General features: G+C 48.8%; 60 protein-coding genes and 1 tRNA gene (1 of these 61 only partly in view). 29 read left to right on the top strand and 32 right to left on the bottom strand.

Annotation, left to right across the window (positions count from 1 at the left end; all coding sequences use genetic code 11):
• Positions 1-21: 21 nt before the first annotated feature.
• The 4 genes from N530_RS0113170 to N530_RS0113155 all read right to left on the bottom strand — a co-directional run bounded on the left by N530_RS0113170 (position 22) and on the right by N530_RS0113155 (position 1,704).
• Positions 22-357: a hypothetical protein gene (locus N530_RS0113170; protein WP_026481062.1), complete on the bottom strand. Its 336-nt coding sequence runs from the start codon at positions 355-357 to the stop codon at positions 22-24.
• A 179-nt stretch (positions 358-536) separates the two neighbouring features.
• Positions 537-953, bottom strand: a complete 417-nt coding sequence (locus N530_RS0113165) for a hypothetical protein (RefSeq protein ID WP_155852001.1) — start codon at positions 951-953, stop codon at positions 537-539.
• Between the two features lie 36 nt (positions 954-989).
• On the bottom strand, positions 990-1,400 hold the full coding sequence (locus N530_RS0113160; protein ID WP_026481060.1) for a hypothetical protein: 411 nt from the start codon (positions 1,398-1,400) through the stop codon (positions 990-992).
• A 28-nt stretch (positions 1,401-1,428) separates the two neighbouring features.
• Positions 1,429-1,704 (bottom strand): hypothetical protein, encoded by a 276-nt coding sequence (locus tag N530_RS0113155; protein ID WP_155852000.1) that lies wholly within the window; start codon positions 1,702-1,704, stop codon positions 1,429-1,431.
• 109 nt (positions 1,705-1,813) lie between these two features.
• Here N530_RS0113155 and N530_RS0113150 point away from each other — a divergent pair, with 109 nt between their 5' ends.
• The 3 genes from N530_RS0113150 to N530_RS0113135 all read left to right on the top strand — a co-directional run bounded on the left by N530_RS0113150 (position 1,814) and on the right by N530_RS0113135 (position 3,216).
• Positions 1,814-2,044 (top strand): hypothetical protein, encoded by a 231-nt coding sequence (locus tag N530_RS0113150; protein ID WP_026481058.1) that lies wholly within the window; start codon positions 1,814-1,816, stop codon positions 2,042-2,044.
• A gap of 316 nt (positions 2,045-2,360) precedes the next feature.
• Positions 2,361-2,651: a hypothetical protein gene (locus N530_RS19085; RefSeq protein ID WP_155851999.1), complete on the top strand. Its 291-nt coding sequence runs from the start codon at positions 2,361-2,363 to the stop codon at positions 2,649-2,651.
• A gap of 244 nt (positions 2,652-2,895) precedes the next feature.
• Positions 2,896-3,216 carry a hypothetical protein gene (locus tag N530_RS0113135; RefSeq protein WP_026481056.1) on the top strand — a complete coding sequence of 107 codons (321 nt, stop codon included), beginning with the start codon at positions 2,896-2,898 and terminating at the stop codon, positions 3,214-3,216.
• A gap of 682 nt (positions 3,217-3,898) precedes the next feature.
• Here the strand turns inward: N530_RS0113135 and N530_RS18160 are convergent.
• From N530_RS18160 to N530_RS0113070, 13 genes are all read right to left on the bottom strand, one after another.
• On the bottom strand, positions 3,899-4,360 hold the full coding sequence (locus tag N530_RS18160; RefSeq protein ID WP_035267136.1) for an HGGxSTG domain-containing protein: 462 nt from the start codon (positions 4,358-4,360) through the stop codon (positions 3,899-3,901).
• Positions 4,361-4,370: 10 nt separating this feature from the next.
• The gene (locus tag N530_RS18715; RefSeq protein ID WP_155851998.1) at positions 4,371-6,122 is read right to left on the bottom strand and encodes a glycoside hydrolase family 104 protein; all 1,752 of its coding nucleotides are present in this window, start codon (positions 6,120-6,122) and stop codon (positions 4,371-4,373) included.
• Positions 6,123-6,138: 16 nt separating this feature from the next.
• Positions 6,139-6,522, bottom strand: a complete 384-nt coding sequence (locus tag N530_RS0113120) for a hypothetical protein (RefSeq protein WP_026481055.1) — start codon at positions 6,520-6,522, stop codon at positions 6,139-6,141.
• A complete protein-coding gene (locus N530_RS0113115) occupies positions 6,512-9,124 on the bottom strand; it encodes a hypothetical protein (protein WP_026481054.1) in 2,613 nt (870 codons plus the stop codon). The genes N530_RS0113120 and N530_RS0113115 overlap by 11 nt, the downstream gene beginning before the upstream one ends.
• Positions 9,125-9,128: 4 nt before the next feature.
• On the bottom strand, positions 9,129-9,455 hold the full coding sequence (locus N530_RS0113110) for a hypothetical protein (protein WP_026481053.1): 327 nt from the start codon (positions 9,453-9,455) through the stop codon (positions 9,129-9,131).
• 39 nt (positions 9,456-9,494) lie between these two features.
• Positions 9,495-10,271 (bottom strand): hypothetical protein, encoded by a 777-nt coding sequence (locus N530_RS0113105; protein WP_026481052.1) that lies wholly within the window; start codon positions 10,269-10,271, stop codon positions 9,495-9,497.
• Positions 10,268-10,666, bottom strand: a complete 399-nt coding sequence (locus N530_RS0113100) for a hypothetical protein (protein ID WP_026481051.1) — start codon at positions 10,664-10,666, stop codon at positions 10,268-10,270. The genes N530_RS0113105 and N530_RS0113100 overlap by 4 nt, the downstream gene beginning before the upstream one ends.
• Positions 10,659-11,078 (bottom strand): hypothetical protein, encoded by a 420-nt coding sequence (locus N530_RS0113095; protein WP_026481050.1) that lies wholly within the window; start codon positions 11,076-11,078, stop codon positions 10,659-10,661. Before N530_RS0113095 ends, N530_RS0113100 begins: the two co-directional genes overlap by 8 nt.
• Positions 11,078-11,608 (bottom strand): hypothetical protein, encoded by a 531-nt coding sequence (locus tag N530_RS0113090; protein WP_026481049.1) that lies wholly within the window; start codon positions 11,606-11,608, stop codon positions 11,078-11,080. Before N530_RS0113090 ends, N530_RS0113095 begins: the two co-directional genes overlap by 1 nt.
• Positions 11,608-12,285 carry an HNH endonuclease signature motif containing protein gene (locus tag N530_RS18150; protein WP_051540951.1) on the bottom strand — a complete coding sequence of 226 codons (678 nt, stop codon included), beginning with the start codon at positions 12,283-12,285 and terminating at the stop codon, positions 11,608-11,610. The genes N530_RS0113090 and N530_RS18150 overlap by 1 nt, the downstream gene beginning before the upstream one ends.
• Positions 12,275-12,475, bottom strand: a complete 201-nt coding sequence (locus N530_RS19150) for an AlpA family transcriptional regulator (protein ID WP_026481048.1) — start codon at positions 12,473-12,475, stop codon at positions 12,275-12,277. The genes N530_RS18150 and N530_RS19150 overlap by 11 nt, the downstream gene beginning before the upstream one ends.
• Positions 12,476-12,553: 78 nt before the next feature.
• Positions 12,554-13,267 carry a hypothetical protein gene (locus tag N530_RS0113075; RefSeq protein ID WP_026481047.1) on the bottom strand — a complete coding sequence of 238 codons (714 nt, stop codon included), beginning with the start codon at positions 13,265-13,267 and terminating at the stop codon, positions 12,554-12,556.
• Between the two features lie 90 nt (positions 13,268-13,357).
• Positions 13,358-13,434 (bottom strand) — tRNA-Met (locus N530_RS0113070).
• 176 nt (positions 13,435-13,610) lie between these two features.
• Between N530_RS0113070 and N530_RS0113060 the strand changes: the two genes are divergently transcribed.
• Positions 13,611-14,564: a Gfo/Idh/MocA family protein gene (locus tag N530_RS0113060; RefSeq protein WP_026481046.1), complete on the top strand. Its 954-nt coding sequence runs from the start codon at positions 13,611-13,613 to the stop codon at positions 14,562-14,564.
• 127 nt (positions 14,565-14,691) lie between these two features.
• A complete protein-coding gene (locus N530_RS0113055) occupies positions 14,692-15,834 on the top strand; it encodes a DegT/DnrJ/EryC1/StrS aminotransferase family protein (protein WP_026481045.1) in 1,143 nt (380 codons plus the stop codon).
• 175 nt (positions 15,835-16,009) lie between these two features.
• On the opposite strand, the gene mnmA is transcribed toward N530_RS0113055, so the two are convergent.
• Positions 16,010-17,203, bottom strand: coding sequence for a tRNA 2-thiouridine(34) synthase MnmA (gene mnmA / locus N530_RS0113050; RefSeq protein WP_026481044.1), 1,194 nt, complete (start codon positions 17,201-17,203; stop codon positions 16,010-16,012).
• 58 nt (positions 17,204-17,261) lie between these two features.
• Entirely contained in the window at positions 17,262-17,750 is a 489-nt protein-coding gene (locus N530_RS0113045) for a MarR family winged helix-turn-helix transcriptional regulator (RefSeq protein WP_026481043.1), read from the bottom strand.
• 82 nt (positions 17,751-17,832) lie between these two features.
• Between N530_RS0113045 and N530_RS0113040 the strand changes: the two genes are divergently transcribed.
• From N530_RS0113040 to N530_RS0113030, 3 genes are all read left to right on the top strand, one after another.
• Positions 17,833-18,714 carry an EamA family transporter gene (locus N530_RS0113040; protein ID WP_081773968.1) on the top strand — a complete coding sequence of 294 codons (882 nt, stop codon included), beginning with the start codon at positions 17,833-17,835 and terminating at the stop codon, positions 18,712-18,714.
• A 111-nt stretch (positions 18,715-18,825) separates the two neighbouring features.
• On the top strand, positions 18,826-19,551 hold the full coding sequence (locus N530_RS0113035) for a sterol desaturase family protein (protein WP_026481041.1): 726 nt from the start codon (positions 18,826-18,828) through the stop codon (positions 19,549-19,551).
• A 184-nt stretch (positions 19,552-19,735) separates the two neighbouring features.
• Positions 19,736-20,011, top strand: a complete 276-nt coding sequence (locus N530_RS0113030; RefSeq protein WP_018690118.1) for a DUF1153 domain-containing protein — start codon at positions 19,736-19,738, stop codon at positions 20,009-20,011.
• Positions 20,012-20,051: 40 nt separating this feature from the next.
• Here N530_RS0113030 and N530_RS18145 read toward each other — a convergent pair whose 3' ends face one another.
• A complete protein-coding gene (locus N530_RS18145; RefSeq protein ID WP_051540950.1) occupies positions 20,052-20,549 on the bottom strand; it encodes a paraquat-inducible protein A in 498 nt (165 codons plus the stop codon).
• A gap of 123 nt (positions 20,550-20,672) precedes the next feature.
• The gene (locus N530_RS0113020) at positions 20,673-21,062 is read right to left on the bottom strand and encodes a flagellar export protein FliJ (RefSeq protein WP_026481040.1); all 390 of its coding nucleotides are present in this window, start codon (positions 21,060-21,062) and stop codon (positions 20,673-20,675) included.
• Positions 21,063-21,489: 427 nt separating this feature from the next.
• Here N530_RS0113020 and ctrA point away from each other — a divergent pair, with 427 nt between their 5' ends.
• Positions 21,490-22,191, top strand: a complete 702-nt coding sequence (gene ctrA / locus N530_RS0113015; RefSeq protein ID WP_018690115.1) for a response regulator transcription factor CtrA — start codon at positions 21,490-21,492, stop codon at positions 22,189-22,191.
• A gap of 80 nt (positions 22,192-22,271) precedes the next feature.
• Here the strand turns inward: ctrA and N530_RS0113010 are convergent, their stop codons facing one another.
• Entirely contained in the window at positions 22,272-22,628 is a 357-nt protein-coding gene (locus N530_RS0113010; protein WP_051540949.1) for a PleD family two-component system response regulator, read from the bottom strand.
• A gap of 134 nt (positions 22,629-22,762) precedes the next feature.
• Positions 22,763-23,389, bottom strand: a complete 627-nt coding sequence (chpT, locus tag N530_RS0113005; RefSeq protein ID WP_026481038.1) for a histidine phosphotransferase ChpT — start codon at positions 23,387-23,389, stop codon at positions 22,763-22,765.
• A gap of 260 nt (positions 23,390-23,649) precedes the next feature.
• Between chpT and N530_RS0113000 the strand changes: the two genes are divergently transcribed.
• Entirely contained in the window at positions 23,650-24,249 is a 600-nt protein-coding gene (locus N530_RS0113000; RefSeq protein WP_026481037.1) for a DUF1134 domain-containing protein, read from the top strand.
• Positions 24,250-24,386: 137 nt separating this feature from the next.
• On the top strand, positions 24,387-25,595 hold the full coding sequence (locus tag N530_RS0112995; protein WP_162150961.1) for a hypothetical protein: 1,209 nt from the start codon (positions 24,387-24,389) through the stop codon (positions 25,593-25,595).
• 12 nt (positions 25,596-25,607) lie between these two features.
• Here N530_RS0112995 and N530_RS0112990 read toward each other — a convergent pair whose 3' ends face one another.
• Both N530_RS0112990 and N530_RS18140 read right to left on the bottom strand, forming a co-directional pair.
• Positions 25,608-26,441, bottom strand: a complete 834-nt coding sequence (locus tag N530_RS0112990; protein WP_026481035.1) for an oxaloacetate decarboxylase — start codon at positions 26,439-26,441, stop codon at positions 25,608-25,610.
• A 4-nt stretch (positions 26,442-26,445) separates the two neighbouring features.
• Positions 26,446-26,961: a HugZ family protein gene (locus tag N530_RS18140; protein ID WP_051540948.1), complete on the bottom strand. Its 516-nt coding sequence runs from the start codon at positions 26,959-26,961 to the stop codon at positions 26,446-26,448.
• A gap of 102 nt (positions 26,962-27,063) precedes the next feature.
• Here N530_RS18140 and N530_RS0112980 point away from each other — a divergent pair, with 102 nt between their 5' ends.
• From N530_RS0112980 to N530_RS0112945, 8 genes are all read left to right on the top strand, one after another.
• On the top strand, positions 27,064-27,678 hold the full coding sequence (locus N530_RS0112980; RefSeq protein ID WP_026481034.1) for a thymidine kinase: 615 nt from the start codon (positions 27,064-27,066) through the stop codon (positions 27,676-27,678).
• 98 nt (positions 27,679-27,776) lie between these two features.
• The gene (locus N530_RS0112975) at positions 27,777-28,865 is read left to right on the top strand and encodes a hypothetical protein (RefSeq protein WP_026481033.1); all 1,089 of its coding nucleotides are present in this window, start codon (positions 27,777-27,779) and stop codon (positions 28,863-28,865) included.
• Between the two features lie 26 nt (positions 28,866-28,891).
• On the top strand, positions 28,892-30,064 hold the full coding sequence (locus N530_RS0112970) for a hypothetical protein (protein ID WP_026481032.1): 1,173 nt from the start codon (positions 28,892-28,894) through the stop codon (positions 30,062-30,064).
• An 11-nt stretch (positions 30,065-30,075) separates the two neighbouring features.
• On the top strand, positions 30,076-31,980 hold the full coding sequence (locus tag N530_RS0112965) for an AAA family ATPase (protein ID WP_026481031.1): 1,905 nt from the start codon (positions 30,076-30,078) through the stop codon (positions 31,978-31,980).
• Positions 31,981-32,157: 177 nt separating this feature from the next.
• Positions 32,158-32,565, top strand: a complete 408-nt coding sequence (locus N530_RS0112960) for an endonuclease domain-containing protein (protein ID WP_026481030.1) — start codon at positions 32,158-32,160, stop codon at positions 32,563-32,565.
• Positions 32,562-33,845 (top strand): DUF6638 family protein, encoded by a 1,284-nt coding sequence (locus N530_RS0112955; RefSeq protein ID WP_026481029.1) that lies wholly within the window; start codon positions 32,562-32,564, stop codon positions 33,843-33,845. Before N530_RS0112960 ends, N530_RS0112955 begins: the two co-directional genes overlap by 4 nt.
• A gap of 19 nt (positions 33,846-33,864) precedes the next feature.
• Positions 33,865-34,968, top strand: a complete 1,104-nt coding sequence (locus N530_RS0112950) for a DUF2333 family protein (protein WP_026481028.1) — start codon at positions 33,865-33,867, stop codon at positions 34,966-34,968.
• A gap of 227 nt (positions 34,969-35,195) precedes the next feature.
• Positions 35,196-36,875, top strand: a complete 1,680-nt coding sequence (locus tag N530_RS0112945) for a formate--tetrahydrofolate ligase (RefSeq protein ID WP_211097903.1) — start codon at positions 35,196-35,198, stop codon at positions 36,873-36,875.
• A 1-nt stretch (position 36,876) separates the two neighbouring features.
• On the opposite strand, the gene N530_RS0112940 is transcribed toward N530_RS0112945, so the two are convergent.
• Positions 36,877-37,590 (bottom strand): DUF1868 domain-containing protein, encoded by a 714-nt coding sequence (locus tag N530_RS0112940; protein WP_026481026.1) that lies wholly within the window; start codon positions 37,588-37,590, stop codon positions 36,877-36,879.
• A 329-nt stretch (positions 37,591-37,919) separates the two neighbouring features.
• Between N530_RS0112940 and N530_RS0112930 the strand changes: the two genes are divergently transcribed.
• The 5 genes from N530_RS0112930 to N530_RS18710 all read left to right on the top strand — a co-directional run bounded on the left by N530_RS0112930 (position 37,920) and on the right by N530_RS18710 (position 44,313).
• Complete coding sequence (locus N530_RS0112930) at positions 37,920-40,088, top strand: anthranilate synthase (protein WP_026481025.1); 2,169 nt, start codon at positions 37,920-37,922, stop codon at positions 40,086-40,088.
• 5 nt (positions 40,089-40,093) lie between these two features.
• On the top strand, positions 40,094-40,687 hold the full coding sequence (locus N530_RS0112925; RefSeq protein WP_026481024.1) for a LysE family translocator: 594 nt from the start codon (positions 40,094-40,096) through the stop codon (positions 40,685-40,687).
• Between the two features lie 77 nt (positions 40,688-40,764).
• On the top strand, positions 40,765-41,385 hold the full coding sequence (locus tag N530_RS0112920; protein ID WP_026481023.1) for a YdeI family protein: 621 nt from the start codon (positions 40,765-40,767) through the stop codon (positions 41,383-41,385).
• A gap of 335 nt (positions 41,386-41,720) precedes the next feature.
• Positions 41,721-43,430: a 2-isopropylmalate synthase gene (gene leuA, locus N530_RS0112915; RefSeq protein ID WP_035267130.1), complete on the top strand. Its 1,710-nt coding sequence runs from the start codon at positions 41,721-41,723 to the stop codon at positions 43,428-43,430.
• Positions 43,431-43,644: 214 nt separating this feature from the next.
• Entirely contained in the window at positions 43,645-44,313 is a 669-nt protein-coding gene (locus N530_RS18710) for a hypothetical protein (protein WP_051540947.1), read from the top strand.
• A 1-nt stretch (position 44,314) separates the two neighbouring features.
• Here N530_RS18710 and N530_RS0112900 read toward each other — a convergent pair whose 3' ends face one another.
• Positions 44,315-45,226, bottom strand: a complete 912-nt coding sequence (locus N530_RS0112900; RefSeq protein WP_035267129.1) for a metallophosphoesterase — start codon at positions 45,224-45,226, stop codon at positions 44,315-44,317.
• A gap of 89 nt (positions 45,227-45,315) precedes the next feature.
• On the opposite strand from N530_RS0112900, the gene N530_RS0112895 reads away from it, so the two are divergent.
• Positions 45,316-45,765: an NUDIX domain-containing protein gene (locus N530_RS0112895; RefSeq protein ID WP_247869197.1), complete on the top strand. Its 450-nt coding sequence runs from the start codon at positions 45,316-45,318 to the stop codon at positions 45,763-45,765.
• Here the strand turns inward: N530_RS0112895 and N530_RS0112890 are convergent, their stop codons facing one another.
• On the bottom strand, positions 45,766-46,743 hold the full coding sequence (locus N530_RS0112890; RefSeq protein ID WP_026481019.1) for a glutathione S-transferase family protein: 978 nt from the start codon (positions 46,741-46,743) through the stop codon (positions 45,766-45,768).
• 259 nt (positions 46,744-47,002) lie between these two features.
• Here N530_RS0112890 and N530_RS18130 point away from each other — a divergent pair, with 259 nt between their 5' ends.
• Positions 47,003-47,560 carry a GNAT family N-acetyltransferase gene (locus tag N530_RS18130; protein WP_081773972.1) on the top strand — a complete coding sequence of 186 codons (558 nt, stop codon included), beginning with the start codon at positions 47,003-47,005 and terminating at the stop codon, positions 47,558-47,560.
• Positions 47,561-47,595: 35 nt separating this feature from the next.
• On the opposite strand, the gene N530_RS0112880 is transcribed toward N530_RS18130, so the two are convergent.
• The 4 genes from N530_RS0112880 to N530_RS0112865 are packed head-to-tail and all read right to left on the bottom strand — an operon-like array spanning position 47,596 to position 54,436.
• Positions 47,596-49,683, bottom strand: a complete 2,088-nt coding sequence (locus N530_RS0112880) for a membrane protein (protein WP_026481018.1) — start codon at positions 49,681-49,683, stop codon at positions 47,596-47,598.
• On the bottom strand, positions 49,684-52,488 hold the full coding sequence (locus tag N530_RS0112875) for a DUF4159 domain-containing protein (RefSeq protein WP_026481017.1): 2,805 nt from the start codon (positions 52,486-52,488) through the stop codon (positions 49,684-49,686).
• Entirely contained in the window at positions 52,488-53,414 is a 927-nt protein-coding gene (locus N530_RS0112870) for a DUF58 domain-containing protein (protein ID WP_026481016.1), read from the bottom strand. Before N530_RS0112870 ends, N530_RS0112875 begins: the two co-directional genes overlap by 1 nt.
• A 14-nt stretch (positions 53,415-53,428) precedes the next feature.
• Complete coding sequence (locus N530_RS0112865) at positions 53,429-54,436, bottom strand: MoxR family ATPase (RefSeq protein WP_026481015.1); 1,008 nt, start codon at positions 54,434-54,436, stop codon at positions 53,429-53,431.
• Between the two features lie 182 nt (positions 54,437-54,618).
• Here N530_RS0112865 and N530_RS0112860 point away from each other — a divergent pair, with 182 nt between their 5' ends.
• The 3 genes in view from N530_RS0112860 to N530_RS0112850 are tightly spaced (each overlapping or abutting the next) and all read left to right on the top strand, a layout consistent with a single transcriptional unit that may run on beyond the window.
• Positions 54,619-55,203: a DUF1285 domain-containing protein gene (locus N530_RS0112860; RefSeq protein WP_371179709.1), complete on the top strand. Its 585-nt coding sequence runs from the start codon at positions 54,619-54,621 to the stop codon at positions 55,201-55,203.
• A complete protein-coding gene (locus N530_RS0112855) occupies positions 55,203-55,820 on the top strand; it encodes a CoA pyrophosphatase (protein ID WP_026481013.1) in 618 nt (205 codons plus the stop codon). The genes N530_RS0112860 and N530_RS0112855 overlap by 1 nt, the downstream gene beginning before the upstream one ends.
• Positions 55,810-56,011, top strand: partial view of a CCA tRNA nucleotidyltransferase gene (locus tag N530_RS0112850; RefSeq protein ID WP_371179708.1) — the 5' portion only. The gene runs 1,007 nt beyond the window's last position; 202 of the gene's 1,209 nt are visible here — the first part of the coding sequence; it begins with the start codon at positions 55,810-55,812; its stop codon lies off the right edge, out of view. Before N530_RS0112855 ends, N530_RS0112850 begins: the two co-directional genes overlap by 11 nt.

Raw genomic sequence — 56,011 nt, 5'->3', positions numbered from 1 at the left:
GCGCTTTGAATACGGGAAGCTTTACCCCGGCCAGCGACTATCATTTTTCATGTCGGTTGCGCATTTGTACAGCGGTGCATACCTACCTGTAGTGGTTCCTCTACAAGCCCATTGTCTGTTCATGGGTTGATAGTCCCAATCCCAATCATAATCTTGAACGTAGCTAGGAGAATAACCCGCTCCACCTTGCGAAGCCGCTATAACCGCAGCCACCGCTAGGATGGTGCCGCCTATAGCGGCGGCGGTGCGCCCCTTCGAAAGGTCTTCTTTTGTATGCTTTTTTGAATCGTAAACTTCGCCTGAGTGCGTGCAGGCTGATAATGACATTATAGCCAGTATGATAATTATTTTTTTCATAAGCCCCCCAACTTATCCGATGGTGGATTTGCTGCTAGGTGAGGCTCAGAGTCAAGTGCACTGTGGGCGCGTCCAAATATGCTAAGTGGGAAGACGAAAAACCGCCGCAACCCAATCAGGATCACGGCGGCTGTACGAGCTAAGGAGTAGCTGGATATAGATTTTGCAGGTCAGACCATCTAAGCAGCCTTAGCAAATGGGCGGCGTGACCAAGGATCAAGTTTATTGTTGGCAGATGGTATACTGCGTTGCTCCTCTGTCGCGAGAAACCTTAGTGCAGCATAATGACAACGATCAGCGGCTCGACTGTCAGAGTCTCTTAGGAAGCTGCCTTCATCGTCGTTGCCTTCCACCAATGCATTAAATATTTGGCGCACAATCATTAGTGCTGTCGCACCCTCCAATGTTGTTGGCTCCATGAATGATAGCTGCTGACGTAAGCTCAAGATTTGATCGTAACAGTGATCTTTCTCAGATTCAGTGCGCCAGTCTTTTATCTTCGATGTGCTGAGAGTTTCATCCAGCTCGTCATACATGCGCTCTAATTCTCCCATTTGGTTGAAGAGCGTTACTATAGGATCGCTTGATTTAGACATATCATTTCCTTTCTATTGTTGTTGTGGATTGCGCAGTTAGCCAACTGTAATTTTGACTTCTGTTTGTTTGCGCAGATGCACAGGGCGCATAAGGCGATAGATTTCTTTGTCACGAGGATCAGAAGGCTCAGTGTCCAGCGAACCTATTTGCTTCATTCTGTTCATGCTATTGTCGATCTTGTTAGAAAGAGCGTCATTCGGCTTAGGTGCGTCTGAAAAGAATTTTGTAAAATGAACCTCTGGCCTATATCCATTCTCCATCGACAAGTTGTAACTGGCCTCCACGGGATAGCCGCCTATCGCATGCAGCGCTTTTGTCAGCTCAGTTAAATGGTGATGTACTAGCGCGGCGTGATCTACAGGCTCAGCGACTGCTTTGCTTGCTACTGCTCCGGCTGCTGTAGCTGTCAGGGCAGCAAGCGCTTTCCTACGTGTCATAAGGTGCATTTTATTCTCCTCGTATTGTGCCAGCTGCTTATGCAGCCAGTGTTGAAAGTTTATTTTGAAGGGCGCTGCGACGTGCAGCTGCGTTTTGACGCAAAGGCAAATATTCAAGATTAGCAATCTCTGATTTTACTGCTGCAATTTGGCGTTGCTGCTCTGTAAGCGCTGCAACTTTCGCTCTGCGCCATGCACAGCCAAGCGCGTATTGAAACACATAACGATATCCATACTGCGCCCAGCCTGCAGTCTGCATCATATGCTTTGCGCTGCGATGCGCGTCTTTCATAATTTCCGAGCGATTGAACAACTGAATTCTCCTTGCTTGGCTTTAAAACATAACCATGTTATAGTTTTATAATTATGTAACGTCAATACAAAAAGATAACAGTGTTATGATTTCTGCGAAGCAATGTAAAATGGCAAGGGCCGCCCTCGATCTTGGTGTTCGTGACTTGGCCGAGCTTGCGAAGGTTGCTCAGGCGACAGTTTCAAAGCTTGAACGTGGTGAAGAATTAAAAGAGAGGACAGTGGATGCTATTCAAGCAGCATTAGAGAATGCAGGAGTTCAGTTTATTTCTGAAAATGGCGGTGGTGCTGGTGTGCGGCTCGCGAAAAGGAGCGATGATGTTCAGAAGCAGAATGAGTAATTTAAATAGCTTACGATTATGTTTGTTAGCAGCCGTGAATATTGTTGGCTTTCATGTAGTGCCTGCTGTCGCATCAACTACCATTGAGCGAAAAGGATACTGTTCTTACGCTAATAGCGACGCGAAAACGGTTTTCGATGGACTCTGTGAAATTAACTGGGGAATTGCGGGGGTCGCCCCCTGCAATGGTGCCGCACAAGGGGATATCGCTGAGCGATACTTAGTGAGTTTCACTGCAAAGAGTTCCTTCACTCTGAGTATCACATGCAATGGTTCAGTTTATTTGGATGCTGAACGTGTGTGGCCAGAGTTCACTATGCGGGATGGTGATGTTCATTATATCATTCATACTGAAAGCGGTGAAATTTACCAATTTGAGCGTATCTCTGACGATGAGGCCTATTTGCAGTCTGACACGCCTAATCTAGCGCTGCATCGTTTGTGGTCTGAACGCGTGCTAATTTGTAAAGGCAATAGCTGGAATGTTGATACGGCTCAGGCCTGCGGAGAGCGAGACGCTTATCTTCGATCTCTTCATGTATTGGGGGCTTGTAAGAACGATAGCCCAGATAGCGGTTGCGATCTAAAATCAGAAGCCACTGAATGATGCTAATTGCGATCACAGCCTTGGGGATTGTGTCTGCCACTGTTGCGCTGTGGAAGCCTACCACAGCAAGTATGGCGTTTGCAGCGATTATCAATGCAGTTTGCGCAATAGGTTATTGGTTTGGCGTATGATTGCGCAATAAATCACCATAAAAATTCATTTCAGCGCAATTATCATTCGCTCATGCTAGTATTAGTGCACAAAGTGCCTATAATGAGCATAACTGCTCAAGGAGTTAATCGCCATGTCAGCCCAAATTAAAGCTTTTCCAGTTAGCCGCCATGTGGATTTAGTGGATCATGTCGCTTTGGGTTATGTCGAGCGGATTGATAGACGCGATCAAGGCTTACCTTTCCTGCAGAGGCAGTTCTCAGACATTGCCAAGCGGCAACTTGGTTGTGGCATCACTCTTGAAACCGTCACTAATGATTTGCTTGATTTGCTGCAGACCATAGCCAATGAAATACAGCGCCTGTTTGATATTGATATATCAGGGGTGGCGGTAGACGTTCCTTTGCTTGGCGCTTCACTTGTCTATCAGCGTGAAACTCAATCTGCAGGTTAGTCCGCTGATCTATTTCTATCTTGCTAGTAAATGGCTTATGTCGATTGCCTGACTCTCAGACGCTCTGTGAGCCGTTTTTCATGCATCAGGTAGGTGTATTCATTTTACCCCACAAACCGATTCTATGAGTCAGATTTACGGAATGTGCGCATCTTCACGTGTGGGTGGCGGTGCCGTCTCGCGTGTGGGCGCGTATTGCTCCGAGAATGCTGTTTGTTTTAGTTTCATTTTCACTTAAGGCATAGTTTTGTAAGCGTTTTTTGAGCCGTGTAGTTTCTATAGCAGCCCTTGAAGTAGCCTTGAGATAAGGTGTCTCTTGCCAGCATCATAACCCTTTGCGAAACCTTAGCGTTCTACCGTTTCTGCTCAGGCAAATTATCCTCATGGCAATATGAGGTTTTATCAGGTTCTTTAGCTCCTTGTGACTCCCGAAAAATCTTCTCATGTGCGGTAATCTTGCTGAGGGTGAACTTGCACTGTTAATTACCTGTATTATCAGATCGGCTCCTATGAATTCCTTTATTGGCCTGCGCTGTTTTTATGCTGTTATTACAGCGTCAGCCGCTAAACGGATGGTCTGTCCTCTAGAAACGTCTACTTTAGAAGAGTTTAGCCGCTAAGTGACTTAAATTTAACAAATTAATACAAAATTCAAATAAAGACTGTCAGTCGATAGGCGGGTCTATTGTTTGCGCCGTGCGTCAGATATGCATTTTCTACCTTCTGCCGTTTTGGGGCCTGTTGATAGGCCACCATGTTGGGCGCAACGCTGTTTGCCCGCTATAGGCCGCTTTCTGCATTTGCTGCCGTCAGGTCTACGTGCATTACAATGACGAGGCGACTTAGGTTCGCTTTTGTCATAAAACCAGCCAAGCCCAACAGCTTCCAAATCTTCACGGCTAATGCGACCATTTGGGCTTTGAACGGGGCTTTCTCCGAGCGGTTCCAAGTTCATTGCGCGTGCCATGCGTTGCACTGCTTTAGAGTAAAGACCGCCGCAATCTTCACGGCTTCGCTGCCCTTCCCAAAAGCGCACGGTTTGCACATGGCACTCAGCTTTGATTGCTAATTGTTGCTGTGTTAGTCCCGCTCTAGCGCGGTGTGCTTCTAAATCTATCCCAGATAGAAACCAGATAGTTCGCATGTTGATACCCCTAAAACAGGCCTCCTTTGCCTTGTGATGCGGCTGTCGAAACTCTATCGCTGAAGCCATCGTTACGCATATCGTTGTAACTTCTGCCACCGCTGTTATTACGGCCCTTCGCAACATTGCTTGCTTGATTGATTGTTGGTGCGTTTGGAAATTGATTGACCGCAACGCCTCGCGCTGGTGTCATTTGAGAGCCGAGTAAGCCCTTGCCTTGTGCAATGCGTGCACCTAACAATGAGCCGATTAGCCCGCCCGCTGGACCAAGTAGAGACCCCGCCATGCCGCCCGCAACGGAACCAGCAACACCCCGAACCGTATTGCCAAGGTTTGTTTGTGCTGGTGATATTGGGTTGCTAAAGCCTTGCTTTGGCTGCGCTTCGATTGTGTCAGTGACCGGACCGTCAATGCGGCCCTTTTGCTGGCTCTTATAGCCACCAGATGCGTCGAGGATGTCTGTGCGGTTATATTCAGGCGAATAGCGATACACATCGCCGTTGGCTTGTCTGTTAAGCTCATAGCCGCCATTTGCCACGCCAGACATTGCTTGGCCGTTCCACACATCGTTACCGCGAGGCGGTGGTGGTGCGGCTGGCGCTTGATTGGTTGGTGCCATAGGTGCCGTATCGAATGGGCTTGCCATTGGCTGCGCTTGCGGCGTGTAAGCTGTAAGCGGTGTTGCGTTTAATGGCGGTTCAGGCTGCAAAACAGGCTGCGACATTGCCAAATCTTCTTGATAGACTTGGAACTCTTCAGGTGTCATGCTTTCAGGATTAGCCGCGACTTTTGGCGTTACTGATGCCGTTGTCTGTGGATCGGGTGCCAATATGCCCGCTTGTGTTGCTGGCTCCGCTACAGGTGCATTAAATCGTGCATCAAAGTTATTTGCTTGCGGGATTTGTGGCACTGTACCGCGTTGATATTGTGCATATTGATCCGCCAACATGCCTGCGCTTGGCTGTGCCTGTTCTGGTAGCTGGCTAAGTTCATTCGCTGCAACCTTGGCCTGCTGTTGCGCCATATAACCGGCTGTTGATTGCGTTGCTTTGGCTGGCTGGTATTGATTGTATTGTGAGGCCAGTAAGCCTGTTGACGGCGCAACTGGCGATGGTCTTTCTAGCAATCCTACATCCGATTGCGTTAGTCTTCCGGCATGAGCAGGTGTAGCAAGTAGCCCATTAAAGGGGTTTTCAGTATTTTGGGTGGTTTCATCGAATGCGACAGGTCGAGTAGCTGGCTCCGGCAGTGATGCAAGTTCGGGCTGAGTGGCGTAATTATTTGTCGGGGCGCTATCCCAAACATCCTGTACATAAGACCAGCTCTTTGTTGGCTGATCGTAAGACTTGGGAGCTGTTGGAAGCGAAGCCCATTCAGGGCCAACCTTTTTAACAAATGTTTTTATGTCACCATCTACGAGTGGCTTTAGACCATTACGTCCATCTATGAGTGCAATGGCCGCAATATCTTGATTGCGAGGGGACATGTCTTTTAAATCGAGTGCTTTAGCTACGTTTTGCCATGTCTTACTTAAAAACTGGTACGCTCCTGCAGCTGATGTTTTCTGAGGTTTTCCTGTATTGGTGCGGAAACTGTAAAGCTGGCGTGGGTGTCCGCTAGTGGGATCGAATTTCCTTCCTCCAAATGCAACCGCATAGGGGTCGTTATATCGTGCTGTTCCCTCTGTTGCTCGAATGACTGCAAGACCACGTTGCACATTCGGATTAGATAGGAGCTTATCATAATATTCTTTTGAGCGCATAATCGGTGTCTCTGATCTATTGTAGAATTGGTGTGAGTTCGGCAGGCACGTATTGGAATGGGGCTGTAGGTACGTCTGTATTTTTAGTGACGATTTGCAGCCCTTTTTCCATAAGTGCGAAGGCTGCGTTGCTGATCCAGTCAAGTTGTTGGTTGACCGTTTCTAACTGCTCAAGCGTGCTTGCTAGGTGGCGGTTTTGCCTTGCGACGAGTTCAGCAGAAACCAGTGACTTTGCGACAACCAACAGTATAAGCCCATCTTCAAAGCTGGATGTTTCAAGCTCGATAAATTTGAGCGCATATTCTTCAAAATAACTGAATGGCAACTCTAAGCAGTCTGCATTTGCGCAGGCTGCCTCTGTGAAAAATTCACGGCTTAATCTGTCTGTTTCAGTTATCATTATGGCGATCCCCACCGTTTGCGGCGACTATGCCGTTCGACAAAAGAAATGTGTAAAGACGCTTTGCTGCTGGCTGGCTTAAAGCGTTCATTTCAAGAGCGTTCGCTAAATCAATTGCTACTTGCGGATCGTAGATTGCGTCCTGCAAGGTTTGACGGGCTTGGTTCGCTGTCATGGTTCGGAATGCACGGCCCGCAATATCTGCAAATGCGTAGCGGGCAGAGGTTCGGCCGCTTTTAACCGCAAAGACACGCGACGACATTTGATTGAGGCCAGTCCCTAAACTGTTCTCAAGCGCGGCCATTGGGTTTGTGTCCATGGCACGGCCTGCAGGTGGGCGAACGAGTTTATTTTTCTCTATTGCACGAGCAAGGCGTGTGGCTGCTGTGTACTTGTCTTTGCCAAGTGCTGCTTGAACAGAAAAGCCGTTTCGCTTGATGAACGCAGAAGGATCAGTTTGCGAAAGTGCTGTTTCCCAAACGTGCCTCGCTATTGCGTCTTTGCTCTCGGTTGTCTTTACCGAACTGAGCAGCTTGCGCATGCGTGCAGGGTTTTTAATCGCCGCATCAATCACGGATTCTGGTGTCGTGCTGCCTGTTGGATTGTCTAACTTTGAAAGCTCACGCGATAAATAGCTTTCCTCGATTTTCCGACGACGACTTGTAAGAATTGCACGGCGCTTAGCAATGCTATCTACGGCATCCTGTAAGCCTTTCACTCGTCCAGCAATATCAGGAAATTCTTGCAGCACGCCAGCGTTACGACGTGTCCACATAGCTAGCCTGTTCGGATCAATCTGGCCGTCTAAAACCGCACTAGAGAAAAGATCATCAATAGCAGCCGCTTCCATCGTGGAATTGGCATTAGGGGCGTTCTTGAATGTTTCGCGAAACTGCTTCGCCGCCGTCTGTGACCAGCCATTGAAAAACTCTTTTGCTACTTCTTCGTCCGGTATGCGGTATGCGCCTGCCAGATCTTTTTTGCGGACTTTACCAATAGCGCCTTGTTCAAAAGGTTGCACTACTTGATCGCGATAGCGCTGCCGGAACGTTTGCATATTATCAGCAATTCGACTGTCGCCAGCTTTCCGAACAATTTGATCTGAAACGCTATCAAGTGCGCTTTTCAAGGTCTCAAGATATTCAACTTTGCGTCGTCCATCTGGTCGTGCAGTGTAAGTACGAATATCATCAGTTATGCGTGACCGTAACGCCATCAAATCAGTAACAGATACACTATCTCCCATTGCCTGAATGTCGCTAAGAATACCTCTCGGTAAAGCGCTGTTGTCTGCAAGGCCTGAGCGTGGTTTTACTGCTTGAATCAACTGCTGTTTAACCGGCTGTGAGAAGTCGTACTTTTGCGCTATGGAATTTAGGCCCATTGATTGCGCATCTTGGCTTAACTGGCCCTTTGTGTAATCGCGCTCATATTCGATCTGGTCTCTAATAGATGCGCCGATTGTTGACCTTTGGGCGCGTGGGGCAATATCTTCGGCTTGCGCTCTTGCCGCATCATCAAGCTGTGAAACCTTCGCATCAATCATTGATCGGGTACGTTCAGGACGTTTGCGCGCTTGTGCAAAAACATCATCGATCAAGAGGCTGGATTGTGGTGCTTGACTTGTTGCTGCATCATCAACCGCGATTTGATTTTGTCTATATCGTTGGTTAGCTGCGTCCAAATCAGGACCGCTCAAACCGCCTTCAAATTCGCGCTGTGTTGCAATGAATGCAGGGCTTTCTGTCGCTTCTGCAATTGACGGTCGATAGTTTGGGATAGTTTGCTGTAGTTGCGCAGATTCCCGAACTGCTGCTTCGCCTTCTGGCGTAAGGTTTTGCCGGATGCCGTCTGATATTTGGCGACGCTGTGCTTTTTCAAGTTCTTTTGGAGAAACACGTTTAGCTACTGCGCTGACACCTTTGCGGGCTAGATTGATAGGGCTTACCGCGATTGCGGCAGGTGCTGCGATACCGCCAATAGTTGAGGCAACAAGCTCAGCTGTGGCGCTGTTGGGCGCTGAATCCCTTGCTACCTGTGCGCCAATTCCAGCGCCAACTGTTGAAACAAGCTCGCCTGTTGCTGCTGTAGCAGGTGCTGCTGCTACGCCTGCGGCCATGCGGTTTGCACTTTGGCCAAGCAGACCTGTGGCATTTGCAGTGGCGGCTGCAATCTTTGGTGCTGCTGCAATCATACCGCCTGCTGGTAGTGTATTAGCCCCAACAAATTCGCCAACTGTTCCAGCGACGCGGCCTACTGCTGTTTGTGCTTCTGGCACCTGCATGATTGTTTCATCGAGGCTTGGAGCGATTGCTTGTAGTGGTCGTTTAAAGCGATAATCCGCACCAATGGCAGACATGCCAGCATTGGCTATGGCTGTAGGGGCATTAATTAGTGAATAGACACCACGATTAAAGTTTTCGCCAAACTGTTGGGCTGCATCTGCACCTGTGCTTAGTGTCTGAGGTTTGAATGCTCGGATGACATCAATTGTTGTGCCTTCCTGTGCGATGTAAGCATCAATGTCCACTTCTGGTGCATTCATGCCCACCATTTTAGAAACGTTACGTTTGATCCGCGCTAAGTCTTGTGCCTGTGCCATGTGATTACTCCAAACCGTATTTCTGTTTGAGGTTGCCGCTAGGCGCTGGCTGATCTTGCGCTGCACCGGATTGTGGAACATTCATGCGTTGACGTGCTGCTTGTACGCCGCGCAATGTTGCGCCGTCCTGCTGGCGTGTTTGGATTGGCGAATTCGGATCATTAACCGATGCTGTTAATTCTGCTTCGATCCTTGTGAGTTCTGCATCAAGCGAGCGCAACGATTGCTTGAGCGTTTCAGGAGACGTAAATGCACCGCTTGGCATAAGTTCTTCAATGCGTTTTTGCTCTGCAACTGGAAACCTTGGATTTAGTGATAGCGAGCGGATCAAGTCACGTTGGAATAATTTAATTTCCTGCTGACCTTTGACTTAATCGGGGAAAGTCGCAGCTTCACCAATAGCGCCTGGAATTTGTCCGATAGTGTTTGATGATAAGTTGCCAAGTGTTGATCCAACGCCCGTTGCATCGTCGGCAATATCATACAGGCCAGATCGTTGCTCAGTGTCTGCTTGCATTGCTTGTGGTGTGGGTTGCTCAGCCCCGCGATCCGGTTGTTGTAATGGCATTAGCTCACCGCTTGCCATATCAATAATTACACGTTCACCTGTTTGCGGGTTGATCGAAGCAGAATATCGGCCTGTTGCGAGGCCAAGAGCTTTTTCATCATCAATGCCCTGCATCTGGTAAGCGCGTAGCTTCTGGCTGATAGCGCCGGATTTTGGGAAGCCATACGGGTCTAGATCGCCGCCACCACGTTTGTTTTGGAGGTGTACTTTATAGGCATCGCTTGTTGATAAAGCGCCCGATTCAACCGCCGCTGCTATTTCAGGATCGGCAGTTTGAAGAAACTGTAGGGTTTTGTTCTTGGTGGCTTCTGCCTCACGCTTCTCTTTAATGCTTTTTGCTGCATTGCCGAAGCCTTGAGCGCCAAGGGAAAATTGCTCTGCACCTGTACGCCCACTGAGCATCCCTAAGCCCATTTGCAAGAAAGCATCAGAATTATTAGCCAAGCGCTGCATCAATGGCGGCCTGCCTTGTGCGTTCTGCTGTGGTGCAGGTGCAAAGGGTGTTGGTTGCATTGGATTAGGTTGCTGCATCTGCTGTTGAGGCTGGATAGGACGTGGCATTGGAATAGGATATTTCATCGGGTAACCTTTCTAGGTTCCAGCCCATAGCGGGCAGTTATTTCTGCAAGAATGTTTTCATCGACACTGCGAACAGGAGAAGCTGCGCCTTTGGATTTTAGGAATGGTTCTGGCTGTGCACGCCAAGGCTGACGGCCTGTATGTGGCGAAACACTCTGGCGAACTGGACAGATTGATTTTTGTAACCGCACAAGCTCAGGAATGGCAGATTGCCCACGAGCAGGCCATTTGGTGCAGACGCCTGCTAGCTTTGTGACAAAGTGAAGGCACTGACGATCACTTTTGATGCTGTGAACATCAACCCCTTTGCGTTCAAGCCATGCTTCCAAGCGGCCTAACCCTTCTGGCATCTGCCATGAATTAGGAATTGAAGTTTGATTGTTTAAATTACGCATGAGCATCACCTCGCGTTATTGCCGCGAGAACGGCAGCTTGATTTTTAACTATGAATTGATCGGGTAAAGCGCCTGAAACGACACCTGACAAAACACCTGATCGAGCATCTGTTAGAATTTCACCGATAGGGCGGCTTTGTGCTTTGTGCCTTAACCAAAAGGCCATGAGGTTTAAGCTTGGTGCTGTAGGTTCAGGAGAGGGCGCTAAAGGTGAACGTGATTTTCCATCTTCATAAGCCTTACGATTTTGACCGTAAGTCTCTGTTAGATTTCCAGCTTGGCACGAATTGACGGTATCTTTTTCAAGTGTCCTGTTTCCAGTTTCACGTGTCAGTTTCCGTATAGTATCCGTTTCTGTATCAGTATCCGTATATCGAATGGTATCGGTATGGTATTGCAATGGGATAAACATTAAGCACGCTCCCTTGCTAGATAATCAGACGATGTGAGACGGTTTGGCTTTGAATTCGCCCTAATGACCGCTAAGCCGTGCTTGCCTGCAACTTCCTTGGCAAACTTTGCAGCGTCGGCTTTTTCTTTGCGATCAATGAGTGCTTGTTCCACCGCTTCAAGCTGCTCATTGGCAGCGTTGAATACCGTTTCGCTTTCGATGCGTTCAAGTGAATAACGAATGCCTGTGATGTGCTTTTCTGTCGTTGGCACGTTGAATTCATACCAGTTCGGAACAAACACTTCGTCCGTTTCATCATCAAAAATCAGTAAGCCGGAAGCGATCAGAGCAGAACGAGCTTTGATAAAGTCATTTTCGCTCAACCCTGTATCTGTCGCAGCATAACCTGCGGGCAAATGATAGCAGCCCGCTGCGTTTCCGTGGTTTGATGTGATCAGATAAAAATAGGCAAGCCGAGCCGTATTGTCTGGCAAAGCTTGAAATTTGCGCGACTGCCAAATTCGCGGTGAGACCATAGAGAATTTGCGCATTATGCAGCCCTCCGTGAGAACTCGCCATAATGCTCAATCTCAGCTGCTATCCGTGCATCACAAGCATCATCAAATTCTGCAAATGTGCCAATAGTTCTGCACTTGCCGTCGATGTTGATAAAGGCTGTCCACCTATCATCGCCGTTATTTTTACATACACCGACAAAGCCAGATTTATTGCGAGCGCATGGTGTACGATTGCGGGCGTTTTCAGCAGGGGTGGCTAAGCGCAGATTGTTCCACGCATCATTGCCCTTGTCTCTATCGCGATGATCCACGTAGTAACCTACTGGTGGCATTTCGCCTGTCATATAGAGCCATGCTAAGCGACTGCGTTTATACAGGCGGCCATCTACTTCAATAGAAATATAACCTCTACATGAGGTGCCTGCAGGTTTTCCTTTGCAACGGAAACGGCCTCGATCAACCCGCCAAGTCATTTCGCCAGTTGTTTTGTTATAAAGCAAGAGTTCGCGAATATAAGCTTGTGTAAGCTTAGGTTGAACGTGCCTTGATTTGCGATTGCTCGCAGCTGCCGAATAGGTTGATTTTGCAACTTGCTTTTTAAAGGCTCGCGACTTATCATTTATAAGTCGAAGCTTCCTATCATTTGCTTTTGATTTAGCCCTGCCAACACCCGCCAGTGTTGTTGCAGGGTTTGATTTATTAAGCTGCATGGGAGTAGCCCTCCATGCGTTCCGCAATCCATTTTTTGATTGCCTCTGCTGGATAGGCTTTGCGGCCTTTTGAAATTTCCACGGGGTTTGGGAAATCGCCGCTACGGCGCATCCGCCAACGTGTAACGCGAGTGGGTAAGCCCATCGCATCAAGATCACGGTCAGAATAAAAAATACGTTCGTTCAACATTTGACACCTTCACTTTGAGTTCGGTGTCAGATGATTGCATTCTGTTTTCTGGACATTACATCGTCGCGATGTCCCAAACTATCCTTGTCGCCGCTTACGCAATCTAAGCATGAGCTTTTCAACTTGTGCAGGCCCCGTGTTCCGAGCGATCAAGAGTTCGTATCTATAAACTATTCGCTCGTAAGGCTCTTCTCTAAAGGAATTTCTAGCAAGTGCTTCACCGTCAAGCCAAGGTGCCTTGGAGCAGTGCTTCTCTCGGTTCCTCGTGACTTTCTTCTTTAATGCGCCAGCCACATTTTTTCGATCTGTGGTGCTAAGTCGCTTTCCGTTGCCGATTTTGTGTTGAATTTCTGCAGCTATTTCGAATGCTGCTTCTTCAGACTTGCTGTGCTTCAACGTTAGTTCATCAACAAACGCTGACGTAAAGGCCAGCTTTATTAGCTCGGCATCCGCTGAAAGTGGTTCATCGGTGCCTTTCTTTATACCCTTTAATAGCCTTCTGATTGGATGTTGCCGTCCATTAGCAAGTGCATTGACCATATTTTGAAGGTAGAGCGCTGTAGCCATGCGCATTTCTGCACCTGTAATTGCGTCGGTGGGGGTTTTCTCTATGCCACCGTGCTGCCTCACAACGTCATTTGCGTAAGCATCTGCAATACCATGCTCAAGTTTAGCAAGTTCAGAGATGAGAAGGATTGCTTGTTTTAAATTCTTTTGGTCAGCGTCCAACGTTTCATCAGCATCATTGATAATCTGTGTAGCCCATTCTGTATGATCTGTAGATTTAGCCATAAATGAAGTCTCGCTGTGACCATGATGTGACCATGCGCAGCAAGCAATTAATGATTTGTGGTAACTTGCTTGCTAAGTGGTTGAAATGATTGGTAGCGGGAGAGGGACTTGAACCCCCGACACGCGGATTATGATTCCGCTGCTCTAACCAGCTGAGCTATCCCGCCACAACAGGTAAACCTGTTACTTGAAGCGAGGCGGATATAGGGGGAAGGTCGCTTGCCTGTCAAGCAAGCAATCGTTGTTTTTCGCACTGATTTGCCAATTGCATCATATTACGCCCTTGTTTTCTACTTCTTGGCTGATTAGCACAGGCATTAGCCATGATATGAAAGGGTAATCTATGCGTTCTATGCCGAAAATCGCTGTCTTTGGATGCGGATACTGGGGCAAGAATCATGTGCGTACCTTGGCTGAACTGGGCGCGCTTGCGTGTATTGTCGATCAAGACGAAAATCTGGCCAAAGAATTGGCCCAGAAAAACGGCGTTGATGTGCGTGATGCGCAAAGTGTTTTTGCTGATCCAGCAATCGACGGCATCACAATGGCTCTGCCTGCTCAATATCATGCAGAAACAGCGCGTCAGGCATTTGCCGCTGGCAAACATGTGTTTGCGGAAAAACCCATTGCGCTCGATGTTCGCGACGCGCAATCCATGGTGGATGCCGCTCAAAGCGCAAACCGCGTTTTAATGGCAGGCCACATTTTGTGCCATCATAATGCGTTTCGCGCGATTGTTTCCTTGATTGAGGATGGGGCGCTTGGCGACATAAAATATGTGCAAAGCCACCGTTTGGGGTTTGGCAAATTTCATACCAAATTTGATGCTGCATGGGATTTGGCACCGCACGATCTTTCTTTAATTTTATCGATTGCAAAATCTAGTCCGATTAAAGTTGATGCGGTTCCTGTGTCGGTGACAGATGGTCAAACGGATAGCGCGCATATTCATTTGGCATTTGAAAACGGCATGAAGGGCCATGTGTTCGTATCTCGGCACAGCGCTTATATTGAGCGCCGTTTCAGCGTGATTGGCACGAAGGCCAGCGTTGTTTGGGATGATCTTGAGCAGGATTGGAATAAAAAGGTCACGCTTTATAAGCACGATGTTGCACGTGAAGGCGATGCTTGGCGTTCTTCAAAAGATGATGGCGAAAATATTGCGTGTGAGGCTGGCATGGCGCTCACCGATGAGCTTGGTCATTTTATTGATTGCATCAAAGAAAATCGCGAACCTTTAACAAATGGACGCCAAGGTCTTGAAGTTGTTAAAATATTAAACACACTTTCGGTTTAATCACTGGCTGTTACATTTGTCTTGAAGGTGTGATCTTGGCACCTATGGATTTCTAAACTGTTCCGCGATACTGCGATTTCGGGGCTAATTTCAATTCGAACCGTTTGTCGGTTCTATCGGGGATAATATGCAGTTTATCGACCTTGCAGCACAGCGCGCACGTCTTGGCGTTGATCTTGAAAACGCAATCATGGATGTCGTTAAGGGCGGTGCTTACATCCTTGGGCCGCAAGTTGCCGAGTTTGAAAAACGCCTTGCTGACTATGTTGGCGTTAATCATGTGATTGGCTGTGCAAGCGGAACCGACGCGCTATTGATCCCGCTTATGGCGTGGGGCATTGGCCGCGGCGACGCTGTGTTTGTGCCAAGCTTTACATTTGCGTCGACAGCTGAGGTTGTTGCGCTTGCTGGCGCTGAGCCTGTGTTTATTGATATCGACCCTCAAACCTATTTGATGGACACGGCCTCGCTTGAAGCCGCTATTCAGATGATTGAAGCGGAAGGCCGCTTGAAGCCGAAGGCGATCATTCCTGTTGATCTATTTGGCGCTGTTGCTGATTATGAGGCCATTGGTGTTATCGCTGCGAAGCATGGTCTGCGTGTGATTTCAGATGCTGCACAAGCGCTGGGCGCAACATCAAATGGCGCTTATTGCGGCTCGTTTGGCGATGTGGCGGCGACAAGCTTTTATCCGGCAAAACCGCTTGGCTGTTATGGTGATGGCGGCGCGATCATGACCAATGATGCGATCCATGCCGAGATCATGCGTTCGGTTGCATTTCACGGCAAAGGCCAGAGCCAGTACGACAATGTGCGTATCGGCCTGACATCGCGGTTGGACACAATACAGGCTGCTGTTTTGCTCAAGAAAATGGATATTCTTGAAGACGAGATGGAAGCGCGTAACCGGATTGCTGCACGCTATCACAGCGAGCTTAGCGATGTGGTTCAAGCGGCATGTAATGTGGACGGTCAGCGTTCAGCGTGGGCGCAATATGCGATTGAAACCGATGACCGCGATGGGCTTCGCGCACATTTGAGCGAAAAAGAAATTCCCTCGGTTGTCTATTATGTCAAGCCGCTGCACATGCAGGTTGCTTATTCGAAATATCCGTGGGCACCACAAGGTTTGCCGGCAACGGAAGCCAAGCCATCACGCATTTTGTGTTTGCCGATGCACCCATATCTGACTGAAGAAGATCAGGATTTGGTGATTTCTGAAATCCGCAATTATGTTGGCCGCAATGGTTTGAAGGTGGTTTCTGGTTAAATGAATATTTCGCCGTGATCTCTCGCTTCGTGCGGCATATTGTTTGAAATTGTCTTGTAAATACATGAAATTGAGCGGGCGACTGAGGGATTGAAATCGTTACCCTCATCCGAGCAAACCGGTTAGTGAACCGTTTTGCCCACCTTCTCCCGTAAACGGGAGAAGGGAAAGTGCATTATTCAGCGGCTATATTTTTTGGATTTTCCATCAAGGCAGCAAGCTGAACTTCCACATGCTCCGCGCGGCGGGTTTTATTAATAAAGCCGCCGCCTAGAACGCGCGATCCAGCGCCATGCCCATCATAAAATACGCAAGCCTGACCAGGTGAAACACCCTGTTCGCCGTCAATGACTTCGACAGTAATCATGCCATCTTCATTAAATATACGGGCAGGGCGCGGCGGACGGGTTGAGCGTATGCGCACCAACACTTCTGTGCCGCCTTCCGGTATTTCATCGAGTGGCATATCGCCGAGCCAGTTCACATCGCGCAATTCTAACAGGCGTGTTTCCAGCGCTTCGACAGGGCCGACAATCACGCGGCGGGTGCGGGCATCAATTTTAACAACGTAAAGCGGATCGCCAACCGAAACACCAAGGCCGCGGCGCTGGCCGATAGTATAGTGCAAAATGCCTTCATGCTGGCCGAGCAGGCGTCCATCAATATGCACAATATCACCGGCAAGCGCAGCATTTGGGCGCAGCTTGGTGATGACATCGGCATATTTGCCGTCTGGTACAAAGCAAATGTCCTGACTGTCGGGCTTATCGGCAACGACAAGGCCCATATCAGCGGCGTGGCGGCGCGTTTCGTCTTTGGTCATATTGCCGAGCGGAAAGCGCACATAGTCCACTTGATCTTGCGTTGTGGCAAACAGGAAATAGCTCTGGTCGCGGTCAGCGTCGACAGGGCGGGTTAAAACGCGGCGATTGCCTTTTTCAACCGAGTTAATGTAGTGGCCGGTCGCAAGGCAATCTGCGCCCAACTCTTTTGCTGTTTTCAAAAGATCGGCAAATTTCACGGTCTGATTGCATGAGATGCAAGGCACGGGTGTTTCGCCTGCAATATAGCTGTCGGCAAACACATCGATGACGGCGTCACGAAAACGGCTTTCATAATCGAGCACATAATGCGGAATACCGAGTGTTTCACACACACGGCGCGCATCATCAATGTCTTGGCCAGCACAGCATGATCCGGTGCGGCGTGTTGCTTCGCCATGGTCATAAAGTTGGAGCGTAATGCCAATGACTTCGTAGCCTTCTTTATGCAAAAGGCCTGCTACAACAGACGAATCCACACCACCCGACATGGCAACGACCACGCGGGTATCTTCTGGCTTTTTAGCAATGTCGAGCGAGTTACGCATATCGGCTCCATTTCAAGTGGCCGATATAGTGGTTTTTTGATGCGATTGAAAGGGTGGGCTACACGTTCTCGTTGGCAGACAAATATTTGATGAGCAGCTTGTTGAAAGTTGCCTGCTCTTCATCGGTGAGCGGGGAGACGAGTTTTTCCTGTGTTTCCACATGGGCCGTCACTGTTTTTTCAATAAGTGTTTTTCCTTGCTCTGTTAGCGCGATCAGAACACTACGCTTATCGTTTTGATTTTGAATGCGTTTTACAAGTCCTGCTTGTTCAAGGCGGTCAATACGATTGGTCATGGTTCCAGACGTAATCATCATCGTCGCCAGCAAATCATTTGGTGAAAGAGCATGCGGCGGGCCGGAGCGCAAAAGTGTTGCGAGCACATCAAAGCTTGGCCCGTTCAGATTATGCTTGGCAAAGGTTTTACCCATTTCAGCTGCCAGCACATGTGACACACGCATTAAACGGCCGATCAATGCCATGGGGCGTGTATTCAGCTCGGGTCGTTGCTTGGCCCATTGGGCGATAATTAAATCAACTTCATCCATGGAAATTAAGTCACATAATAATGTCTTGACGTCAAGATATATTCATTTATCTTGACGTCAAGATAAAATAGAGATGCACAAAATGTCCTACGCCCGTGATATTGCTTTAACAGCGTTAGCGCCTGCTATTTGGGGGAGCAGCTACATTGTAGCGACCGAGTTTCTACCGCTCATTGACCCGCTTATTGTTTCGCTTTTACGCGCGTTGCCTGCGGGCATTATTTTGCTGATTATTGTGAGGCAGCTGCCGAAGGGCTGGTGGATTGCCAAAATATTTTTGCTTGGGGCGCTCAATTTTTCTATCTTTTGGACGATGCTATTTATCGCGGCCTATCGATTGCCGGGCGGGGTTGCTGCTGTTGTGGGCTCTTTGCAGCCGTTTATTGTCATCTTCGCTGCACGCTTGATAATTGGGACACCGATAAAGCTATTATCAATTGTCGCGGTCATGGCGGGCATGTTGGGGGTGGCACTGCTTATTTTAACGCCAAAGGCGAGCCTCGATTTATTTGGAATTGGCGCAGCATTGATCGGCTCTGCCTCCATGGCATTGGGCACTGTTATGAGTAAAAAATGGCAGCCACCGGTGCCGCCTTTAACTTTTACGGCATGGCAATTAACTGCCGGTGGTATTTTGCTGTTGCCGACATTGTTTTTTGTCGAAGGGCAGTGGAGTGATTTTTCACTGACCAATTTTGCTGGCATTGCATATTTAGGCTTGGTCGGTGCAGCCTTTACATATCTGCTTTGGTTTCGCGGGATTGCCAGCCTCAATCCTTCAAGCGTTGCAATTTTAGGCATTCTAAGTCCGCTGGTTGCAACATTGTTGGGCTGGTTTATTTTGGGCGAAAGTCTCAGTGCGTTGCAATTATTTGGTGTTGGTATTGTGCTGTTGAGCGTGATTGCGGGACAATATGCGTTGCGGCCTAATAGAGTTGTACTCAAGCCTGCCATGTCTAAGTGATGTCTTGATATGCTCACGCAAATTCTCGGCGCTTCATAGTCCCTTGATGTCATGTATTGGAAAAGCTACGCTTTACGCAGACGTAAAGGTAAGTTGCGCTGGGAGGCGTTTATGAGCAGGCTATCACTCATCTTTTCACATAATTCGATTGTTCCCATGATTTGTGCGCTGATAGCCGGAATCATTATTCTTGGTTTGAACGGACCGTGGTGGGCTGTGCTTTTTGTTTTTCTTGGCGTGCCTGCGCAAATGCTCAATGAATATTCATTGCACCGATTTATTTTTCATCTGCCGCCGCCGGAAAAACAGAGTTTATTTAATGTGCTGTATCAGGCGCATTATGGGCACCATGATTTTCCTACCAATAAGAAATTATTTTTCGCACCAATCTGGGTTTCCATTCCGGTGTTAATCATTAACTTCGCAGTCGTATGGGCCGTTTTATCGCTCATCGTTCCGCAAGATGCTTTGTCTATTGCAGCGTCTATCGTGCTGATTGGCGGGGTCGGCACTTTTCTTTGCTATGAATGGTTTCACATGACGGCGCATTTAACGGTGCGTAAAACATGGGTTGAGCGGCATGTGACGACGCTTCACAACCAGCACCATTTCCGTGATTTTTCAAAATGGTTTCATGTCTCTCCGGGCGGCCAAATCATAGATAAAGCAATGGGTACGGCCATCGATAGAGAAGCGCTTAAAAGGCAGCAGCGGGTTGAGTTTATTCGAACGCTAGGCATGCGGCCCAATGATGAGCGCCTTATCAAAGCCCGTCAGCATTTCAGTCATAAATATGGTTTGAGTGCAGAAGAGATCGAACGCGCTGCTCACGTTTAATGCTGGCCTATTGGCGGTTAGCTTTGCTCTGCGCTGCGATTTTCCTGCGTGCGAATATGAGACAGATGTGCAGGAATTGATTCATACATCTTACCAACTCCTTACACTCGAGTTAGCGCTTTTTTAAAACTGTGGCCGTATTGTGGATCAAGAATTGAAGGTCGTTAGTTTTGTAGAGAGTAGTATGACCGAACAGATTAGACCACGCGTAAAATATGTCATTGGCCCAGACGGTAGTCCGTTAACGATCAATGATCTTCCACCAGCATCGACGCGTCGCTGGGTAATTCGCCGTAAGGCAGAGGTTGTGGCTGCCGTGCGCGGTGGCCTTCTAAGCCTCGATGAGGCTTGCGCCCGTTATACGCTGACTGTCGAGGAGTATCTCTCCTGGCAGGCGTCTATCGAAGAAAATGGATTGGCTGGTTTGCGCACAACGCGTATTCAGCAATACCGTCACTAAAAATTCTTTTCGCCTGCTTTGTTGGGCGAAGTGAAAAGTTTCAAGCGTCGCTTTCGGTTAATGAGGGCGGCGCTTTTGCATCTTGATTCAGCTCGCGCTTGACGATGGATGCCGCAATTGCGCTGGTCAGCGTTGAGGCTGCGAAAAACCAAAGGCCGGGCTGCGAAATTGCTGCGGCTAAACCAGATGTCTTTGCCGCAAAAATTGTAAGCGCAACAAGCAGCACATCCAGCATTGACCATTTTGAAATGATGCCGAGCCAAGTGCCGGCACGGTGCGCGGTGATTTGATTTAGATTTTTAGCTGATAACATGCCCGCCAGAGCGAGAAGTTTGGTTGCCGGAAATGCCAGCGATACGCCGCCGACTAAAAGTCCAAGCGCAATATCACCTGAGGAAAAAAGCCCATTAACAATCGCAAACAGAGAAGGGCGGTCTGTTAAAAAGAAAAGTCGCTCCATTTGCAGAAGCGGCAATGTTGTGCCCAGCGCAAAACAAAAGGCAGCAATCGTGATAAGTAGTCCGGCTAAAATTCGCATATCCAGCAGATAGGGGTGCAAATGATGGCAGGCAAGTTATAAATGCGCAAAATCGTGCAGTGCGAAGATGTCTTCACACTGCACGATTTTGTGTCTGTGTCATCAATGCCTGAACGAAAATGCTCAGCCAATCATGGCGTGTCGATCGTATTTATTCTGTGGTTCTGGCTCAACAGTGCCGCGTGCTTCACGCACTTCCAGCTTTTCAGCCTTTTGAAGCTCTGCTTCTGCTTCCAGTAAAAGCTCTTCGGCAGACTCTTTTTGAGTCTTTAGATCTTTAATGGAATTAAATAGATTGTCTCGGCGTACCCGCGCTGCTTTTGCAAATGTAGGGTATGCGAAGTTTTCGATGTCCGTAACGCCGCTCTTTTTTTCTTCATTTTGTATTTGAAGATCGAGCTCGCCTGCCATCCGTTCGAATTCACTAATCATTGTTTCCAGCTGCATCACTTGGCGATGCTTTTCAGTTACCTGAAATTGCTTGAGACGGATCATATTGTCTCTAGGTTTCATTACGCATTACTCCAAAACCATTTCGGGCTCATTGTAGGCCCGTACACAAACACCAGACATAAAACTTAATAAAAGGTGCAAATTTGCAAAACACGCGAATTTGGTAACTTTTCGTTTACGTCCTGCGTTAATGATACTTCTCAACCTTTAAGGGGGAGTAAACCGATTGGAGAACTTTCACTTAATTGTCGTAATTAAGAGAATTGTTGAGTCATTTGATTCATTTACGTCCGTTTCTTTATAAAAAGATTCAAAATAATTGCGTAAATTATGGTAAATAAATCAATAACTTCATTGATTCACTTAATAAAGTTTGAAGGCTTGCATTACCGGAATATAATTTGTTAACCATTCGGTGGCAGGGTGATTTGCAGAGACGTAGGAGCCACGGTTATGGCCCGAGCGTATGCTGGACAAGGGGAATACAATGCGTGTTTTGCTGATTGAGGATGATAGTGCGATCGCCCAGAGCATCGAACTGATGCTCAAGTCGGAAAGCTTTAATGTTTATACGACGGATTTAGGGGAAGAAGGTGTCGATCTAGGCAAGCTCTATGATTATGACATTATCCTACTCGATTTAAATTTGCCGGATATGTCCGGTTATGAAGTGCTTCGCACTTTGCGTTTGTCGAAAGTTAAAACGCCGATCCTAATTCTATCCGGTATGGCCGGTATTGAAGATAAGGTGCGCGGCCTCGGCTTTGGTGCCGATGACTATATGACAAAGCCATTCCATAAGGATGAATTGGTAGCGCGGATCCATGCGATTGTTCGCCGCTCCAAGGGCCACGCCCAATCTGTTATTACAACGGGCGATCTGGTTGTGAATCTGGATGCGAAAACAGTTGAAGTGGGCGGCCAGCGCGTACACCTCACTGGTAAAGAATATCAGATGCTTGAGTTGCTTTCATTGCGCAAAGGCACAACGCTCACCAAGGAAATGTTCCTTAACCACCTATATGGCGGTATGGATGAGCCGGAACTGAAAATTATCGACGTGTTTATCTGTAAGCTTCGTAAGAAACTTGATTCTGCATCAGGTGGCGTAGGCTTTATTGAGACCGTTTGGGGCCGCGGCTACGTATTGCGCGATCCTGAAGCAAACGAACTTCAAGAAATCGCTTAATTTTCAAGCAAATTTCTTTTGAATTAAACCCGCTTAGCTTGTGCTGAGCGGGTTTGTTTTTGAGATTTGAAAGCTGAAATTTAAGCTGCTTTGCGTATCGTGCGAAACTGGCTCATAAGCTGTTTTCGGTCGAAGGGCTTGAGCAAAAATTCGTCTGCACCAGCGCGTTTGGCGCGCATCATGCTAGCAAGGTCAACCTGCGTCATGCAGCAGATGATTTTTGCGTCTTTTTTGCGGTCCAATGTACGGAGCTGGCGAATAAGATCTTCGGACTGGCCTTCATTCATGCCTGCATCAACAATAATATAGTCGGGCATTTGTGCAGAAGCCATTGAAATGGCCTCAGCGCTGTTTTTTGCTTCCACAACAACCATATCTTCGCTTGTCAGAATGCGCTTTGCTACTTTACGTATGACGCTTGAAGCGTCCAAAACCATACAAACTTCCATCATCTTACCCTTTACTCAGTCTATCCTTGAGCCATGAATAGCAAAGAGAGCTGAAAAAAAGTAAAAACAGATCGGTAAAATTTTACCGACCTGTGCAGATTCTGATATTGGGGCGTTAAATACTACTTCGCTGAATAGACGACCTTGTCGTCATCCATATGAATCTTGATTTCCATTCCGGCATCTTTAGCCAAAAGAATGGTATAATAATATTGGACAGAATGGGCATCAATCGCGTCTTCACCCATGCGGCCGTCTATATAATCTTGGAATTTTTGCGGAATGCGTTTCATGCGGCCCAACGCGGTGAGCGTAAAGCTACATTCTTCGCCTTCGACTTGAAGATCGAGATCGAGACTTCCGCCGCGCGGTATAGAGCCGATACCAATCAAAATCATGTTTAAGATCAGTTTCACCTTGTTTTTGCCCAGATATGCGCGCGGGCCGTTCCAGGTGAATTCTGGTTTTTCGTTCTTAAGGTAATTTTCTGCGACGGCTTGTGCGTCGCCAGTATCGATCTGTACACCGGCAGAGCCGGCTGCACCGAAGGCTATACGTGCAAATTGCAACCGCGCTGAGGCGCTTATTGCACTTTGGCGGATAAGATCCATCGCATCTTCATCAGCACCGCCATCATCCAGCAGTTCAAGCCCATTATTAATCGCACCAACCGGTGAAATCACATCGTGGCAAACACGGCTGCAAAGGAGGGAAGCAAGATCGGAGGCAGAGAGTTCAACAAGAGCCATAAGAAGTCCATCTTTCAAATCAACATTGTAGATAGGTAGAGAACCTATCGGTACGGTCAGTGTAGAGCAACATTGCCCTGATTCTGGTTTCGAAAACCTGTGTCTTGGTTAACTAAAAAGGTGCAATTTTTCCTTAATAAAGTGGAAACTTCATCTGTGTAATTTGAATAATACAAATGATGATGACAAATCGCCATTTTACATATTTTGCCCCGCTTTGCGATTATTGTGCGGGTTCGTTGAGAGTAAGGACAGTAAAGATGCGAAATTTATCCTATACGAAGTCCAATATTCGCCTGATTGCGGCTGTTGCAGCGTTTCTTTCCATGGTGATGGTTGCGCTTTTACCAAGTAAAGCTGTGGCGCAGACACGCCCTGACACATATGCACTTGGCGAAATGGTCGATGCTGGCCATCGTTTTTTTGGCAGTACGTCTAGTGCTGTTGCACAAACGATTGAACAAATATTTGCGCGTTATGGCATGCCAAATGGTTATGTTCTTGGCCAAGAAGGAAGCGGCGCCTTTATTGGCGGCCTGACTTATGGCGAAGGTACATTGCATACTAAGAATGTCGGCGACCATAATGTTTTCTGGCAAGGGCCATCCATTGGCTTTGACTATGGCGGTGATGGCGCACGCACGATGATGCTGGTCTATAATTTGGATAGTGTTGATGCATTGCATGGCCGCTATGGCGGTGTTCAGGGCTCTGCTTATCTGATCGCAGGTGTTGGTATGCATGTGCTTAAACGCAATAATATTCTGCTTGTGCCTGTACGCACAGGTGTTGGTGCACGTCTTGGTGTGTCGATTGGCTATCTTAAGCTGACACCAATGCCGACTTGGAACCCATTTTAAGTTTCTGACTTTGATAGTAACCACTTTTAAGGGTCGCATTTGCGGCCCTTTTTAATGCGGTGTAATATAGGAAACATATGTGCATATATGGTACATGAAGCGCCGATGGTGAGGTTTTCGCGTTGATACAATCTGGTTTGTTTTTTCTACTAGGGTTTTTAGTTGCTGGATTTCTTGCGCTTATCATCGCACCGGCGATATGGCGCCGTGCTGTTTTTTTGACCCGCAAGCGCATTGAAAGCTCTATTCCGCTGACTGCCAACGAGTTGCAGGCCGAAAAAGACAAGCTTCGCGCTGAGCATGCTATCGCGCAGCGAAAAGTTGAGATAGCGCTTTCCAAACAGCGGGAAAAATATTCACAACAGGCCAGCGTCGTTGCCAATCAAAACGAGCAGATCAAAGCGTTTAAAGCCTCTATTGCTGAAAGAGATGCAAAATTGTCTGAAATGGATGAGATGGTTTCAAACCTTCGCACTGAATTGTCAGAACGCGAAAATGCTTTGAATGATACGCAATTTGGCCTTTCAACAACGCAGGCCGAGCTTTCTGCACGCACAGGCGAAGTCGAAAGTCTTGCCCGCATGTATAAAGAGGCAGAAGCGCGCATTGCTTCTTATGAAGAGCGCGAAAAGCAATTGGAGCTGCGTGAATCGACATTGATGGCAACTGTTGCTGACCTGCGTGACAAGCGCCTGAGTGATAAAGAACTTGTCCGTGAGACGCGCAATGATAGCCGTAGTCAGGCAGAATTGCTCAAGAATGAGCGCGCGCGCGCAAAAGAACTTGAAAAGAAATATGAGCGTCTTGTTGCCAAAAACTCTGATCTTGAGACCAAAGTTGCGCGGCGTGAGCGCGAGTTGGAGCGTTTGCGTGAGAAGAAAATGGGCGCACGCGCTGATGCCAATGAGTTGGAAATGCGTCTTGCCGATAGTAGCGAAGAGCGCATCGAACTTGAACGCGAATTGGTCGATTATACTTTGCGTTTTAATCGCATGTCCAAGCTAACGGGCGATGTTGATCCAGAAGTGGCGCTTGAAAAATTGCAAGCTAAACTCGCACAAATGGAACTTGAGTTAAAGTCGAGCACCGGTAAATCCTCTGCGCCGCAAGGTGCGGGACTAAGCATGTCGCCAAGTGCTGTTGGCAGTGCCAAGGGTGATGATTTGCTTCGTGACCAACTCAGCCAATTAGCGGCGGAAGTTGTTCATATGACTGCTATTGTCGAGGGCAAGGATTCACGTATCCATAAATTGCTTGATAGCGAGGATGCTAATGAAAACAATGGTGTTGTTAGTCTCGCAGATCGTATCAAGGCGCTAAAAGAAAGCACCAAGGCTGCTGAATGATTACGCTGGCGCTTATGACGGTGTTGCGCGTTCCAGCATAGCATCAATCGCATCGCCGCTGGCTGCATTATTCAGACCAGAAAAATCACCTTCATTGCACATCATAGCCGTGGCTTGCACAATGTGATGATGGGTTACCCGCGCAAGTGCTGAACCGACCGAGATGCGCCGAACGCCGATTTTCGCAAAATCTTGAACGTTGTATTGCCTAAATGGTCCTGCTGCCAGAGCGTTGATCGGCGTGTTTACGCTGCGCACAATTTTCGCAAGCGCATCCATTGATGGGGGCAGGGGCGCATAGAGCAGATCTGCGCCTGCTTTTTCAAATGCTTGCAGGCGTTTGATAGCCTCGTCAGTATCATATGTGCCATTCATAATGCCGTCTGCGCGTGCACAAAAGACAAATGGGCGGCCAAGCGCACGTGCTGCATTAGCACCAGCCGCGATGCGGTCTGTTGCCTCTTCTAGCGTGTAGGTTTTAATCTCGCCGTCCAGATAAGTATCCTCAATTGAACATCCCGATAATCCGGCCTCACCAGCAAGGCGAATTGTTTCAGCTACATCTTCGGGGCTGTGACCAAAGCCATTTTCTAAATCGCCCGATATGGGCAAATTTGTGTTGCGAATCAAATCTTCTGCGTGGGATAATGCTTGATCGCGCGTGATGCGGCCCATATCCGGCACGCCCAAGGTGAAAGCCAATCCTGCGCTTGTTGTTGCTAGAGCCTTCGCGCCATTAGCGGCCATGAGCTTTGCCGAACCGATATCCCATGGGTTTGGGATAACAAAACATCCGCTTTGGTGAAGATCGTGGAAATCTGCGTGACGCTGCGCAAGAGTTGTCATGGTTTTAATCCTGATCGCTTGTAATGGCTGCAATCAATTCTGCTTCGGTTAAATTATAGGCCTTGCCGAAGCCGCCATTAAGGCTGGCCTTTTGCGGGGCAAGTTTGAAAAATGAAAAGTCAGCAAAATCGGCGTAAAGCTTGGCTTTTGGGTGCTGGGCCAAATGGCTCTCACGTATGGTGTTATATTCTGCCGAACCGTGCGTCACTTGGCTGGCAATAACATCCAGCGACATGCGCGGATGGGCGAGCGGATCACCTTTGCCTGTTTCGCCAATCAATAACGCGCAATGCGGATTATCGCGCATACAAGCCGTGTGCGGTGCCAAATCAGAAACCAATGTAATCAGCTGACCCTCTTCGTTTGTTGAAAGCTGAATACGGCTGATGTGCGGGAAACGGCCATTTTTCTCAAATGCGGCAAGTGCGCCATGCTTTGCGGCCATAATAATCTTGGCAACAAGGTTGAGTGCTTCCATATCAGTATCTCTGATAATTTTGGTTTGTGCAGTTTCAGACATCGATTACTCCGCTTTGACCTGTTGATGAACATGCTGTGCAGGTGACAGTTTGGCCGCTATTGCATATTCTCATAATTATCAGGATGACATTACGGACCGGCAATGGCCAAGCTCTATTTCAACTATGCAACGATGAATGCTGGCAAAAGCACCATGCTATTGCAGGCTTCTTACAATTATCGTGAACGAGGTATGAAGACGATGCTCTTTACTGCCGCGTTGGATAACCGTGCAGGCGAACGGGTTATTGCATCACGTGTTGGGCTTGAAGAAATGGCCGAAACATTTGAGGCTGGCGATGATCTTTACGCACGGATCGAAGCGCGCTTATCGGGAGATCGCATCCATTGTATTTTTATCGACGAGGCGCAGTTCCTTACGCATGAGCAAGTTTGGCAATTGGGCCGTGTTGTGGACCGGTTGAATGTGCCGATTATGGCCTATGGTCTGCGGGTTGATTTTCAAGGCAATCTATTTCCTGGGTCGCAAACTCTGCTGGCTATTGCCGATGAATTGCGCGAAGTACGCACGATCTGCCGCTGTGGGCGCAAGGCTACTATGGTGGTGCGTCTTGATGGCGACGGCAAGGTTACGCGCGAAGGCGATCAGGTTAAAATTGGCGGCAACGACACATATGTTTCGCTTTGCCGTGCCCATTGGGAAGAAGAAATGGGCCGCGTGCGCGCTGAAGATATGATTGGCTTTGCCAAAGCATAGGCAAAAGCTTTATTGACGTATTTGCAACAACGTCTTCTAATTGAAACGCTGAACCATTATATAGAGTTTAGCAAAGATGCATTGGCGAGGAAATATTTATGGCAGTCACGTATAATTTTGATGCGGAAATAGAGCGCACAAAAAACGTCGTTCAAGATATGCAAGGCAAAATCAAGCAATCAGGCGACGTTCTAGACAAGATTGCTGAAGCAGATGCGAAAATTGGCGATGCCCAATTTGATATCGAGAATGCCCGCATTCAGGACGTTCTCAAGCAACAAAAGGTGATGGAAGGCAATATGGCCGACCTTATCATTGGGCTTGAAGATGCGACCAATGTGTTCGGTTCAGAATTTGAATCGATGAAATCCTATACAGGCATGGAAAAATTCATTGGCCTGTTTTCTAAGCAACGCATGCAGCGTATGCGGTCTGAACGCGTGCGCAATATGTCGCTTGCGGGTAATCTGCAGGAGCTTCTTACTAAGTCTGACACGATTGTCGGCATTTTGAAGAACCAGAAGAATATTCTTGATGAGCGCTATGCGACTTCAGAAAATTCGCTTCGCACGGTCATTGAACGCCGTAAAACCACAATGGATAATCTTGAGGTAACTCAGACGCGCATTGAGGAATTGAACCCGATATTGCTTGATATTGAGAACAAGATTGCTGCGACAACCAACCAGAAAGACCGCACCCAACTTGAAGGGGAGCGTTCGAAACTGGCAACTGAATATAATGAAGCGCAATCTAAAGAGCAGGAACTCTTAGCTGAAAGCCAAACGCTTGAGCGCTACACATCGATGTTCCAGACATTTGTGGATTCGCTTAACAACCAGATTGCGGCGCAGAACACGCTGATCAACAAGCTGACGATTGATACAGAGCAGCGCATCGTGCTTTATAAATCGCTGGAAGATTCATTGAAAACAGCAGCGCAGCAGGATGTTGCGCATAAGATCAACACGCTTGGCAGCCAAGTCGATACGGCCGCTGAAACCACAATGGCGGGAATTGGTGCTGCTGCGCAAAAACATATTGGCGATCTGCTTGAAATGCATGAAGGCAATATGGTTGCAACGGCGGATATTCAACGCCGCAAAAAGCTAGCCGATGATGCCTTTGCACGCCGTTTTGAAGAAGTTATGCGCAAGCATGACGCTGGCAATTATGTGAAAAACTAAGGCGTAACCAACCGGAACGCCTGCACATGAGCACGACAAATAATAAGAATACAAATAGCGCGGACACCAGTGCAGTCACGCGCTATTTTAGTTCGATTGAAGCTGCGCTTTCTGGGCTGGATATCTATTTGCGCGATTCCAGATCGCCGCTTTATAAGCACGGTCTGGTTGCCCAAACGGTGACGCAATATTTGGCGCGGCTAAACAATTCGTTTTCTAGTTGGCAGAACCGGCTCGATTATGAGCCGAGTTTTAAGATTTCGCGTTCTGATAGCGGTTTTCCTATTTTTCAAAATGTTCTTGAATTGGAAAAGGACAGGCAGACGGCAGAAAACCGCCTCGCCTCTATTCCTGAGCCAGATGTCTTGCGCGATGAAATGGCCGACTTCATTTTGCGGCAAAAATCATTTCCGCGCGAACTTCAAAAGACAATGGCCGAACGCCTTTATCTTGAAACGGTGCAGAAAGGAGAGGTTTTCTCTCCCTTCGTGTTGCCTGAAACAACTAAGGTTTCGGCAAACCCTAAGACGGGGCGTCCTTATTATCTAACCCATTGGGGCGTGTTTGACGGTGTTTCGAATTTGCCGATGATCTATTCGGCGATGATAGAAGATTCAACGCCTGATATGATCAAAACATTGGTCGGAAAAGATGGACGTTTGCGCGAGGATGTGGAAGTGCCGCTACCCGTTGGCGGTCTGCTCAATCCGGCGCTGGCGCGTAAATTTGATGAATTTGCAGAATCCAATTCAGCCTATTCATTGTCGCCGACAACCATTGCCACGAATATGGACCAAGAGTTCGACACGCTACATCCCAAGCAATTGCGGCGTATCGTGTTGGGGCCGTTTTTCTCAACCGGTATTACAGAAAACAACGAGACCATAAACCGAATTTTGGACCGTGTGGCGAACCCTAAAAATGCTTGGCTTTTAACGTGGACCATTCAGGATGTTTATTCCAAGAATGAACGCGCTGGCAAAAAGGGCTTCTGGTCTTCAACGCCATCGCGCCAAGAATATCACATTGAAACCAATGATTTAGATGCCGCGCGCATGGGCGTTTCTGCCTATGAGAACCATGCGCTTGTGCCTCACGAAGCCTATCAAGCGCTTTATGCTGCAGGCGAAATCGACAAGGTTTTTGCAGGCTATAAAACGCACATCATCTCCAATGGGCAGGTGATTAGCGATGTCTAAAGGAGCGTAGTATGGACGTTGGTTTGACCCGCATTGATGAGCAGGACATCGCAAAACATCGCTCGGTTGCGCAATCGTTTGTTACGCGTTTTGTTGTGCTTGAACAGGCGTCAGATAAGTCTGGCACCGAGCTTGCGGGCACGCGCCGGCGTATGATTTCGACAGTGTCGACTGCGGGTTTGCGCAAAACGCGTGAAGTCGAATTGATGAAAGTCATTCAGAGCGTGCGCTCTGATGATGCGATGTTATCGCCCAAACAGCATGCGCTTGCCTTCCGTGCGCGCCGCGGCGCTGCGATGGCGCTGGCAGTCTCAGATGTGTTTGCGCGCCAGAGCGAACTTGAAGCGTTGACAGCACGCAATGCCACATCGCCGCTGGACGGTGAGACCGCAGAGAACTTTAAACGGCTCATGGCTGCTTCGGCCTATATCGCCGCGTTCACGCTGGCTGCTTATTTGGGTCAGATGCTGGAAAGCGATACGGAGCCGGGCGAGGATTTGAACGAACCGGATTATTTGTTCGACACGCCGCAGGATTCTGTCAAATCGGTGATTGCTGGTTTAAGTGCTGCGATTGAAGGCGCGCCGGATGATACCGCATTGCTGCAACGGGCCAAAGCCTATGCGCGCGTGACATTGGAAGGCTTGATTCAGCGCAAAGGGCGCTTTGCGGGGCTGGGCAGTTTTGAAGATAATCACATTCATGTCGAGCAAGATGATTTCACGCTAAACGGTTTTGATGTTGCGCCCGGCGCAAAGCGTAAACCGCTGACGATGCAGTTTAAAAAGCCGAACGAAATTGTTGGCAACCACATTGCAAAGTATCAGGCGATGAAGCTGGCGAAAATGCTGGTCGCTTATGATTTTGATCGGCAGCTTAATCCATTTGTTGAGCTTGGCGGTTTTCTGTTCACATTTATCGGCGATGGTGCGCCCGGTACAGGTAAAACGATCCTTATTCAGATGGTTGCGGGCCTTGTAAATGATTATTGTCAGGTGGCGGGCTATCCGTTCCACTATGAGAATTTCGGCGTGGACCAGATTTCTTCTTATCAAGGTAAGTCGGGCCAAAACTGCAAAAGCTTTATCAATAATGTGATTTCACCCAAGGCCATCGGCTTCGGCACGATTGACGATATTGACCAAGTGGCGGCAAAGCGCTCCGATGATCGTGCATCTGCTGGTCAGCAAGAAGTCACGGCTGTATTGATGGAAAGCTTTGCGGGCGCATCAACGGTGGTGCGCGGTAATTGCTCGTTTGGCATGTTCTCTAACTATCCTGAAAATGTGGATGATGCACTGCGCCAACGTGCTGGTGCGCGCTGGTTGGTGGATGGGCCGCAAACGCAGGACGATTATATCGACATTTTTGCACTGCTTGCTGGCAAGAACCACTCTATTCCACTGGGCGACCATGATCTGTTCAAGGCGCAAGCGATTAAGGAAGCGGTGAGCGCTGCTTATTCAGGCAGTGCTAAACCGTCCGAGCAGGGGCTTTTGAATGTTTATGATCGGTTCATCGCGCAGCATGGCGAACCAAAAACTATGGCGGATGTCGGCACTTATTTGCACATGATTAAACAGGTCGAGCCGCGCTTTACGGGCCGTGCGATCAAGAATGTCACCGATGCGATTAAAATGCGTGCTATGGATATTGATCTGCCGGATGAGTGGTTCGAAACGCCGGAAGCCTTCATGCATAAGGATTATGACGCTAAGCGCGATATGATTGCTGAACTGCGTCAGCCTTTCACGATGGATATGGTGATGCAGGAAATCAACCGTTATGCGGATTCTGAATTCCGTTACACCGATAAGTCCGACAATGCTGCCGTAGAAGAAATCATCCGCCGCGAACGCCAGCGCGGCAAAGCGATCGTTGAGATTGAGGATATGAAAAAGTGCGGGGCTTGGTAGGTTTGGGTTGTTCTTCAAACTTTTTGCCCCTCTCCCCATATATGGGGAGAGGGGGATATTCACATTTTGCGAACTGTTTGATGCATATATTTATATGATATTTCCGCGCCTCCCTCTCCCTGCTTGCGGGGAGAGGGTAAGGGTGAGGGGCGTAATTGAATGTGGGGGAGCGTAAATATGCGCGGCCCAAAACCAGACCAAACGAATAGAGCAAGATCGCTGCGCAAAGTTGAAAATGATGCCGCATCGATTATGTGGCAAGAATTACGTGACCGGCGTTTGAATGGTTTTAAGTTCGTGCGCGAATATCCATTAGGACGCTACTTTGCTGACTTTGCATGCCGATCAGAAAAGTTAGTTGTCGAAATCGACGGTAGCCAGCATGCGAACTCCCAACAAGATAGGGAGCGCGACATGTTCATGAATGGGGAAGGCTGGAGCGTTCTTCGTTTTTGGCACATTGATGTGTTAAATGATTTGCAAGCGGTGTTAGAAACGCTGGTCTCGGTACTAGAAGGACGGCTTAACCAGATGGTTATTACGAACGAAATGATTTATCTCCCATCAAGAACGCAAACTCAATGAAACGCCTTTATGAAAATGAGCTTATCTATGGCCGGTTGCTGAGTGTTGATCAGCCGCATTTGGTCGAGCGTTATAATAAGGCGCTGCAAGCCTTTGGCATTAAGCCGACTGAACTGACCGAATTTGATATCGATAAGACTGGGTTTTCGCCGCAAATTGCCAAAGAGCTTGGCGACTATGATTATCTTGATCCAAACGGCGTCAATCGTCGGTTTATTATTTTGACACCATCGCAGGTGTCATTGCCAGTGGTGCATACGCGGTTTTCAAATACTGACGCGCTGATGTATGAATTTTACACCGACAATATGCGCGTTATTAATGCGCTGACGATCAAAGACGTGATCTATGGCGAGATCGAAGACAATGTGTCGGTCGTCAATGATATGGAAGATTTGCTCTCCATTCAGCAGGTCGAATTTCGTGTGCTTTCGGCCGATGATGTGATTGGCAAAGCCAATGAATTGCGCGGTCTTATCGACCGGTTGAAACACACATCTGATGCGTGGCGTGATGATGCTATGCTGAACCGCATGGTTGAACTTTCGAAAAAAGTTGGTGACATTCGCGAGAACCATATGGTGCCGGAACATGTTGTGTTTCGCCATAACGCCTATTGGACCAGCCATTTTGACGGTGCATATATTTTCGTTGATGAGAAAATGACAACCGTTATCAGCGATCCTGATGCGCCTGGTTTCAGGCGGTCGCGGCCTTGGCAGGTTAGCTATTTGCCAATTGGTGATTATGACCGCGTGTTTCGCTTTTTGGCCGCATCAAAGCGCATCGAGTTGCCGCGTGCATCGTGGATTGAAGAAACTGGTTTTCTTGAACATCGCGCTGAGATGATTATCCGCTCGATCATTCACGAAGCCGAACCTGATGTTGATATGACGAAGGTTGATGCTGTGTGGCTGCAAACCTGGCTGCATCGCAATGCCAATCTTGTAACAAAAGATGGGCGCTACCCGTTTCTCAATCAGATCAAACGCGAGATCGCACAAAACGGGCGCGTTGATATTAATGAGATACCTGAAGAATATCGCTTTATGCTTGTTCGGGCAAAGCCAGATCATCCTGATGCATGGCTGACAAATCGTCTTATTTGTGAATTTAACCGTGTTGATTTTGTCTCGCGTTATATTTTCAACAAACAAGCATTTTACAATGATTACGAAGAATATGATGTACAATACCGTAATCATATTGTGGAAACACTTAAAGCCACCTATCTGAATGATAAGGCGGCGCTGCGCGCACGCTTATATGGGCTTGATTGACCAATAGCCGGAGGGAACAATGCTAGATCCGATAGTCGCTTTTTTTACGCGTATTTTTGAATTGATCGGACGGGCGATCGGTACTTTTATCGCATGGCTTATCTGGCCGTTTATTGCCTTTCGCAATTGGTTGCGCGGCAAAGGCTGGTTCATCAAGATTCCGGTCTTTACAATCCTGCTGCTCATCGTTTTGAGCTATATGTATCTGTTTTATATCACGCAGTTCTGGTCCACTGGCGACGAGGATTATGTGGCTGCATATAAGTTTGAAGAGACAACAACTGGCGTTGGCGATAAGCTTGCTGACAATACGTGCCAGCAATCAGCGATGGTTCAGGTTGCTGCCGATCTTATTGATTTTAATGTCAATCAGACCGTTTGGGCGCCATCCAACCCGCTTTATAAAGCTGGTTTCATGTTCTACTGGGATTGGAAAGATACGCCGTTCTTTGACAATAAGGCCTCATTCCAGCTTGGTGTGAACCAAGTTTTGCGCCGTACATCAATCGAGTTGGTGGACCGTCTTGGCCGCGTGCGCGGTACATCATCGATCAACCAGAATTTGCAAGAAGCGCGTGAATCCATCAATTACCGCGAGAACGCATGGTTCTTGACATTTTCGCCGCCATTCTTGCAGCCATCAACACAGGCGCGTCTTCGCGATGGTCGTCAAAATTTGATCGACTTCAACGAAGAGATGAAAGCTTGTAACGCAGACTTTGATGCGCGTGCCGACAATCTGATGCAGTTCTTTGACCGTATTACGGGCGATATTGGTGCAACGTCTGAAATCCTTCAACGCCGCATGGAAGCATCGAACTTTACGGGCTTTGACTCGCGCGCCGATGACCGTTTCTGGTTCACTTATGGGCAGCTCTATGGATATTACGGTATCTTGTCTGCGGCACGCTCAGATTTTCGTGAGGTTGTTGTTCAGCGTCAGCTAGGTTCTGTTTGGGATCGTGTGGACGACCAGCTTCGTGAAGCGATGACGACGAAACCGCCATTTGTTGCCAATGGTAGCAATTCAAGCTTGGTGAAATCGCATCTGGAAAGCATTGGTTTTGATTTGTTGCGCGTGCGTGCGAATCTGGTCGAAATGCGCGATATTCTTGATCGCTAATTGTTCACTTAGCTTTATCTAAGTTGCTTGATTAAAAGGCTATATCCGCAGTTTTGCGGGTGTAGCCTTTACGCTATGTCGCTTTCACCCTACCGTATCGTTCAAGACAGTCGCCTTTAGGCTGCTCCAAGCCTGAAGGCTTGGAAAAATTTATGCGTCAATGAGCATGCCGCAAAATTGCGGTCGCAGCTTTTTTGCTGTGCTAATTTGGTATGGGAGGCCACACATTGTCCGAATATAAGACCGATATTCAAATCGCGCGCGAAGCCAATAAAAAAACTATTCAGGAGATCGGGGCTAAACTCGACATCCCACCGGAACATTTGCTTCCCTATGGCCATGATAAAGCGAAAATATCAGCCGAATATATTCAATCCGTTCAAGGCAAAAAGAACGGCAAGCTGATACTTGTAACAGCGATTAATCCGACACCTGCAGGTGAGGGAAAGACAACAACCACCGTTGGTCTTGGGGATGGGCTTAACCGTATCGGCAAGAAAGCGGCGATCTGTATTCGCGAAGCATCTCTTGGTCCAAACTTTGGTATGAAGGGCGGTGCTGCGGGCGGCGGCTATGCGCAAGTCATACCAATGGAAGATATGAACCTTCACTTCACGGGCGATTTTCATGCGATTACATCGGCGCATAATCTGCTTGCTGCGATGATCGACAATCACATTTATTGGGGCAATGAGCTCGAAATTGATACGCGCCGCATCGCCTGGAAACGTGTGGTTGATATGAATGACCGCGCCTTGCGTATGATCAATGTATCGCTTGGCGGTGTTGCCAACGGCTTTCCGCGAGAAGGCGGGTTCGACATTACAGTTGCCTCCGAAGTGATGGCTATTCTTTGTCTTTCAAAAGATATCAAAGATCTGGAAAAACGTTTGGGCGACATGATCGTGGCTTATCGGCGCGATAAAACGCCGGTGTTCTGCCGCGATTTAAAAGCCGATGGCGCAATGACTGTTTTGCTGAAAGACGCTATTCAGCCAAACCTTGTGCAGACGCTTGAAAACAATCCTGCCTTTGTGCATGGCGGGCCTTTCGCAAATATTGCTCATGGTTGTAACTCAGTTGTTGCGACCACTACGGCCTTGAAGATTGCCGATTATGTTGTAACTGAAGCTGGCTTTGGCGCCGACCTTGGCGCTGAAAAATTCATGAACATCAAATGCCGCAAGGCCGGCATTGCGCCTGATGCGGTTGTGTTGGTTGCGACAGTGCGCGCCATGAAAATGAATGGCGGCGTTGCCAAAGCAGACCTTGGCGATGAAAATGTCGATGCTGTTAACAATGGCTGCTCGAATTTGGGACGCCACATTTCCAATCTTAAATCGTTCGGTGTTCCGGTCGTGGTTGCGATCAATCATTTTGTCACCGACACGGAAGCCGAGGTGCAAGCGGTAAAAGACTATGTTGCAAAGCAAGGTTCTGAGGCGATCCTTTGTAAGCACTGGGCGCATGGTTCGGCGGGTGTTGAAGAACTCGCGCATAAAGTCGTGCAAATGGCGGATAGCGGCATGGCTAATTTCGCACCACTTTATCCTGATGAAATGCCGCTGTTTCAAAAGATCGAAACAATTGCCAAACGCATCTATCATGCCGACGAAGTTTTGGCGGACAAATCGGTTCGTGAACAGCTAAAAACATGGGAAGATCAGGGCTACGGCCATCTGCCTGTCTGTATGGCCAAAACGCAATATTCGTTCTCAACGGACCCGAATTTGCGCGGTGCACCGACAGGACATTCGGTGCCTATTCGCGAGGTGCGGCTTTCTGCAGGTGCAGGCTTTGTCGTGGTTGTCTGCGGGCAGATAATGACTATGCCGGGCCTGCCGCGTAAACCATCAGCAGAGATTATTCGTTTCAATGATGACGGCGTTATTGAAGGGCTGTTTTAAGTCAGAGATTAAAGAGCCCTGGCTCAAAATGGTTCATATCTTCAAATGTGCAAAAGTCGCTTGTGCCGAGTTCGATCATCGGCACATTTTGCAGAAAGTCAGCGCTTAGCATTTGGAGGGCATCTGCGTGGGCTTTTGCCTGCTCAGCTGTCATGAATTTGATCAGATAAGCCATCGTTATATGGAATGTGTAGGTCTCGTGATCTGGATGACGATAGCCAAAACAATCGGCCAGCTGATCGCGAAAATCGCGCAGCGCTTGTTCATCGTCTGGCGTTGCGCCTGCCACCGTTAGACCATTGGGCGTGACAGCAATTGCTTTGACATTGAAAGGCCGTGATTTGGGGAAGTCTTGCAACTTCTCAATCATATGTGCGGTTGCAGCATCAATCGGCGCATCGAGAGGCAGGGTCGGCGGCCAAAAACCGGCCGTACGTCTGAACTCAATGATCCCTTGAAAGACCGTCATATGGTAGCTGGAAATAGGTGTGAAGGCGAAGTGCGCAGCGCTTGGTAATGCCTTCATTTTTTCAGCAAGGGTAATCAACGCATCTTGCGACTTTGAACCATCAAGCACATGCGCGACGACTGTATTGCCCGGTTCTGGCAGGAACCTGCCTTGTGGGTCAAAGCGCGTGCCAGCATGGGCAGGCGCATGACCTTGTCCTTTGCCCGTTAAATGATCGATGAGTTTTTGTGATGTTTCATTCGGCATAGGAGGCTCCTTGGCCATGAGCACCTATCGTTGTTTCTTGAAAGATATATGACGTCACTTTGTAGGCGAGGCTAAAATGTTACCGTTAAGAACAGGCATTCATGATCTGAATAAATTTTGATTGCACTGCGGCGTTTACGTGCTAAAGATTTGCTATGAGCAAAACAATGAACATCGCAGCGAATTGGTGGCGCACGCTTTCATAGGCGGGCTTTTTCGTGTTTTGACGCATATGCACCGCCTTAGACATAAGGCGGTTTTTTTGTGTCCGCACATTGTTTAAAGGTTCAACTTTATTGGCTCATCTTGAGCAAACAGGCAGATTTGACATGACGAATGCAGGCCAGCGCCAACAACCGGATCAGTTTATAACACGCGGGGGCGTTGCAATTGAGCGGTGCCGCGAAGCCGTTGAATATGCGACAGCAATCGATAGCTATTTGGATGCGCTCGATGATCGTCTGGGCGCTGTCTTATCCTCAAACTATGAATATCCGGGTCGCTATACACGCTGGGATATTGCGATTGTTGATCCGCCCGTCATGATCAGTGCGCGCAAACGCGACATGCAGATCAAGGCGCTTAATGAGCGCGGAAAAATCATCGTTGCGATGATTAAAAAAGCGCTTGTCGATGAGGCGCATATTGCAAAAATGTCGGACACAGATGATGGGCTTGCCATTGTTATTGCCCAGCCTACGCGTGTTGTGTCTGAAGAGGAGCGTTCGCGCGCGCCATCGGTGTTTTCTGTTGTGCGCAAGATCGTTGATCATTTCCATTCGCCTCAAGATGACAATTTGGGCTTCTTTGGTTCATTTGGCTATGACATTGCATTCCAGTTTGATCCAATTGAAGAAAAGCTTGAGCGCGCCAAAAACCAGCGCGATCTCGTTCTGTTTTTCCCAGATCGAATTTTGGTCGTTGATAACCATTCGGCGGCTGCGTGGGTCGATGAATATGATTTTGCCGCTGATGGTGCATCAACGGCTGGCTTGCCGCGTGAGCAGACTGCCGACCCATTTATACCAAGCGATGTTGTGCCGCCAAAGGGCGATCATAATCCGGGTGAATATGCGGATCTTGTTCGCAGCGCCAAGCAGAGCTTTTCATGCGGTGATCTGTTTGAAGTTGTGCCGGGACAGATGTTTTATGAGCAGGTCAAGAGCAAGCCTTCTGCGATTGCGCGCCGCCTGAAAGCGACCAATCCTGCGCCATATTCATTCTATATGAACCTTGGCAATAATGAGTTTTTGATCGGTGCGTCACCGGAAATGTTTGTGCGGGTAACGGGTAAGCGCATTGAGACATGCCCGATTTCTGGCACGATTGAGCGTGGTGCCGATGCAATTTCAGATTCAGAGCAAATCTTGAAATTGCTCAACTCGAAGAAAGACGAGTCTGAGCTAACCATGTGTTCAGACGTTGATCGTAATGATAAAAGCCGCGTGTGTGAGCCTGGTACTGTGCGGGTTATTGGCCGCCGCCAGATCGAGATGTATTCACGCCTTATCCATACGGTTGACCATGTTGAGGGACGTCTTCGCGAAGACATGGATGCGTTTGACGGATTTTTGTCTCACGCTTGGGCCGTGACCGTGACCGGAGCGCCAAAGCTTTGGGCCATGCGGTTTATCGAGAACCATGAGAAAAGCCCGCGGGCTTGGTATGGCGGTGCAATTGGCATGGTCAAGTTTAATGGCGATATGAATACTGGTTTAACTTTGCGCACGATACAAATCCGTGAGGGCATCGCGTCAGTGCGTGCTGGTGCAACCTTGCTGTTTGATTCTGATCCTGAGGCAGAAGAAGCAGAAACCGAATTAAAAGCGTCTGCGCTGCTCGCGGCTATTCGCGATAGTGCAAAGGGCAATGCGCCGTTGAGTGAGATTGCCGTTGCGCGTGTGGGTGAAGGCAAACGTATTTTGCTCGTCGATCATGAAGATTCATTCGTGCATACATTGGCCAATTATTTCCGCCAAACAGGGGCCGATGTGCGCACCGTGCGTTCGCCTGTGACCGCTGATGCGTTTGATGATTACAAGCCTCACCTTGTTGTCTTATCACCGGGGCCGGGCAAACCATCTGACTTTGATTGTAAGGCAACCATTAAACAGGCCAGAGCGCGTGACTTACCGATCTTTGGTGTGTGTCTTGGCTTGCAAGCGCTGACCGAAGCCTATGGCGGGTCACTGCGCCAGCTGGGCTATCCGATGCATGGCAAGCCGTCACGTATTCGCGTGCAAGAACCGGGCATAGTGTTTTCGGGGTTGCCTAAAGAAATTACAGTTGGCCGTTATCATTCTATCTTTGCTGATCCAGCGCGTTTGCCGGATGTGTTTACAGTCACGGCTGAAACAGAGGACGGCGTGGTGATGGGGATTGAGCATCGCCATGAACCAGTTGCGGCGGTGCAGTTTCACCCAGAGAGCATTATGAGCCTTGGCCATAATGCCGGTATGCGCATGATCGAGAATGTTGTTGCGCATCTGATTAAGTAATGATGATGACCTATGATTTGCTTCTCGGTCTTATGGGCTTTGCTTTTGTTAGCTCCATAACGCCGGGACCAAATAATTTGATGCTCATGGCATCGGGTGCCAATTTTGGTTTCCGGCGCACAATACCGCATATGTTTGGCATAGGGCTGGGATTTACTTTCATGGTATTCCTAGTCGGCATTGGCCTTGGACAAATCTTTGACAGTGTGCCCGTGCTGCACATGATTTTGAAAATCGTTAGCGTCGTTTACATGTTCTGGCTCGCTTGGAAGATTGGCAATTCTGCACCGCCACAAAAGAGCGAAGCAGAAGGAACACCGATTACATTTTTGCAAGCTGCAGCGTTTCAATGGGTGAACCCAAAAGCATGGGCAATGGCATTGACTGCCGTGACAGTTTATTCGCCTTCACGCGATCTGGAAGGTGCGCTGTGGGTGGCTTTGATTTTTGGCGCGACCAATCTGCCTTCGGTGAGCAGTTGGACCGTACTTGGCCAACAGATGCGCCGCTTTCTGACCAACCCTAAGCGGTTGAGGATATTTAACTGGTCAATGGCCGCATTGCTGATCGCATCACTATATCCGGTGTTGGGGTTGTGAGTGGTGTATAGTAATCAAGCGTGCGACCTTTCTGCCGTGAGCACTCATTGATCTTAAAGAACAAGGGAGAGAATCACTTGATTACAGATATTGAGGATTATTTTCTAAAAGGGTGCGGGCGTTGTGATCGGTTTGGCACGCCTGATTGTTCTGTACGGCAATGGGCCGATGGTTTGCTTATGCTGCGGCGGATTTGCCTTGAGGCAGGTCTTGTTGAAATCGTTAAGTGGGGCCATCCATGCTACATGTTTGAGGGGCGAAACATTTCTCTTATCGGCGCTTTTCGCGGTGATTTTCGTATTAGTTTTATGAATGCGGCACTTTTAAAAGACAGCGAAAACATTCTTGAAAAGCCGGGTCCTCATTCTCAACATGCAAGTACTCTGCGCTTTAAGAGCGCTGACGATGTAGCGGGCAAAGAGCCAATCATTACGGCCTATCTTAAAGAGGCAATGGGCTATGCCAAGGCTGGTATTGAGCCGCCCAAAACCCAAGCAGAGTTCGAACTGCCAAGCGAATTGATTGATGCTTTGGATTCTGATCCGGAACTTGCAGAAGCGTTTCATGCGCTGACACCTGGCCGCCAGCGCAGCTATGTCATTAATCTTAACTCAGCCAAAAAACTCGAAACGCGCATTGCGCGCATCCATAAGTTTCGAGATAAAATTATTGCAGGCAAGGGCGCAATGGAGCGGTGAACAACTGCCCGTGACACTTTCATCTTTGTCTATTTTCGCTCTTGCACTCTGATGAAACTTTGCTACGTTCGTTTTATGAGCATGACAATTTTAACATTGCTAGCCGCCTTATCGCTAACTGCTATTGCAGCAGCGAATGCCGCTGCGCGTCGTCGCAAAGCTCTCCTCCTACTTAGAAGCGATCGCTCGGCCCGTTCATAAGGGGCGCCGGGTGGTCGTATCCTCGGCGATCAAAAGCCTGCCCCTTCTTCCATCACGAACATTGAATAATTAGCTGGCAAGCGTTAAGCCCGCGCATAAGAAATGCGTAAAGCTGCTTGCACGACGAGGATATTATGACGAAAACTTCTTCCACCCAAGGCATGAAGAGCATGGCTGCGGCCGCTTCCAAATATCGCGCTTATCCACCAATGGATATGAGCGACCGTACTTGGCCATCCAAAACAATTGAAAAAGCACCAATTTGGTGTTCGGTAGATTTGCGTGATGGTAATCAGGCGCTTGTTGAACCAATGGGTCATGAGCGCAAAACCCGCATGTTTGCGCTGCTTTTGCAAATGGGTTTTAAAGAGATTGAAATCGGCTTTCCATCGGCTTCGCAAACAGATTTTGATTTTGCGCGTTGGTGTGTGGAAGAGGGCAATGTGCCCGACGATGTTTCACTGCAAGTCTTGGTTCAGTGCCGCGAAGAGCTTATTACGCGCACATTTGAATCGCTCAAAGGCGCTAAAAGCCCGATTGTCCATTTCTACAATTCGACCTCTGAATTGCAACGCCGTGTGGTGTTTAACAAGGATGTGGCAGGCATTAAGCAGATCGCCACTGATGCTGCGAAAATGGTCGCTGATATGGCGGCAAAAGCAGGCGGTGGTTACCGCTTTGAATATTCACCGGAAAGCTTTACCGGCACTGAAATGGAAGTCGCGCTGGAAATTTGTAATGCGGTGACTGAAATTATGCAGCCGACAGCTGAAAACAAGCTTATCCTCAATTTGCCAGCGACCGTTGAAATGTCCACGCCAAACATTCACGCAGATCAGATGGAATGGATTGGCCGCCATCTTGATAACCGTGAAAATATCATCATTTCACTGCATCCACATAATGACCGCGGCACGGGCATTGCAGCGACCGAGCTTGGTTTGCTTGCCGGTGCTGACCGTGTTGAAGGTACTTTGTTTGGGAATGGCGAGCGCACAGGTAATGTCGATCTTGTGACATTGGCTTTGAATATGTTGACGCAAGGCGTTGATCCTGAACTTGATATTTCAGACATCAATCATATTCGCGATGTCTATGAGCATTGTAACCAACTTACTATTCCTGAGCGTCATCCTTATGTTGGTGAGCTTGTTTACACGGCCTTTTCTGGCTCGCACCAAGATGCGATTAATAAGGGTATGAAGTCGATCAAAGAGACCGACGGCAAGCTTTGGGAAGTGCCATATTTGCCGATTGACCCGCAAGATGTGGGCCGCTCTTATGAAGCGATCATCCGCATTAATTCGCAATCGGGTAAGGGCGGTATTGCCTATATTCTGCAACAGGATTTCGGCTTGAATTTGCCGCGTAATTTGCAAATTGAATTCCGTCAGGAAGTGCAGAATATCACGGACAGTGAAGGTACAGAGCTCTCTTCGCAGCGGATTTATGATGTGTTCATGGCGACCTATGTGAAGCTTGAATCGCCACGTTTGCGGTTTGAAGGTCACGCGACTGAAGCCGACAGCAGCGATAGTGAAGTGCGTATTGTGCGCGCTAATATTATTGACGGTAATCAGGCGAAAACAATTGAGGGCAAGGGAACAGGACCGATTGACGGCTTTGTGGACGCGCTTTCAAAAGAGTTTGGCATGAACATTTCAGTGAGTGATTATTCTGAGCACTCGCTACAGCACGGCTCAAATGCAGCTGCGATCACCTATATGCAGCTTGATATTGATGGCGAAACTGTCTTTGGCGCAGGGATCAATAAGAACATCGTGGCTTCGTCGCTTGAAGCTATTTTGTCTGCGGTAAACCGTGTGCTGGCCCGCAAAGCTTAAGCTATATTTTTTGAACTTTGACGAAGATTTGGGTGTGAAGCGCAGTTAAGTGCTTCATGCCCATTTTTGCATAAAGCGGGGCAGAAACACGTTTTTTCGCCCGATTTGGCAGTAATGTTGGGTGTAATGCATGCGATATCATCATTTCCCTTGCAACAAACCTAAAGCCGCCCCAATTATGGTTAATAATGAGTTAGCGTATTTGGAGCCACAAATGGCCTTTGATCGACCCGATCGCGTGAAAAACGCACCCAAAAGCAGCCTTGTCGATGCCGTGCGCGATATAAAAATCGCTTCGGCCGAGCGCGGCGATATTGTCATTGATATGAAGGAAGCGGACCGCGCACGTCTTGAGCTTCTTGCACAGGAACTTAAGCCTGTGTTTGACGAAGTGCCGCTTGATGATGAGCGCTTTGATTTTGCCATTTCTTCTGGCCTTCAGCCGCGTCTTTGGATTGATGCAACGGCGCATGTGATGATGGGCAAAGACCGTCGCCAATATCGTTTCGTTCGCGATAGCCGTCTGGGGCGTTTAACCCTTGCAGAAGGCACCGCAATTGAGCCAATTGCGCAGTCTGTAACCAAATATATTGCCGAGCGCATTTATGAACGTGAATTGGCGTTTGCTGGCGATGATATTTCCTATCGCATTCAAAAAGCTGCTGATGAAGAGAAAGCCGCTAAAGATATTGCCAGCGAAGAAGCCGCAAAGCTTGCTGATCAAGCTGCTGAGGAAAAAGAAACGATTGTTGAAGAAGTTTCAATGGCTGCCAAAGATCGTGCGAGCAAAACAGCTGCGAGCAAAGCTGTCTGGTTTTTGATCGCGGCTTTCGTTGTTGGCGGCACGCTTCTATTGGCTTTCCGCGATAGTATTTTCGGGTAATCTAACCGTAGAGTTTGCGGCTGTCGGTAACTTCAAAAGTTGAGGCTGTCGCAGAATTCACGCTGTGAGAGGTCAATGTGCAATGCCATTGGCCAGGCTCTCCTGAAATGACAAAATGATTATAGGCCGCAGCTGGTTTGTGGCCGCCGCCGCTTTGGCTGGCAGAAGGCACGCCAATCACCGGAACTTTAGTGCCGTTTGGGCCTTCAATCTCATGGCGTTGTGGCAAATGGGTATGGCCGTGCAAAACCAGTTCTGCGCCATATTCGCGGATGACCTTCTGAAAAAGGCCAATGCCATATAAGCGTTTATGTGGCGGTGTCGCATTGCGCACAGGCGGGTGGTGGATCATCACTACACGGAATAATCCAGCCTCGCGTGTTTGTTCTAATAGCTTGATCAGTTTTATAGATTGACGTTTTCCGAAGCGGCCTGCAGCAACAAAGGCTGGTGTTGCGACGGCGCTGGAAACCCCAATGATTGCCACATTGTCACGCACACGCAAAAACGGAAATGTTTCGCCTTTAACGTAATTTTGCCGATCATCATTGGTCATATATGGCCACCAAGCTTTGATGGCTTTGGCCAAAGTTCCCGATATATAGGCATCATGATTGCCTGGCACGACGGTTGTGGTTTGAGGATCAAAATTAGCGCGTAGCCATTCGCCCGCTGCCACGACTTCCGCGTCCAGGCCAATATTGATCAAGTCACCTGTAATGGCCACATGGTCGGCATTTTCACGAGCAAGCTCGCTGATGAGGCTATTGAGTGTTGCGCCGCCAAGATTACCTGCGCGGTTGCGTTGCCAGTTAATATAGCCAGTTACACGCTTGCTGGCCAATTCGCGTAGCTTTGCTTTGGGTAGTGGTCCGAGATGAACATCGGAAATATGTGCAAGTGTGAAACCCATTTTTATTAGCTAACGCCTTATAAGCATGTCGTAAACGCTTCATGCAAAATTTTATTTCGTTTCTTCGCTCATTAATGCATAAAGACCCCATGTCCATTAAAACTCGTCTGTTTCATTTGTGGTTTTTGTTCTCGCGGCCAATGACGCTTGGCGTGCGTGCTGTTGTGATCGACGATCAAAAGCGCGTTTTATTGGTGCGCCATACCTATGTGGCGGGATGGCATTTTCCAGGCGGCGGCGTTGATGCTGGCGAGGCATGCCAAGACGCAGTTTTGCGCGAGCTCAAAGAAGAAACTGGTTTGCTCACGAGCGAACCTGCAAAGCTGTTTGGTCTTTATCTCAACCGCAAGGTGACAAAGCGGGACCATGTTGCGGTTTATACTTTGTCTAACTTTTCCGGCACTTTGAAGAAACAGGCTGGTGAAATTGCCGAGCTTGGCTGGTTTGCCATTGATGATCTGCCTGCCGAGACGACCCAAGGGGTTCGTGATCGACTGGCAGAAATCATAGATGGCAAAGCGATTTCCAAAATTTGGTAGTTAGAGCCGCGCGCGGTCATGGCTACGTGAAAAATCAACATCGGGGCCAACGGGCACAATGCGTGTTGGGTTGATGGTCTCATGGCTTGCGTAATAATGCGCCTTAATGTGGTGCATGTTCACGGTCTCAGCGACACCATCAATTTGATATAGTTCCTTCGTGTAATTCCAAATGTTCGGGTAATCGGCGATGCGGCGAATGTTACATTTGAAATGTCCGAAATAGACCGGATCAAAACGCACAAGCGTTGTAAATAGTCGCCAATCCGCTTCAGTGATTTGATCACCCATAAGATAGCGCTTTGTACTCAATCGTTCTTCCAGCATGTCCAATGTATCAAACAACGGATAAACGGCTTCTTCGTAAGCTTCTTGTGTTGTTGCAAAGCCGGAGCGGTACACACCATTATTGACCGTTTTATAAATGCGATCATTGATCGCGTCGATGTCGCTGCGCAATTCTTCTGGATAATAATCAGTATGATCGCCCGTGATCTCGTTGAAGGCGGAATTAAACATACGGATGATTTCAGAAGATTCGTTGGAAACAATCGTGTTGTTTTTCTTGTCCCACAAGACCGGCACCGTGACGCGTGTTGTCACATCAGGCTGCGCCTTTTGATAGATTTCGCGCATAAATGTTGAGCCGAAAAGATCATCACCTTTTGCTGCATCATCGGTTTTAAATGTCCAGCCGTCTGCGGCCATATAATGATGAACCACTGATACGGATATCAGATCATCAAGCTTTTTGAGCTTACGGAAAATCAGCGTTCGGTGCGCCCAAGGGCAGGCGAGTGAAACGTAAAGATGATAACGCCCTGCTTCTGCCTTAAAGCCGCTGTCACCGGATGGGCCAGCTGTGCCATCTGCTGTTACCCAATTGCGGAAGCTGGCTTCCTTGCGCTCAAACCGACCGCCGCTGGATTTTGTATCATACCATTTGTCGTGCCATTGCCCGTCGATTAGTAAGCCCATTTTTGTCTCCGTCATTCTTGAGTTATTGTATATCTAGAGCGAACAGTCGCAGCAATCATCAGGCAAAAGTGTGAACAGTGCGTCACGGTAAAATAGCGCAACAATAAAAAAGTATCTTTACGGTTGCATGATCTGGTGCTACCGGAATGTCATGATTTTAAAAGCTGAACATATTTTGTCGCTCCGACGACGATAGGAAAAATTCTTTGTGCCTGTTTGCGGGCTTTTTTCCTATGCGCTTTTAAAATCTGGATTTCTCATGAAACAACAATCCTCTGCCTCACTGGCAACTCACGCCACAGCTCCGTCATTTACGATTTCGCTTGAAACCGAAGCGCATCACCAAACGATAGAACAGCTACATGAAACTGTGTTTGGACCGGGCCGGTTTACACGGGCAGCTTTTCGCGTGCGTGAGCAAGGCTCTCACGATCCTGAACTGTCTTTTGTGGCAACACAGCCAGATGGTAAGATGATTGGCAGCGTTCGGCTGACATGGGTTACAACATCGGTTAGCCGTTCAAAGGGACTGTTGCTTGGCCCTTTATGCGTCGTGCCTAATTTGCAAAAGCAGGGTGTTGGCAAAGCACTTGTCGCCAAATGCGTGGAAGCTGCCAAGCAGGTAAGTGCTGATTATCTTATGCTTGTTGGCGATCAGCCATATTATGGCCCGCTTGGCTTTGATGTTGTGGCTAAACGCAATGTGTTGATGCCGGGGCCCGTTGACCTTAATCGTTTGCTCGTTTGCCCGCTTGGTGGGTTTGACCCGTCCGGTATGGCAGGGCTTATTTCACATAGCGATATACTGCCCAATTGATGAGAGGCGTTTCATATTTTGAAGTGTGAAACGCTCTATTTGCCCTCGCGATACCACATCGCGCTGAATGCCAGCAGTAATAAGCCTAACCCAAGAAAACCAGCGAACACGCCTTGGCGGTTGATGCCGCGCAATTCGGTTTCTTTCGTCATTTTAAAACCAATCCAATCACGGCCCGATGTCTCAACATTGCTGCGTATTGGCAAAATGTTTGGCACATTGATATCGCCGTCATCGTTCAGCAAGCGGCGCGTATCACCGCGAACTTCATCAAGGTAAGGCTTTAAAATATCCGCTGTGGAAATCATATCGCGGAACTCTGGCGCATTGATAGGACCGATATGTGCAAGCGTTGATTTGGTTGCATCGGATATTTCAAAAAGACCTATCTGGTTGGTTTCATAAGTGCCTTCAAACAGTCCTTCATCGGTCTTTTGCAGCTCCAGAATTATCTCCTGACCATCGGGCGCAATAATGGTTACGGCGTCTGCAGCATCAGCCATTGTTTGGCGGCTGACTTTTAATGCCTGACCATCTGGTTCTGCGGTTAAAGCTTCGGCCTCAAGGTCCGGTTCTTTCATCAACCAATGCGCTAAACGGCGGTATAAATTCACATGTGGCCCGCCGCCTTCAAAGCCGCGTGCCCATAGCCAGCCATGATCTGACAGCATCAAGCCGACACGGCCTTCGCCATATTCGTCTAAGACGAGCAGCGGTTTGTCATTCGCTGCCTGCATGATGGTGGTGCCTTTAACATCCTGCACATCAACGGTGCGGAACCAGCGGCCCCAGTTTGGTGGCTCTGTTGCCCCGCCTGGAAGATCGCGTGTCACCGGATGCCGTTTGCCGTCATCGCTGATGCGCGGGTAATAACCTGCCATCTGAACTTGACCTGTTGGCACCGCAGGCAGCGCATTAAACAAGGGCGTGCGTGCAACGGAGGTATCGCCAGCATATTCATCGCCAGCGGCAATCAGCAATGCGCCGCCATTGCGCACATATTCGGCGATATAATCATAATAAAGTACGGGCAAAACATTGCGGTTTTGATAGCGGTCAAACACGATCAGATCGAAATCCTCGATCCGCTCGACAAATAATTCGCGCGTTGGAAAAGCAATCAAAGACAGCTCGTTGATTGGCGTGCCGTCCTGTTTTTCAGGTGGCCGCAAAATCGTAAAATGAACCAGATCAACCGACGCATCGGATTTCAGCAAATTGCGCCATGTGCGCTCACCAGAGTGTGGTTCACCCGAAACAAGTAGCACCCGCAAATTCTCACGAATGCCTTCAATGCGCACAACCGCACGGTTATTATTGCCCGTCAGTTCGCCGTCAATTTCATCTGTGGCAAATTCGATAATGTTTTTGCCCGAGCGATCAAGCTCGATCTCAGCTTCAAATGTTTCATTGGCAAGCGCTTGTTCAATGGCCAGTAACTCGCCATTGCGATAGATCGACACTTCAACATTTTCATTGCCTTGCGGCACGTCGCCTTGGTGTTCGATGCGGTAGCTGACTTGAACCGGATCGCCCACAATTGCAAAGCGCGGTGTTTCAACCAATTGCACCTTGCGGTCATATTCGTCTGGATGTCCGGTGATGAGCGCGTGAACTGGGGCGTCAAATCCCAGTGCTTCGCTGATGTTTGGCACATCATGCACTTGCCCATCGGTGATGAAGACCGCGCCGCCAATACGCGCGGGTGGTACATCGCGAAAGACAGAGCGCAGCGCTTCGAAAAGACGGGTCTCGGTCTGTGTGTTTGCAGTTTCTGTTCTTGCTGTTTCAATCACCCGCACATCAAATTGGTCATAACGCTCAAAATTGGCGGTTAAGCGCTCCACCGCTTGCGCGGTGGTTTCGGTGCGGCCATCAAGCCGCTGGCTTTGGCTTTCATCAACGATGATCGCAACGCTGGTTGGCAAAGCTGTACGGTCTTCTTGGCTAATAACAGGATTGGCAAGCGCAATGGCAAGGGCCAAGAAAGCGAGTGCACGCAAGATGCTGCCACGCGTGCGCAAAGCGATAATGATGCCAGACAAAAGTACGGCCAGAGCCAGCGCAATCCAGATCACAGGCCAAGGCAAAAACGGGTCAAAGGCAATGGAATAATTGGTCATTTACTGCCCCAATCTTTCAAGCAGAGCAGGAATGTGCACCTGATCGGCTTTATAGTTTCCGGTCAGCATATACATCATGATGTTGACGCCTGTGCGAAACGCATAAATGCGCTGCATGGGATTGCCAGATGCGATAGGGCGCAGCGGCACGCCGCTTTCATCCAGTGCCCAAGCTCCTGCAAGATCATTGCCGGTAATGAGAATGGGGGACACGCCATCACCGCTACGCACAGGCCTGTCGATATTATTTTCATCATTGCTTGCCTGAACCCAAAGCGGCGAACCGTCATAGACACCCGGAAAACTATCCAAAATATAAAATGATTTGGTGAGAACATGGTCTGCGGGCACAGGCTCCAAGGGCGGCACATTCAGGTTGCGCATTATATCGCGCAAGCGTTGGTTTTCAGGGCTTTGACCTGAACTAAATGAACCGCCGATCTGATCGCGGGTATCAAACAGAATGCTGCCGCCGGCTTGCATATAAGCATCAAGCCGCGCGATTGCGGTTTCACTCGGCATGTCGGCATCAGCATCTATGGGAAAGTAAATCAGCGGATAGATGGCCAGCGCATCCGTCTCTATATCAAGCCCAACCGGATCGCTTGGCTCAAGCGCTGTGCGCGATGCCAAATAACGGCTAATGCCCGAGATACCAGCTTTTGTGATGGTGTCTGTATCTTGCCGGCCCGTCAGCACATAGCCGATGCGGGTCGCATCAAGATTTTCAATCAACAGCTCATCGCCAGGTTTAGCGTCCTGCGCATGGGTAGGGTTTGGGGTAAAGCTTATTGCGGCAATGGCTATGAGTATTGCGGCACTTGCACCTGCTGATTTATAATTGCGTTTGAAACGCCCATTAATCCAAAGCATGGCCAATGTGTCGATGATGAGCAAAAGAAACGCTATGGCAAAGAGCCAGCCGCTAAGATCTGTTTCTTCTGCAACAGCATAGGGAAGCGTTTCTGTTGGCACCTGTGTTTGCGACAGCACAAATGGCTCTAATGTTGCGCCTGTATTTAAAATATTGAGCGCGGAAAATGCGTCTTGCGTTCCATATAGGCCAGCTGGATTTTCATAGGTTGTTACAGCTGTGCTGGCCGTATCGCGCGGCTTAACAAAGGAGGGCGGGTTAATCAGCTCGCCGTCACTGCGCAATGTGCGAAGGGGGCTGAGGGCTTCGCCCGTTGCGGACTGTGATGTGCTATCGCTGGCACCTGTATTGGCAGAAATATCTGCAATCCTGCGCAACATATCAACGAACGAACCGCTGATTGGCAGGTTCGACCATGTTGCTTCTGCTGTCACATGGAAAAGCACAATGGTGCCTTTGCCGCGCCGCTCGCCAGTTACAAGCGGTGTTCCATCTTGAAGGCTTGCCCATGTTTTTTCCGCAAGCTGCGCATCGGGGTGTGCAAGTAGCTGACGGTTGACGGTCACATCGCGCGGTGCATCCAATTCAGCAAAAGGGCCATTGGCTGAAAAGGGGGCAACAATCTGCGGTTCTGTCCATGTTAGTGCGCCGCCAAGTTCGCGTTCGCCGCTGCGCAGCGAGACTGGCAGAAATGGATCATCATCGGCGGAGGCTGCAAGGCGCGGTCCGGCAAATCGCACCAGTGTGCCGCCAGCTTCTATCCATTCTTCAATTTGGCTTTCGACAACATTTGGCAAGACGCCGATATCGGCCATAATGATGACGGCAGGGCCTTGCTCTAAAATCTCAGGAATATCGACGCTCAAATCATTGCTGCGTGGGCGCACAATATCTGCATAGGGCTGAATGGCGCGGGCGATATAATAGAGCGGCGATAAGAGTGGCTGGTCTTCATCGCCAGCAAGACCGCTGAACAGCGCAAAGCGTCGGCGGCGATTATTCTCATCAAGCATATATGTCGCGGCGGCGTTCTTCTGATTTTCAATGCGGAGTGTCGCCATGTCATTGCGCAATTCAAATGGTACTTCAAAGGCAGCAATCGCCTCACTGGCACCATCTTCAAAGAACGCCGTTGCTGTTCCGAGCAGTCGTCCTTTTTCATCAATTGCATTGACGTTAATCTCGTCGGCAAGTTGCGAATTTTGCGAACGGATGATTGTTGCTTCCAGCGCATTGGTGCGGTTTTGCGCTTCGCTGATGGCGGCGATCTGGGTGATTTCACCGTTAAAGAGCAATGTTTTTGAAACTATATTGGCATCCAAATTTAAGGCGCTATCTTTATCTAGCTGCGCAAGACCGTCGCTTAAGATTGCAAGCGTTGCGTTTTCACTGCCCAATGCTGCTTCGCCAAGACGGCCCAAAGCTTGCGCGCGGTTTGGTTCCGCTGCAATCGGCTCAAGCGTTGCAAAAGAGGCAGCAGCTGTCGCCGCATCCACCAAACGGATTGCTGCAGAAGGCGGTGATACGCTCGGACTGATTGCGACCGGAATACCGCGCTCACCTGCTGATTGAATGAGGGCTGCGCCTGTTCGTTGCCGTGCCTGCCAATCGCTGGCGGAAGCCCATGAATTGTCGATCATAATCAGCAGTGGGCCTTCCTCAAGTGCCATTTCGGTTTGAGGATTGAGCAGGGGACGCGCCAGCGCGAAAATCACCAGAGCTGCCAGCGCCAAGCGTAGCAAAGTTAGCCACCAAGGGCTTTTGGCGGGCGTTTCTTCGCGCTTGACGAGTTTTTGTAATATGCGTAGCGGCGGAAACACTTCTGTTTCTGGCTTGGGCGGCGTTAAGCGCAATAGCCACCAGATGGCAGGCAGAGCAATCAAACCAAAAAGCACGGCGGGGAGGGCGAAAGCGAAGGGTAGTCCAAGCATTAGTATGTTCCGGCCATTTTGGTGGTTGCTACCGGATTACCTGTCATAAACCCATGCAATCGGACGAGTGTTTCAGAAGCTAAATGGTCCGTGCGGCTAATCGTGTAGCTGCCGCCATGAGCACGGCAGCGCATTTGCAAAGCATGCCTGCGTGCCTGATAAAGATTGCGATATGCTTCTCGCCAATCTTCGGCGCGCCCTGCGGTTAGCCTTGTGCCCGTTTCAGGATCAACAAATTCTGTACGGCCGCCATAGGGGAAATCTTCTTCTGCCGGATCGACGATCTCAATCAGATGCATACGCGCACCTTGGCCTGCCAAATTATCAATCATTGCCAGCGTCTCGTTGGTATCGCCCAGAAAATCACTGACCAAAACAACATCGCTAAACCGTTGAACCTGCGTGAAGGAGGGTGTCTCTGGTATATCGTGTGGCTGTGTTGCAAAGGCGGTTGCAAGGCGTTCAGCGCCTTTACGGTTGGCAGAAGGTTTTAAAAGGCCGGGATAGCCAACACGTTCACCAGCACGCGCAAAGAGTTCTGCCAAAGCGAAAGTCACCACCATTGCGCGGGATTCTTTTGATACAGATGCCGCCGATGATTTGAACAACATGGACGACGACCGATCGACCCAAAGCCAGATTGTATGGGCCGCTTCCCATTCTTGATCGCGCACATAAGTTTGGTCATCGCGGGCTGACCTGCGCCAATCAATCCGCGCCATTGTTTCGCCCTGTGTGTAGGGGCGATATTGCCAGAATGTTTCGCCAATGCCACGCTTTTTGCGCCCATGCCATCCGGCCATAACCGTGTTGACTATACGAAGTGCATCAACAAGCAGCTCAGGCACTAAGGCAGCGCGTTGCCGTGCGCGGGTTAGCGCATCATTATTGTCTGTTGGCTTTGTGGATTGGCCGATAGTCGCCATAAGTTTGGCTGCTCCTAATCCAGCTTTGCAACAAGATCTTTTATGATGCTTTGAACGCTCATGCCTTCTGCGCGTGCAGCAAAGGTTAGCGCCATGCGGTGCTGCAACACAGGTTCTGCAAGCGCACGCACATCATCCATTGAAGGGGCAAAGCGACCATCATAAAGCGCACGTGCGCGGGCACACAGCATCAAGGATTGGCTGGCGCGCGGGCCTGGCCCCCAAGAAATATGTTTGTCGGTTGTCTCATTGCCATGGCCGGGCCGTGCAGAACGCACCAGTTTCAAAATGGCATCAACCACGCTTTCAGGCACAGGCATGCGGCGCACCAAAAGCTGAATGGCTTGCAGCTTTTCTGTGCTCAAAACGGCTGTTGCTTGCTGCGCGATGGTGCCTGTTGTTTGCAATAGAATTTGGCGCTCGGCTTCAAGTTCTGGATAGTCGATGTCGATCTGCATCAAAAAGCGGTCAAGCTGAGCTTCCGGCAGCGGATAAGTACCTTCTTGCTCCAGTGGGTTTTGCGTTGCAAGCACATGAAACGGTGCTGGCAGATCATAGCGCGCACCTGCAACTGTCACATGATATTCCTGCATTGCTTGCAAGAGTGCCGACTGGGTGCGCGGGCTTGCGCGGTTAATTTCGTCGGCCATGAGGAGCTGCGTAAAAATAGGCCCTTTGACAAAGCGGAAGGCACGTTTTCCACCGCCGCTTTCTTCCAAAACTTCGGAGCCTAAAATATCGGCAGGCATAAGATCGGGCGTAAATTGCACGCGGCCTGCATTGAGCCCAAGAACGGTGCCTAATGTTTCAACGAGCTTGGTTTTGGCCAAACCCGGAACGCCGACGAGCAGGGCATGGCCACCGGATAAAATGGCTGTAATGGCGCTTTCGACAACTTGTTCTTGTCCGAAAATAACCTTGGCGATTTCTTCCTTGGTTTTGGCAATATCGCTCAACGCGGCTTCAGCCTCGGCGACGATTTTTGCTTCATCGACCGTTTCGCCGGTTGTGTGTACGCTCATTTGCCTTATCTCCTTAAGTGGGCCACGTCTAAACAACGTAAATCAGTTCGGATTGCTGACAAGGCGTTTCCGACTGACTATTTCGTGAACGCAGATATTATTCAACGAACGCTACACGATTCTGCGATCTTTAAGGAGTATGCATGACAGATAAAGGCAATGCCAAGGCAGAAACGAAACAGATGAGCTTAAATAGTTTGCAGGACATGCTGGCGCGTGCGCCGGGGGCCGGTAAAGGGCTGCCGCCTGTTGATAAGTGGAACCCGCCATTTTGCGGTGATCTGGATATGGAAATCCGCGCGGATGGTTCGTGGTACTATATGGGCACACCTATTGGGCGGCCGGAACTTGTCCGTTTATTTTCGTCTGTTTTGCGCAAAGATGACGATGGTAAGACATATCTTGTCACGCCTGTGGAAAAAATCGGTATCCGCGTGGTGGATGCACCCTTTCTGGCTGTTAAGATGAATGTGACGGGTGAGGGCGACGCGCAGAAGCTGACATTTCGCACACTGACCGGCGACATTGTTGAAGCTGGCAAAGACCACCCGATGCGTTTTGAAATTGCAGATGAGAATTACGGCCTCAAGCCCTATATTCATATGCGCGGACGGCTTGAAGCGCTCATTGGGCGGCCTGTGATGTATGAGCTGGTTGAGATAGGCGAGCATATCGAGATTGATGGTGTTTCCATGTTTTCTGTTCGCTCCAATGGAACTGTATTTCCAATCATGCCATCTGAAGAGTTGGAGCGCGCCAGCCAGTGATGGATTTTTCGATTGAGAATTTTCGCCACCGCGCAGCGCGGCAAAGCCGCGACTTGCATTTGGGCGATACGGGCGATTTCCATTTTAATCCTGATTTGGAAACGGTCATCCGCGAAAATGCTGTGCGCGAAGCGGCGGTGTTAATCGGCGTGTTTGATGCGCAGGACGGACCGCATTTATTGCTGACTGAGCGCACTACCACGCTGCGTTCGCATTCGGGCCAAATCGCACTGCCTGGTGGGCGTGCAGATGAAGGCGACCGAACGTTTGAAGAAACCGCCATGCGCGAATGCGAAGAAGAAATCGGCATTGGCGTTGATAATTTAGAAGTTGTTGGCCGCCTGCCGACATATCTTTCGGGGTCCGGTTACCGTATTCATCCGATTATGGCCGTGGTTTCTGGCGATTATCAGTTAAAGCCCAATCCCGATGAAGTTGCCGCTATTTTTCATGTGCCACTTTCGTTTTTGATGAATGAGCAGAATCATGTGAAAGCGGACCGTGATTGGCAGGGCAAGAGACGTTATTTTTATGAAATGCCCTATGAAAATCGTTATATTTGGGGCGTGACGGCGGGTATTCTGCGCGTCATGTATGAAAGGCTTTATGTTGACTAATTCAGGCAAAATCTCTGCTAACTGGCTGAAAGACCAAGCGCTTATTCAATTGTTTGATGCGCTGGAGAAAGATGGTGGGCAGGCCCGTGTTGTTGGCGGTGCTGTGCGCAATGCGCTGATGGGGCACACGGACAGCGACATTGATGTTGCAACAACAAGCACACCGGATGAAACATTGGCGCTGCTACAGG

Origin of the sequence: Ahrensia sp. 13_GOM-1096m, from assembly GCF_000620605.1 — a bacterium.
Lineage (GTDB): Bacteria > Pseudomonadota > Alphaproteobacteria > Rhizobiales > Rhizobiaceae > Ahrensia > Ahrensia kielensis.
Note: the sequence above shows the minus strand (reverse complement) of the source record. Positions and strands in the feature narration are given on the sequence as shown.

Excerpts from the sequence above, each read along its gene's own strand:
- N530_RS0113170 (WP_026481062.1), bottom strand. The coding sequence starts at position 357 with ATGAAAAAAATAATTATCATACTGGCTATAATGTCATTATCAGCCTGC.
- N530_RS0113165 (WP_155852001.1), bottom strand. The coding sequence starts at position 953 with ATGTCTAAATCAAGCGATCCTATAGTAACGCTCTTCAACCAAATGGGA.
- N530_RS0113160 (WP_026481060.1), bottom strand. The coding sequence starts at position 1,400 with ATGCACCTTATGACACGTAGGAAAGCGCTTGCTGCCCTGACAGCTACA.
- N530_RS0113150 (WP_026481058.1), top strand. The coding sequence starts at position 1,814 with ATGGCAAGGGCCGCCCTCGATCTTGGTGTTCGTGACTTGGCCGAGCTT.
- N530_RS19085 (WP_155851999.1), top strand. The coding sequence starts at position 2,361 with ATGCGGGATGGTGATGTTCATTATATCATTCATACTGAAAGCGGTGAA.
- N530_RS0113135 (WP_026481056.1), top strand. The coding sequence starts at position 2,896 with ATGTCAGCCCAAATTAAAGCTTTTCCAGTTAGCCGCCATGTGGATTTA.
- N530_RS18160 (WP_035267136.1), bottom strand. The coding sequence starts at position 4,360 with ATGCGAACTATCTGGTTTCTATCTGGGATAGATTTAGAAGCACACCGC.
- N530_RS18715 (WP_155851998.1), bottom strand. The coding sequence starts at position 6,122 with ATGCGCTCAAAAGAATATTATGATAAGCTCCTATCTAATCCGAATGTG.
- N530_RS0113120 (WP_026481055.1), bottom strand. The coding sequence starts at position 6,522 with ATGATAACTGAAACAGACAGATTAAGCCGTGAATTTTTCACAGAGGCA.
- N530_RS0113115 (WP_026481054.1), bottom strand. The coding sequence starts at position 9,124 with ATGGCACAGGCACAAGACTTAGCGCGGATCAAACGTAACGTTTCTAAA.
- N530_RS0113105 (WP_026481052.1), bottom strand. The coding sequence starts at position 10,271 with ATGAAATATCCTATTCCAATGCCACGTCCTATCCAGCCTCAACAGCAG.
- N530_RS0113100 (WP_026481051.1), bottom strand. The coding sequence starts at position 10,666 with ATGCGTAATTTAAACAATCAAACTTCAATTCCTAATTCATGGCAGATG.
- N530_RS0113095 (WP_026481050.1), bottom strand. The coding sequence starts at position 11,078 with ATGTTTATCCCATTGCAATACCATACCGATACCATTCGATATACGGAT.
- N530_RS0113090 (WP_026481049.1), bottom strand. The coding sequence starts at position 11,608 with ATGCGCAAATTCTCTATGGTCTCACCGCGAATTTGGCAGTCGCGCAAA.
- N530_RS18150 (WP_051540951.1), bottom strand. The coding sequence starts at position 12,285 with ATGCAGCTTAATAAATCAAACCCTGCAACAACACTGGCGGGTGTTGGC.
- N530_RS19150 (WP_026481048.1), bottom strand. The coding sequence starts at position 12,475 with ATGTTGAACGAACGTATTTTTTATTCTGACCGTGATCTTGATGCGATG.
- N530_RS0113075 (WP_026481047.1), bottom strand. The coding sequence starts at position 13,267 with ATGGCTAAATCTACAGATCATACAGAATGGGCTACACAGATTATCAAT.
- N530_RS0113060 (WP_026481046.1), top strand. The coding sequence starts at position 13,611 with ATGCGTTCTATGCCGAAAATCGCTGTCTTTGGATGCGGATACTGGGGC.
- N530_RS0113055 (WP_026481045.1), top strand. The coding sequence starts at position 14,692 with ATGCAGTTTATCGACCTTGCAGCACAGCGCGCACGTCTTGGCGTTGAT.
- mnmA (WP_026481044.1), bottom strand. The coding sequence starts at position 17,203 with ATGCGTAACTCGCTCGACATTGCTAAAAAGCCAGAAGATACCCGCGTG.
- N530_RS0113045 (WP_026481043.1), bottom strand. The coding sequence starts at position 17,750 with ATGGATGAAGTTGATTTAATTATCGCCCAATGGGCCAAGCAACGACCC.
- N530_RS0113040 (WP_081773968.1), top strand. The coding sequence starts at position 17,833 with ATGTCCTACGCCCGTGATATTGCTTTAACAGCGTTAGCGCCTGCTATT.
- N530_RS0113035 (WP_026481041.1), top strand. The coding sequence starts at position 18,826 with ATGAGCAGGCTATCACTCATCTTTTCACATAATTCGATTGTTCCCATG.
- N530_RS0113030 (WP_018690118.1), top strand. The coding sequence starts at position 19,736 with ATGACCGAACAGATTAGACCACGCGTAAAATATGTCATTGGCCCAGAC.
- N530_RS18145 (WP_051540950.1), bottom strand. The coding sequence starts at position 20,549 with ATGCGAATTTTAGCCGGACTACTTATCACGATTGCTGCCTTTTGTTTT.
- N530_RS0113020 (WP_026481040.1), bottom strand. The coding sequence starts at position 21,062 with ATGAAACCTAGAGACAATATGATCCGTCTCAAGCAATTTCAGGTAACT.
- ctrA (WP_018690115.1), top strand. The coding sequence starts at position 21,490 with ATGCGTGTTTTGCTGATTGAGGATGATAGTGCGATCGCCCAGAGCATC.
- N530_RS0113010 (WP_051540949.1), bottom strand. The coding sequence starts at position 22,628 with ATGGTTTTGGACGCTTCAAGCGTCATACGTAAAGTAGCAAAGCGCATT.
- chpT (WP_026481038.1), bottom strand. The coding sequence starts at position 23,389 with ATGGCTCTTGTTGAACTCTCTGCCTCCGATCTTGCTTCCCTCCTTTGC.
- N530_RS0113000 (WP_026481037.1), top strand. The coding sequence starts at position 23,650 with ATGCGAAATTTATCCTATACGAAGTCCAATATTCGCCTGATTGCGGCT.
- N530_RS0112990 (WP_026481035.1), bottom strand. The coding sequence starts at position 26,441 with ATGACAACTCTTGCGCAGCGTCACGCAGATTTCCACGATCTTCACCAA.
- N530_RS18140 (WP_051540948.1), bottom strand. The coding sequence starts at position 26,961 with ATGTCTGAAACTGCACAAACCAAAATTATCAGAGATACTGATATGGAA.
- N530_RS0112980 (WP_026481034.1), top strand. The coding sequence starts at position 27,064 with ATGGCCAAGCTCTATTTCAACTATGCAACGATGAATGCTGGCAAAAGC.
- N530_RS0112975 (WP_026481033.1), top strand. The coding sequence starts at position 27,777 with ATGGCAGTCACGTATAATTTTGATGCGGAAATAGAGCGCACAAAAAAC.
- N530_RS0112970 (WP_026481032.1), top strand. The coding sequence starts at position 28,892 with ATGAGCACGACAAATAATAAGAATACAAATAGCGCGGACACCAGTGCA.
- N530_RS0112965 (WP_026481031.1), top strand. The coding sequence starts at position 30,076 with ATGGACGTTGGTTTGACCCGCATTGATGAGCAGGACATCGCAAAACAT.
- N530_RS0112960 (WP_026481030.1), top strand. The coding sequence starts at position 32,158 with ATGCGCGGCCCAAAACCAGACCAAACGAATAGAGCAAGATCGCTGCGC.
- N530_RS0112955 (WP_026481029.1), top strand. The coding sequence starts at position 32,562 with ATGAAACGCCTTTATGAAAATGAGCTTATCTATGGCCGGTTGCTGAGT.
- N530_RS0112950 (WP_026481028.1), top strand. The coding sequence starts at position 33,865 with ATGCTAGATCCGATAGTCGCTTTTTTTACGCGTATTTTTGAATTGATC.
- N530_RS0112940 (WP_026481026.1), bottom strand. The coding sequence starts at position 37,590 with ATGCCGAATGAAACATCACAAAAACTCATCGATCATTTAACGGGCAAA.
- N530_RS0112930 (WP_026481025.1), top strand. The coding sequence starts at position 37,920 with ATGACGAATGCAGGCCAGCGCCAACAACCGGATCAGTTTATAACACGC.
- N530_RS0112925 (WP_026481024.1), top strand. The coding sequence starts at position 40,094 with ATGACCTATGATTTGCTTCTCGGTCTTATGGGCTTTGCTTTTGTTAGC.
- leuA (WP_035267130.1), top strand. The coding sequence starts at position 41,721 with ATGACGAAAACTTCTTCCACCCAAGGCATGAAGAGCATGGCTGCGGCC.
- N530_RS18710 (WP_051540947.1), top strand. The coding sequence starts at position 43,645 with ATGGCCTTTGATCGACCCGATCGCGTGAAAAACGCACCCAAAAGCAGC.
- N530_RS0112900 (WP_035267129.1), bottom strand. The coding sequence starts at position 45,226 with ATGGGTTTCACACTTGCACATATTTCCGATGTTCATCTCGGACCACTA.
- N530_RS0112895 (WP_247869197.1), top strand. The coding sequence starts at position 45,316 with ATGTCCATTAAAACTCGTCTGTTTCATTTGTGGTTTTTGTTCTCGCGG.
- N530_RS0112890 (WP_026481019.1), bottom strand. The coding sequence starts at position 46,743 with ATGGGCTTACTAATCGACGGGCAATGGCACGACAAATGGTATGATACA.
- N530_RS18130 (WP_081773972.1), top strand. The coding sequence starts at position 47,003 with ATGAAACAACAATCCTCTGCCTCACTGGCAACTCACGCCACAGCTCCG.
- N530_RS0112880 (WP_026481018.1), bottom strand. The coding sequence starts at position 49,683 with ATGACCAATTATTCCATTGCCTTTGACCCGTTTTTGCCTTGGCCTGTG.
- N530_RS0112875 (WP_026481017.1), bottom strand. The coding sequence starts at position 52,488 with ATGCTTGGACTACCCTTCGCTTTCGCCCTCCCCGCCGTGCTTTTTGGT.
- N530_RS0112870 (WP_026481016.1), bottom strand. The coding sequence starts at position 53,414 with ATGGCGACTATCGGCCAATCCACAAAGCCAACAGACAATAATGATGCG.
- N530_RS0112865 (WP_026481015.1), bottom strand. The coding sequence starts at position 54,436 with ATGAGCGTACACACAACCGGCGAAACGGTCGATGAAGCAAAAATCGTC.
- N530_RS0112860 (WP_371179709.1), top strand. The coding sequence starts at position 54,619 with ATGAGCTTAAATAGTTTGCAGGACATGCTGGCGCGTGCGCCGGGGGCC.
- N530_RS0112855 (WP_026481013.1), top strand. The coding sequence starts at position 55,203 with ATGGATTTTTCGATTGAGAATTTTCGCCACCGCGCAGCGCGGCAAAGC.